The organism is Winogradskya humida, assembly GCF_016862215.1.
GTDB lineage: Bacteria > Actinomycetota > Actinomycetes > Mycobacteriales > Micromonosporaceae > Actinoplanes > Actinoplanes humidus.
This window is the reverse complement of the sequence record NZ_BOMN01000086.1, coordinates 169,246-216,162: the sequence shown is the minus strand read 5'-3', so window position 1 is coordinate 216,162 and position 46,917 is coordinate 169,246. Positions and strand designations below refer to the sequence as shown.

The following is a 46,917-nucleotide window of genomic DNA, read 5'->3' as shown; positions in this document are numbered from 1 at the left end:
GCGGTCCCCAGCGCGGTTCCCGCCGCCCGCCGGCCCACCCAAACTTCTCTAGCACGATTCCCGCCGTCCCCCGACCCACCCACGCGATTCTCGGCGCTCGCCGACCCGCCCACGGTTCTCCAGCGCGGTTCCCGCCGTCCCCCGACCCACCCGCGGTTCTCCAGCACGTTTCTCGGCGCTCGCCGACCCACCCGCGGTTCTCCAGCACGTTTCTCGGCTCTCGCCGACCCACGCGCGGTTCTCCAGTGCGGTTCCGCGTTCGCCGGCTCGCACCCGACGGCACCGTCATGGAATTTCCGCTGCCCGACGGCATGCGGATGGAGAGGCATTCGGGTAGCCCTCCCGGAGGGCAGGACCAGCCCCACCCGAGCCCACCACCTAGCCGGAGCAACACCTGTTGCCATTCAGGCGCGCGCAACAAGTGTTGACATCGTTGATCTAGCAACATACGTTGCTTGCGTGGGCGTTGACTCGAATGTGGATCTGGCCGGGCTTGTTGATGCGGTTGCGGCGCCGGGTGGGCTGGTGGGGCTGGAGCGGTTGACGGAGTCGCTGGTGGCGATGGAGGGGCGGCGGACGTCGATCATCGATGGGTTGCGGCAGGGGCGGGCTGCCAGCTGGGATGAGATCGGCAGGGCGTGCGGGATGACTCGGCAGGGGGCGACTCGACGGTGGTCCAAGCAGGTGCATGCGGGTTCGTTCGGGGCGGCGGCGGAGGCTTATCGGCGGGGGCGGCCGGGTTATCCGCAGTCGGCGGTGGAGTTCGCGGTCCCGAGGCGGGCCAAGCGGGTGCTGGATCTGGGTGCCGGGACGGGGAAGTTCACCGAGCTGCTGGTGGCGGCCGGGCTGGATGTCGTGGCCGTGGAGCCGTCCGAGCAGATGCGGGCACAGCTGGCCGCCGCGGTGCCGGGGGCCGCCGTCCGGAGCGGGTCCGCGGAGAGCATCCCGCTGCCCGATGCCAGCGTCGACGCCGTCGTGGTGGCCCAGGCGTGGCACTGGGTCGACACCGCGCTCGCCGTTCCCGAGGTTGCCCGGGTGTTGCGGCCCGGTGGTGCGCTCAGTCTCGTGTGGAACATCCGCGATCACGCGGAGCCCTGGGTCGCACTGCTGGACAACGTTCTGCATCAGCACACGCGGCAGGAGATCGACACCGAGCCTGCCCTGCCGAGCCCGTTCGAGCAGGTCGAGCGGACCGAGATCCGGTGGCGGCATCCCCTCACCCGCGGTGAGCTGCTGGACATGGTGGCGTCGCGGAGCTACGTGATCGTGCTGCCCGAGCAGGAGCGGGCGCAGCTCCTCGGTGAGGTCGAGGAGCTGCTGGACTCGCACCCCGATCTGAAGGGGCGCGACGAGCTGAGCATGCCCTACATCACCCGCTGCACCCGGGCGCTGCGGGCTTAGGACTGTCCGGCCGATCATGAACGGCCCGCGATCGGCCGGACAAGGCTCAGGCGAGGTTGGACGAGCGGGGGTAGGCGTCCTCGGGGTCGGTGATGACGTTGACCAGGTAGGGGACGCCCGCGTTGAAGGCGCGGGTCAGGGCCGGCTCGAGGTCGTTCGCCTTGGTGACCGTTTCGCCGGCTCCGCCCAGCGCCTCGACCACGTGGTCGTAGTGCAGGCCCGGTTGCAGGTCGGCGGCGACGTCGTAGCCGTACATGGCGCGCATGGGGTGTTTTTCCAGGCCCCAGATGCCGTTGTTGCCGACCACGATGACCACCGGGAGGTTCTGGCGGGCCAGGGATTCGGCGTCCATGAGGGAGAAGCCCGCCGCGCCGTCGCCCATCAGCACGCAGATCTGGCGGTCCGGATATGTCACCCGGGCCCCCATCGCGTAGCCCATGCCGGTGCCGAGGCAGCCGTAGGGACCCGGGTCGAGCCACGTGCCGGGCTGGGACGGCTCGAGGTAGCGGCCCGCGTACGACACGAAGTCGCCGCCGTCGCCGATCGTCACCGCGTCGGGCGCGAGAACCTTGCGGAGCTCGCCGTAGACGCGGGCCGGCTTGATCGGGTCCGTTTCGGCGGCCATGGCAGCGGCGTCCCGGGAGCGGCCCGCGTCCTCGGCGGCGCGCAGGCCGGCCGTCCATTCGCTGTGGTCGGCGCGTTTGCCGGTGTGGTCGGCGAGCGCGGTGAGGGTCGCGCGCAGGTCACCGGCCGGGGACACCGCGGGCTGGACGTGGGTGGCCCGCTGGGACGGGGCGTCGACGATGTGGATGACCTGGGCGGGATCGAACTCGCCGAAGTTGAGGCGGAAGTCGAGGGGTGTGCCGATGACCGCGATCACGTCGGCTTCGTTGAGCGCCGCCCGGCGGGCCTTGGCGAAGTTGAGCGGATGGCCGGGCGGCAGCGCGCCACGACCCATGCCGTTGGTGAAGACCGGGATCTGCAAGGCTTCCGCGGCCGCCGTCAGTGCTTCGATCGCGTCGCCGGCCCAGACGTCGGAGCCTGCGATGATCACCGGGCGGGCGGCGGAGGCGAGCAGCTCGGCGGCTTTCGCGATGTCGGCCGGGTCCGCGGTGGTGACCGGGATCGGGTCGGCAACGGGGGCGGGCACGTCCTCACTGGAGAACAGCACCTCGAGTGGCAGGTCCAGGAAGGCCGGGCCGCGGTGCGCGGTGAGCGCGGCGGTCAGTGCGGCCTGCACGGAGCCCGGGATGGATGCCGTGTCGGGCACCGTCGCTGCGTACTTGGTGATGGAGGAGACCAGCGGGATGTGGTCGATCTCCTGGAGGCTGCCGGATCCCCAGCGGAAGGCCGGGGCCCGCCCGCCGAGCACCAGGACCGGGGAGGCATTGAAGAACGCGCTGGTCAGGCCCGAGATGCCGTTGGTGACGCCGGGGCCGGCCGTGAGCACCGCGAGACCCGGACGGCGCTGCAGCTTGGCGACGGCCTCGGCGGCGAACACCGCCGACTGCTCGTGGCGCACGTCATAGATCGGGAAACCGGCTTTGTGCGCGGCGTCGTAGAGCGGGAAGACATGGCCTCCGGAGAGGGTGAAGAGCTCCCGGATCCCGTACGCCCGGAGCGCCGCCAGCGCCAACTCCCCGCCGTGCCCCTCGATCTGCCCCTCGCTCATGTCGCCCATACCCGAGTGCTCCCCTCGATCGGCCCGTGCCCAGCACGCTACCGCCGAACGGGCACGGGTTCAGCTCAGCAGGCGACTGAGATCGTCGATGAGGTACGAGACGCTGGAGCCGAACGAGACGCCCGACGTGAGGCTGTACGCCACGAGCAACGTCAGCACCGGCACGGCAACGAGCACCAGAATGCTGAGCAGCACCTGGAGGACCCGCATGCCCCCGCGCTTGCGAGCCGGCACCGGCGGAGCCTGCCACCCCACAGTCGGCGGCCGCTGCGAAGAAGGCCGCGCAGCAGAAGCGGCCCGCGCAGCAGAGGCCGGCCGCCCCGACGAAGCGGGCCGCGCAGAAGAGGCAGACCGGGCAGAAGAGGCAGACCGGGCAGAAGAAGCAGGCCGGGCCGGAGAAGCGGAAGGACGAGCGGGCGAGGAAGGCCGCGCCGCCTTCTGGGTCGGGGCGGCCGGCGGCGAGACCGGCGCGGTGACCGCGATGTCCTGAGAGATCGGGGACGTGGCCTCAGGATCGGGCACCCAGTGATGCTCGGCGTCCGGCCAGGGGTCGACCGCGGGCGGCATCCCGCCGGTGAAGTCGCTCCGGCCAAGGTTGAGGTCGCGGCGGGACTGCGGCACGGTCTCCATGTCGTCGACCGTGACCCGCTTGCTGCGGGTGGCCGGAGGCTCGCGGGAGAGCAGCCGCATCTCCGAGGTCGGGCCGGGGGCGGCGGGTTCGCTGGCCAGCAGGGCCGCGTCGGCGAGGATGCTGCCCTCGGCGACGACGAGCTCCGGCTGCTCGATGACGACCGGGGCCTCGCCCAGGGCCCGGTGCAGCAGGGTGCCGACGAGCGGGATCCGGCTGGCGCCGCCGACCAGGAAGACGCCGGCGAGGCGGCCGTCGGGCAGGTCGGCCCAGCGCAGCAGCTCCTGGGTGACCTGCACGGTCTGGTCGAGGATCGGGCGCGCGAGCTCTTCCAGCTCGTCCCGCGTCACGTGCATCTCGACGTTGAGCAGGGGGATCATGACGTCCGCGGACTGGCTACGGGACAGCCGTTCCTTCGCGATGCGTACGTCGTCCCAGAGCTGGCGCTGGGCGCGGCGTTCCTCGAGCGTCGTCGGCTCGCTGAGCCGCTGCCAGGCCTGCGGATCGCGCTCGGCGCAGAGTTTGCCGAGGTGCTCCACGATCGCGGCGTCGATGTCCAGGCCGCCGAGGTCGTCACGGCCGTCGACCGCGAGGACCTCGAACCCCTCGGCCGTACGCGCGACGACGCTCGCATCGAACGTCCCCGCCCCGAAGTCGTGCACCACGACGACAGAGCCGATGGGCACGTCCCGGCCGAGCACCTCGGCGAAGTAGGTGGCCGCAGCGACGGGCTCAGCAACGAGCCGCACCCGCTCCAGCCCCGCGCGCCCGGCCGCTTCGGCGAGCAGGCCGCGCCGAGTGGCACCCCAGGTCGCGGGGCAGGTGAGGGTGGTCTCGGGCCGGACCGGGCCGACGGCGCGGTGCCATTCCTCGACGACGCGGACCAGCACGGCGGCGATCAGGTCGACGACCGGCAGCTCGCGCTCGCCGAGCAGCACAAGACCGTCGTCGATGCGCCGTTTGGGGTTGGGCTCGAAGCGGGCGGGGTCGCGGCGGGCGCTGTGCACGGCGTCCCGGCCGACCAGCAGCGTGCCGTCGGGCTCGGAGTAGACGGCCGAGGGCAGCAGCGGCGAGCCGTCGAGAATGATCGGGCGGGCGCGGCCGTCGGGCCAGCGCGCCACGGCGACCGTGTTCGAGGTGCCGAAGTCGACGCCGAGCGCGTGCCGACCCTGGTCGATGGACATGCGCGCCAGTGTAAGGGGTGGCGCACACGAGTTGATCAGGGCAAGGGCGCGTTACCGCACCGGTCGCCAGCGAAGGCGGCCGTCGTGGCCGCGGGTGCACCGGACTGCCTGCCCGTCCTTGGTCCGGCCGGTGCTGCCCTCGATCTCACAGATTTCCCGGACCACCGGCGCGTCGTCCTTCTCCGGCGGCAGCAGCGCCAAGTCGGGAGGCGTGGTGGTAGAGGGAGGAGAGGTAGCAACAAAGGGGGTGAGTGCAGGAGGGGAAGAAGGAGGTGTCGAGACCGGCGGAGGCGTAGTGGGGCGCTGGGAACGCGTGAGGCGGCGCGAGGCCATGCCGGAGGAGGGCGGCGCCGAGGTGGCGCGACTCGACGGGTGCGGGTCCACCGGCTTCGGATCCACCACGACCGGAGCGTCCGCGGTGCGCGGCGCCGCCGAGAGGTGTTCCTGCTTGCCGCCGAAAGTGACAAACCCGATCACACCGCAGAGCAGCGCCTGACCGACGACCAGCATCACGGCGACGGTCACCGTCCGCCTCACCGATGTCGCGCCCACCCCAGGCATCGTCACAGAGGGGAACTTTATGGCAACAGATCGATATCCGCGAGATCCCCTCTCGGTAATACCATGATCACTTTCCGGTAAATGTCGGCTTCCGCTTCTCGACGAAGGCCGTGGTGCCCTCGACCCGGTCGTCGGTCGCGAACAGACCCGCGAAAAGGTGGCTCTCCAGCGCGAGCCCCGAGGCGAGATCCATGTTCAGGCCGCTGTCGATGGCCTGCTTCGCCGCGCGCAGAGCCAGTGCCGGACCGGTGAGGTACGGCCGGACGAGCTCAACCGCGGCGGCGTACACCTCGGCTGCCGGAACGACCCGGTCAGCGAGACCGATCCGCAGCGCCTCCTCGGCGTCGACCATGCGGCCCGAGAAGATCAGGTCCTTGGCCCGGGCCGGTCCGACGAGCCGAGCCAGCCGCTGCGTGCCGCCCGCACCGGGGATGATGCCCAGCTTGATCTCGGGCTGCCCGAGCTTGGCGTCCTCCGCGACGACCCGCCAGTCGCAGGCCAGCGCCAGCTCGCAACCGCCTCCGAGGGCATAACCGGTGATCGCGGCGACTACCGGCTTGGGGATCCGGGCGACCGCGTCGAAGGCACCGGACAGCGCCTCCGCGCGTACGGTCATCTCCTGAAAGGTCGTGGTGGTGAACTCGGTGATGTCGGCACCGGCGGCGAAGACCTTCTCCCCGCCGTACACGATGACGGCACGGACCTCGGGTGTCGCGGCCGCGACCCGTGCGGCCTCCCTGAGCTCCTCCTGGATCTGGGTGTTGAGCGCGTTCATCGGGGGCCTGCCCAACCGGATCGTCCCGATCGCCTCGTTGATCTCCAGCTCCACGAACTCGCCCACCAGATGCCTCCCGATCGATCGTTAACGTCCTCGACAGGGTAAGGCGCGGGCCCGCGGGTAACTACCATTCGGGACGAGGGAGGCGCCATGATCACTTATTACCGGGACGGGGACGTGCTGGTGACGTCGACCGGGATCCGGATGGACGGCCGCGATTACCGGCTGAGCGACCTCGCGCGTGTCTGGCACTCCCGCGGGCGGCGACAGTGGTCGGCGGTGGCCGGGCGGGGCGTGCTCGGGCTCGCCGTCCTCATTCCCGTGCTGATCGGTGCGATCGGCATCTCGATCGCCGTGCTGGTCGAGGCCTCGACCGCCGTGACCATCGCCCTGGTCGGTGGTGGCATCCTGATCGGGCTGGTCGCACTCCCCCTCGCCGACGTGCTGCTGGAGTTCGTGGACCGCTCCCACGACCGGGGCAGCCACCCGCTCGAGATCTGGGCGGAGGTGCGCGGCACCCGGGTGCTGCTGCTGCGATCGAACAACCGGCAGCGCTTCGGACAGATCTACCGGGCGCTGCAACGCGCACTGGACCAGGACACCGTTTCCCAAGGAGACCAGGCGTGACCCTTTCCCAAGGAGGCCAGGCGTGACAAGGAAAGACACGATTCAGGCGCTGGCGCTCGCGGGGGTGCTCGCCACCAGCGGAGTGCTGCACTTCGCGAAGCCGCGCCCCTTCGACCGGATCGTGCCGCGCTCCCTGCCCGGCAGCCGGCGCACCTACACGTACGTCAGCGGCGCCGCCGAACTGGCCATCGCCGCCGCGATCGCCGTGCCGCGGACACGCGCCCTGGGTGGCCTGGCCGCGGCCGGGCTCTTCGCGGCGGTCTTCCCCGCCAACGTCAAGATGGCCGTTGACTGGCGGCACGCCTCGCCGGCCAAGCGAGCGATCGCCTACGGCCGTCTTCCATTGCAGGTGCCGTTGGTCCTGTGGGGGTTGCAAGTCGCCGGAAAAGTGAAAAAGATATAAAAATATCCGGCACGATCGGGACATCATGAAGGCCACCACGGTCGCCCCGACCGGCATCCCGGGCTGAGCAACCTCGCCGAGGTGCTCTGCGGCGAGGTCTACCGCTTCGTCAGCATGGCCCGCCAGTCCTAGGCGGCGGTACCCTTCGCATACAGCGCGTCGATGTCAGCACGCGACGGTAGGGCATTAGAGGCACCGACTTTGCGTACGCAAGCCGCGCCCGCCGCGTTGGCCCAGCGGACCGCCTCGACCAGGTCCCTGCCCTCGCCCCAGGCAACGGCCAGCGCCCCGGTGAACGCGTCACCCGCGGCGGTCGTGTCGACGACGTCCACCTGGAACGGCGGGATGCGTTCGTCGGCGCCGTCGCGGTCGGCGTACCAGGAGCCCTTGCCGCTGAGGGTGAGGACCACCCTCGGGACCAGCTCGAGAAGCGCGCCCATGTCGGCCTCGTCGGTCCGGGTGATCGCCGTGGCCTCGCCCTCGTTGACCACGAGCAGGTCGATCACCGACAGCAGCTCCGGCGGCAGGTGCCGGGCCGGTGCGGCGTTCAGGATCGTCCGGGTGCCGCCCTCGCGCGCCGCCTTCGCCGCCGCGGTCACCGTCTCGACCGGGATCTCCTGCTGGCAGATCAACACGTCGCCCTCGGCGATCACCGCCTCCTCCGCGGCGCTGAGACCGGCGAAGGTGCTGTTGGCGCCCGGGCTGACCATGATGGTGTTCTCGCCGGCGCGGTCGACCATGATGACCGCCACACCGGACGAGCCGTAGCTGGTGCGGACGTGCGTGGTGTCCACGCCGGACGCGTTCAGCCGGGCCTTGATGGTCACCCCGAACGCGTCCGAGCCGATCGCGCCGAGGAACGCGCAGCTGCCACCGGCCCGGGCGGCGGCGATCGCCTGGTTGGCGCCCTTACCACCCGGCGTCATCATGAAGTCGTCGCCGAGGACCGTCTCGCCGGGCAGCGGCAGGCGCTCGGCCAGCCCCACCAGATCCATGTTGGCGCTGCCCGCGACGACGATCCGCGGCAAGGAGTCGGCCATGTGTGATCCCTAGGCCGCGCGGGCCGTGTAGCGGTCGCCGTGACGCTGGATGGCCAGCGGCAGGCCGAACGTCTTGGACAGGTTGTCCGCGGTCAGCACCTCGCCGAGCAGCCCGGACGCCACGACCGTACCCTCGCGCAGCAGCAGCGCGTGGGTGAAGCCGGGCGGAATCTCCTCGACGTGATGGGTGACCAGCACCATGGCCGGGGCGTCCGGGTCCTCGGCCAGCTCGGTCAGCCGGGCCAGCAGGTCCTCGCGGCCACCCAGGTCGAGCCCGGCGGTCGGCTCGTCGAGCAGCATCAGCTCGGGGTCGGTCATCAGCGCACGGGCGATCTGGGTGCGCTTCTTCTCACCCTCGCTCAGGGTGCCGAACTCGCGGTCGGTGAGCCCGCCCATGCCCATCTGCTCCAGCAGCTGCCGGGCGCGGGCCTCGTCCTGCGGGTCGTAGCTCTCCCGCCAGCGGCCGACCACCGACCACGCGGCGGTGACCACGACGTCGAGGACCCGCTCGGCCGGCGGCACCCGCTCGGCGAGCTGACCGGTCGTGATGCCGACCCGGGTCCGCAGCTCGTTGACGTCGGTCCGGCCGAGCCGCTCCCCCAGCACCCACGCCACACCCTGGGACGGGTGCAGCCGCGCGGAGGAGAGATTGAGCAAAGTGGTCTTCCCGGCGCCGTTCGGGCCCAGGATCACCCACCGCTCGTCGAGCTCGACCTGCCAGGTGAGACTCCGCAGCAGATAGTTGCCGCCGCGGATGACACTCACCCGGTCGAAGGAGATGACGGTGTCGTCGTCGGGGGGTGTGGGGGTCGCTGCGTCGAGCACGCGTCCATCCAACCACGCACGCCGCCCGGGATAAGACGGCGTGCCGAGGCTCACCCCGTGGTTGATCCGAAGACTTCGTCGCGGACGGCGTCCAGGGCCGCCAGGAGCGCGCCGTTGAGGATCGGTTCGACGGCGACCTCGCTCACCACGACCTTCGGCGCGACCAGGGTGATCGAGGCGACCTCCGCCTGCACCCGCTCGGCGAGCGCGGTGCCACCGGCCTGGCTGACCTCGCCCGCGAGCACCACGAGCGGCGGGTCGAGCACGACGCAGGTCGCGGCGACACCGAGCGAGAGCCGGCGGGCGAGCTCGTCGAGCACCGGCGCGCCCTTCTCCCCGGCTGCCAGCGCGGCGCGGATCACGTCGGCCGCCTCGGCGCCCTTGAAGCCGTACTGCTTACCGATCGCCTTGGCCGCGTCGGCGGCGACGAGCGTCTGGAAGCCGCCCTTCACGCCGCGCTGGGAGGCGTTGTGCGGCGGCTCGGTGCCCGCGACCGGCAGGTAGCCGATCTCGCCCGCCGCGCCCGTGCTGCCCTGGTGCAGCCGCCCGTCGATGACGGTGGCCAGGCCGACGCCGCGGTCGACCCAGATGAGCACGAAGTCGTCGACGCCCTTGGCCGCGCCGGCGTGCTGCTCGGCGATGGCCACCAGGTTGACGTCGTTGCCGAAGACGACCGGGACGCTGAGGTCCTTGCGCAGGTCGGCGAGCAGGCCCCGGTGCCAGCGCGGCAGGTCGAACGCGAACGAGACCTCGCTGGTCTTCGGGTCGACCAGGCCGGGGGTGCCGAGCACGACCCGGCGTACCGACTCGAGCGTGGTGCCGGCCGCGGCCGCCGCCCCGAGGACGGCGCTGTGCACGGCGCCGACCGGGTCCTCGATGTCCTGGGTGGACTGCTCGCTGCGCCCGACGATCTCGCCGGTGATGTCCGCGCACGCCGCCACGACGCGGTCGGGCAGGACCTCGACGCCGATGACGTACGCGCTGCCGGGCGTCACCGCATAGAGCTGGGCGTTGGGTCCCCGCCCGCCGGCCTGCTCGCCGACCCGGCGGACGAGACCGCGCTCCTCCAGCCGCTCGACCAGCTGAGAGGCGGTGACCTTGCTCAGCCCGGTCATCTCACCGAGCTGGGCGCGGGTCAGCGGCCCCTTCGCGAGCAGCAGCTCGAGCGCGGCGCGGTCGTTGAGCGCGCGCAGCAGCCTGGGTGTGCCCGGCAAGCGGGTGGCGGCCATAACTACGTCCCCTAGGTATTGAGGATGATTTGCTATCACGGTATCCGGACGCGCCGCAGCGTATCGGTGGGAAGGTAACCATGCCGATCGACCCAGGGCTACAACGCCTCGCCCTGGGCACCATTCTTGCGGCTTTTGTCGGCAAAAACGTACCGGAATGGTTGCTCAGGTCATTGGCGGACGGGCTCGCCGGGGTCACCCTCTTCGGGACGAACATCGAAAGTCCGGCTCAGGTCGCCGATCTCACCACCCAACTGCGATCGGTACGCCGGGACGCGCTCATCGCCACCGACGAGGAGGGCGGCGACGTGACCCGGCTTGCCCATCGGACGGGCAGCGCGTACCCGGGGAACGCGGCGCTCGGGGTGGTCGACGATGTTCTGCTGACGCGGACGGCGTACACATCGATCGGTTCTGAGCTGGCGGCGTGCGGCATCACCCTGAATTTCGCCCCCGTGGCGGACGTCAACACCACGGACGACAATCCCGTCATCGGTACGCGTTCCTTCGGCTCCGACCCGGCCCTTGTCGCCCGGCACACGGCAGCTGCGGTCACGGGTCTGCAATCGGCCGGCGTCCTGGCCTGCACCAAGCATTTCCCCGGCCACGGCGCGACCCGCACGGATTCCCACCTCGACCTGCCCGTGGTCGACGCTCCCCTCGCGGTGCTGCGTGAGCGCGACCTTCCGCCGTTCGCCGCGGCCATCGCCGCCGGAACAGCCGCGATCATGACCGCACACCTGAGAATCCCGGCTCTGACCGGTGCGGGCCCGGCGACATTCTCCCGCGCGGTGCTGCAAGATCTTCTCCGCCATGAGTACGCGTTCAGCGGCGCAATCATCACGGACGCCCTGGAAATGCGCGGCGCCGCCGGGGCTGTCGGCGGTCCCGGCCCGGCGGCGGTGCTGGCGTTGGCCGCGGGCGCCGACCTGCTCTGCCTGGGCGCCCACGTCACCCCCGCCCTCGTCACCACCGTGGTCACCGACATCGTCACCGCGGTCGGTGACGGCCGGCTCCCCCGCACCCGCCTGGAGGACGCCGCAGCCCGCACGGCAGCACTCACCCCCGCCGCCCGCACCGCGATGCTCGCCCCCGCCGCGGACATCGGCTGGGAGGTGGCCCGGCGTGCGCTGCGCATCGAGGGTTCCGTGGCGGACTTCGGCGACGTCCTCGTGATCAAGCTGCACACCGGCTCGACCATCGTCGAGGGCCGCGTCCCCTGGGGTCTCGGCGTACCCGCGCTGTCGATCGCAGCGGCCTCGACCTCGGCCGATGAGCTCATCGCCCGGGCCGGATCACGGCCCATCGTGATCATCGGCAGACGGTTGCACCGCACCGAGGAGAACCGGTACCTGATCGAATCGCTCACCAGGCGCCATACTGGTGTTGTGGTGGAGATGGGGTGGCCGTCCGATTGGCGCCCCACCGGCGCCCGGGCGTTCCTGACGACCTACGGCGCCGGCGAGGTCAACGGCAGGGCCGCGGCAGCGGCGCTCGGCCTGCTCCACCCCCGGAACTGAGGCAGCGGCGGGCCGCCACCCGCCGCTGCCTCTTCACTCTCCGCACACACGACTGCAATAACGCAGAGTAATCAATACGCCCGATTAAGCCGCTAATGCCGGGTTCCAAGTGTTCCGCCGCACATGCCGCCCCGTCCGAACGGTCAATTCCCGCACCCTGCGCTTCCCTTGTCGGACGATCATCACGTAGCGTCATGTTTGCAGGTGGATCTGGGGATGCCGCCGGCGAGCTCCGGACTTCGGGACCAGTCCGGACGCCTCGCCGCGGTACAGATGGTGAGCCGGGCGCTCCGCTGGTTTCGGGAGCAACCGCCGGAAGACAGCGTCCGGCTCACACACCGCAGGCTTCGTCGAGGAACTTCTCGATCGCCGCGGCGACCCGGCCCGGCGCGCGCAGCTCGGCGCTGTGCCCCTGGCCGTGCATCAGCAGCCGCCGCGAGCGGGGCAACGCCTTCTCCAGCGCGTCCAATCGCGACGCCAGGTGGGCCGGGGACCTGTCGCCGCCGATCAGGAGGACCGGCAGGTCGATCTTCGCGTACGCCGGGAGGCGTACCCCGAGCGCATCGATCTGGTCGTTGTCATCGAGTTGGCGGGTCACGCGCGGGGCATAGCCGCTGCGCCCCACGACGAAGCCGGCGAGCGCGGCCGACGGCACCGGCATGCCGACCACATCGCGCAGAAAGATGCCGAGCGCCTTGCCGGTTTTGCCGGCCTCGAGGGCCTGGCGCGCGGGCACGAGTTTCGGGCCACCGAGCGGCTCGTCAATGACGATCGGGGGCTCGTAGAGGACCGCGCCGCGATACAGCGACGGATCCGCGACCAGCGCTTCCAGGGCGAGCACCGCGCCCGAGGAGTGGCCGACCAGCAGCGGCCGGTCCACCTCGGACGCGATCGCCGCGACGTGCTCCACCTCGTCGGCCATCGTGACCGGGGCGGGCAGGTCCAGCCGGTACTGGCGCCGGTGCAGGCGGATCGTCCGGAAGCGGTGCCGCAGCCGGGCGGTGACGCGCTCCCACGCCGACGGGTCGCCCATGCCGCCGTGCAGTACGAGGATCGGGGTGCCGAGGCCCTCGTCCACCGCTTCCGCCACCGAGTTGTCGATCGCCGTCGCCCGCATCGCTGTCCCCTATCCGGCCCGTGGGACCGGTGCCGGGCGCAGCACCCGCGCCGACAGTCCCATCACCACGGTAAGCGCCGCGACCAGAACGAACGAGGTGGTGAGGGACGTCAGGTGGGCGATTCCTCCGATGATACCGGGGGCGACGAGCCCGCTGCCGTACGCGATCCCAGCCACTCCCGCCAGGCTGCGCCCCGGGTGCTCGCCGATCCGCCCCGCCGTGGCGAAGACCAGCGGCACCACGACCGCGATCCCCACGCCGAGCAGCCCGAAGCCGATCAGCACCGGGGCGACGTGGTCGCTCAGGACCACCGTGACCGCGCCGGCGCTCGCGCCGATCCCGGCGACCCGGACCGTGGTCACCGGCCCGAGCCGCTGGATGACCCGGTCGCCGGCGAAGCGGGCCAGCGCCATGCTGATCGAGAAGACCGACACCGTCAGCGCCGCGGTTCCGGCGGTGTCGCCCACGACGTCACGGACGTAGACCGCCGACCAGTCGAGCCCGGCGCCCTCGGCGAAGACCGCGCAGAGCGCGACCAGCCCGATCGGCAGCACGGCCCGGCTCGGCAGGGCGAACGCGGGCGGCTCCGCGGTGTCGGGTGCCGAGCGGTGCGACAGCAGACCTGCACAGGCCACGACGCTGACCAGGGCCAGCACCGCCGCGGTGATCAGGAAGTGGATCCGGGCGTCGAGGCCGGCGCGCGCCGCGGCGGCCGCCACCGCCGAGCCGGCCAGCCCGCCGACACTCCAGTAGCCGTGGAAGCTCGACATCACCGAGCGGCCGTAGCGCTCCTCGACCAGCACCGCCTGCGCGTTCATGGCCACGTCCGCGACGCCGGCCGCCGCGCCGTAGGCCACGAGCAGCGGGCACAGCACGAAGATCGACGTGGGCAGCGCGGGCAGGATCAGCGCCGCGCACCAGAGAAGGATCAGCACCCGGGTGAGTTTGCGCAGGTCGTAGCGGTGCGCGAGCCGCCCGGACAGCGGCATGGCCAGCAGTGCCCCGACACCCGGCATCAGCAGCGCGATGCCGAGACCGCCCGCACCGACCCCGACATGATCAGCGATCCACGGTACGCGCGCCGCGAACGTACCGGTGACCGCGCCGTGCACGGCGAAGACGACAGAGGTCGCGGCTCGGGCGCGGGGCAGCGTCTGCATGACGGGTCACAATACGGGCCGGGTACCCCCGAGGGGTATAGAGTGGTGGGCGTGACCCGGCAGATCGAGCTCGAGATCGGCGGCATGACCTGCGCCGCCTGCGCCAATCGCATCGAGAAGAAGCTCAACCGGCTCGACGGCGTGACGGCCACCGTCAACTACGCCACCGAGAAGGCGCGCGCCACCGTGCCCGCGGAGCTGACCGTCGCCGACCTCATCGCCGTGGTCGAGAAAACCGGCTACACCGCGGCTGAGCCCGCCGCCGTTCCCGCTCCCGAGCCCGCCGGCGACCCGTTGCGGACCCGGCTCCTGATCTCCGTCGCCCTGAGCGTGCCGGTGATAGTCCTGGCGATGGTCCCGGCCTGGCAGTTCGACTACTGGCAGTGGCTGTCTCTCACCCTCGCTGCCCCGGTCGTGGTCTACGGCGGGTGGCCGTTCCACCGGTCCGCCCTGGTCAACCTGCGGCACGGCGCAGCCACGATGGACACGCTCGTCTCCGTCGGGACGCTCGCCGCCTTCCTCTGGTCACTGTGGGCACTCTTCCTCGGTGACGCTGGGATGCCCGGCATGACCCACCCGTTCACGCTGCGTGCAGGCTCCGACGGTGACGCGATCTATCTGGAGGCGGCCGCCGGGGTCACGAGCTTCCTGCTGGCCGGCCGTTACGCCGAGGCTCGGGCCAAGCGCCGTGCCGGTGACGCACTGCGATCACTGCTGGAGCTGGGCGCCAAGACAGTCACGCTCCGGGACGGCACCGAGCTGCCGATCGACAACCTCAAAACAGGAGATCTCTTCCTCGTACGACCCGGCGAGAAGGTCGCCACCGACGGCACCGTGACCGAGGGGTCGTCCGCCGTCGACCGCAGCCTCGTCACCGGCGAGTCCGTCCCCGTCGAAGTGACGGTCGGTGACCCGGTGACCGGTGGCACGGTCAACGCCGGGGGCCGCCTGATCGTGCGGGCCACCCGGGTCGGCGCCGACACGCAGCTCGCCCAGATGGCGCGCCTGGTCGAGGACGCCCAGGCAGGAAAGGCAGCAGTCCAGCGGCTCGCCGACCGCATCTCCGGCGTCTTCGTCCCGGTGGTCCTCGTCCTCGCCGTGGCGACCCTCGGTTACTGGCTCGGCGCCGGTCACGGGGTGGCGTCCGCGTTCACGGCCGCGGTCGCCGTGCTGATCATCGCCTGCCCCTGCGCCCTCGGCCTGGCCACCCCGACAGCCCTGCTGGTCGGCACGGGCCGGGGAGCCCAGCTCGGCATCCTGATCCGCGGCGTCGAAGCCCTCGAATCCGTCCGCCGCGTCGACACCATCCTCCTCGACAAGACCGGCACGGTCACCACGGGCACGATGACGGTCCAGCAGACCGACCTGACCCCCGACGTTCTCCTGCTCGCCGGCGCGGTCGAGGCCGCGTCGGAGCACCCGCTCGGCCGCGCGATCACCCGCGCCGCCCGCGAGCACGGCCCACTGCCCGCGGTCACCAACTTCCAGGCAACGGCGGGCGTCGGGGTGCGCGGCACGGTGGCGGGCCAGCTCGTCGAGATCACCCGCGGCACGGGCGACACCGCCCTGACGTGGGTCGAGGTCCGCGTCGACGGCACGCCCCGCGGACGCCTCGGCCTCGCCGATTCGGTACGCCCGTCGAGCGCCCCGGCAATCACCCGCCTCCGCCGGCTAGGCCTGACCCCGGTCCTGCTCACCGGTGACGCCCAGGCGGTGGCCGACAAAGTCGCCGCGGAGATCGGCGTGACCGAGGTGGTGGCAGAGGTCCTCCCCTCGGGCAAGCTCGACGTGGTCAAACGCCTCCAGGCCTCGGGTCGCGTGGTCGCCATGGTCGGCGACGGCGTGAACGACGCTGCCGCCCTCACGCAGGCCGACCTGGGCATCGCCATGGGCGCCGGCACCGACGTGGCGATCGAGGCGTCCGACCTCACCCTGATGCGCGACGACCTGTCGGCGGCGGTGGACGCGGTGCGGCTCTCCCGGCGTACGGTGCAGATCATTCATGGCAATTTGTTCTGGGCCTTCGCCTACAACGTCGCGGGCCTGCCCCTGGCCGCCGCGGGCCTGCTCAACCCGATGATCGCAGGCGCAGCCATGGCCTTCAGCTCCATCTTCGTCGTCGCCAACAGCCTCCGCCTACGCCGCTTCCGCTCCTCGGTGTAACCACAGAATCGCCCCGGCAAAGACGGCCGGCGCGGCGAAAATCATCGCCATCGGCCCGAACTCCAGAAACGCCAGGACCGTCGACCAGTCGGACTCCGGGCTGACGAACACCACGCAAGCGTTGATCGCCCCGTTCAGGTCGGGGAACGATGCCTGATCCCTGGTGGCGGCCAACTCGCCCACGGCAAATACGGTGGACGGCAGCATCCAACCCGCGCCTGCGACCAGCAGTGCACCGGCGACCGGCCGGTCATCGATCCTGCCCGCCGACACCCAGACCAGCGCCGCCACGGTAATGACGCCGAGCACTGCGGGCGAGGACGCCGGGTCTTCCGCGAGCGGGCTGAGCCCCGCAAGAACCACCAGCACCAGAACAAGCAGGGTGACCGAACGCTCGAGCGGTGACCGTCGGCGGAGGGATCGCGGCACAGTTCGCACACAATAAAGACCTACTACGAAGGCGGCGAAACGCAGGATCTCCGCGGCTTGCTGGTAACGCAGCTGCCTGCCCCAATAGTTCGCTGCCTGCTCGCCGGGACAGACTCTCGATTCCAGCGGGCCGATACTCGGATAGGACACCTGGTGAGCCGCGAATCTGACCGCCGCCCCGGCCGCCAGCAGCAGGCAGAAAGCGACCAGCGCCCCGCGCACCCGCCCCGGCACCTGCGCGCCGGCCAGGACCGCACAGCCTGCCATCGCCAGCAATGACAGAGCCTCGGCGGCGTAACGCACACCGGGTTCCTCGAACACGAATGCGCTGGTGGTCGCCACGAGCGCGGCAGCACAGCTGGACATGACCACGGTCAAGGGGCGCACTCGCAGAGATCTTTCCAGCTCAGCGCCGCTGCCGCCCGCGTTCAGCCAGTTATCACGCCGTCCTCCAGGAGCAGGTTCTCATCGGCCTCGCTGAACTGCTTCGGGCCGGTAATCGGGGACTTCCGGCCCAGAAACGAGTAGATGATGTGGAACTTCAGGCTCCGGCCGTCGGCGGGATGCACTGCCATATCGAGCCGACCCGCCGATCTCGTCCGTGACCAGCGGGCCCGCCGACGACGGGAACACCGATGGGGAGGAATTCGCCTGGCACGGCCTTGAAGAAGCCCCGGTACTGATGGTCGGTCTTATCCGTCACCCGCTCGACCGCCGCGGTGAACCGATCTATGCCGGTCGGGTCGTCCTGGTTGATCGTGTAGAGCACGGTACCCCGCGGCGGCTGATCAAGATCGACGTGGAACGCCGGCCCTGGTTGCCCCTCGGGCGGCATGTCGCTCAGGTAGAAATCGTTGCCGGTCACGGTCTGCGCTGAGGCTTTCCGGATCCTCTTCCTGTCCTCGGCGGTGCCGTCAATCGCCACGCTCCGGTAGAAATACCTTGGTTCCGGGGTCGAAAGCCGTGACCGGAGAGTGTGGCGCCACCCAGGTCTTTTCCCGCGAGCTCCCCCGGCACGTTGCCGGTTGACTCCCACACGAAGTACGAGCTCCGCGTCTTGTCGAGCGCCGCACGCACCTCGGCCAGGTAGGCGGTGGACGGATCCGGGGTGGAGGCCTGGGCGGCGTCGCTGTCGCAAGCGGCGACGGCAGCGGCGAGAAGGACGCCTATGAGGGTGAGCGCAGACATCCTGCGGAGCCTGGGCACGGGCCGGAAGCATAGATGCCTGGCCCATCCAGCGAAGGCCCGGGCGCGGCCGCCTGAGACCGAAGGCTCGGGCGTCCCGGTTGGTAACCAACAACCCCGACGGCCGAGCTGGCAACCAACAACCCCGACGGCCGAGCTGATAGCCAACGGCCCCGACGGCCGGGCTGATAGCCAACAACCCCGGACGGCCGGGCTGATAGCCAACAACCCCCGGCGGCCGGGCTGGTAGCCAACGACCCCGGCGGCCCGGTTGCAGCGAACGGCTCAGGGCAGGCCGGTTGGCAGCCAACGACCGTCGGCGGCCGGCCCGGCGGCGAACGGTCGGGGCGGCCGGTTGAGAGCGAACGGCCCGGGCAGTCGTTGCCCGGGCCGGGGCTCCGGTCAGGCTGCGGACGAGGTTTTGACCAGGGTGCGGATCTGGCGGAGGAGGACGGAGAGGGCTGCCAGGTCGCCCGGGGATTCGTCGATGTCGCCCATGGCGTTGCCGGCTCGGGCTATTGAGGCGGCGTTGGTCTGCTCCCATTCGGAGACCCGGTCCTCGGCGGGGGCCTCTGACGGGGTTGATTGGAGGACTTCGGCGGTCAGGCCGGCGAGGGCTGAGTAGAGGTCGTAGCGCAACGCCATGCGGGCGAGGGTCTGCCAGCGGTCGCCGCGGGGGAGGCGCGAGATGTGGGAGAGCAGGACGTCGATCTTGAAGCGCTCGGAGAGGACGAAGTAGACGTTCGCGACCTCGGTGGCGCCGCGGCCGGTGGTTTTGGCGGTTTCGAGGATGTCGAGGGTGCCGAAGCCGTAAACCACTCGGGCGACGCCGCGGGCGAGCTCCTCGGGGACGCCGTTGCCGGTGAGCATGTCGACGTGGGCTTCGAGGGAGCGGCGTTCGGCGCCGATGACGACCTCGGAGAGCTGCAGGAGCATGGCACCGACGCCCTGGCTCAGGTGGTTGATCTCGGCGGCGACGTCGAGCGGGGAGCGGCGGTTGCTGACCAGCCAGCGGACCGCGCGGTCGAGCAGGCGGCGGGTCTCCAGGTAGACGAGCGTCTGGGCGAACGTCGGGACCTTGTTGTCGAGGCCCTCGGCGGCCGCCCAGATCTCGCGCAGGCCGTACACGTCGCGGACCACCACGTAGGCGCGGATGACGTCGGCCGCGGAGGCGCCGCTCTCCTCCATCGCGCGGAAGACGAACGAGGTGCCGCCCCGGTTGACCACCTCGTTGACCAGGGCGGTCGAGATGATCTCGCGGCGCAGGCGGTGGCCGGCCATCCGGGCGGCGAACCGCTCACGCAGCGGGGTGGGGAAATACCGGGACAGGACCCCGTGGGTCCATTCCTCATCGACGATCGGGTCGGCCAGGACCTGCCGCTCCAGCGAGATCTTCACGTACGCGAGGAGCACCGCGAACTCCGGCGGAGTCAGCCCGTCCCCCGCTTCGTACCGTGCGGCCAGCTCCTTGTCGGTGGGCAGGGCCTCCAGCTCGCGGTTGAGCTGGCCGGACTGCTCCAGTGCGATGAGCATCCGGCGGTGCACGGGCAGCAGCGAGTGGGCCTGCTGACGCGCGTTGCCGAGCGCCGTCGCCTGCTCGTAGTTGTCCCGCAGCACCAGAGCGCCGACCTCGTCGGTCATGGCGGCCAGCAGCTCGTCGCGCTCGGGCAGCGTCAGCTCTCCGTCGGTGACCGCGCCGCCGAGCAGGATCTTGATGTTGACCTCGTGGTCGGAGCAGTCCACCCCGGCCGAGTTGTCGATGAAGTCGGTGAAGACCCTGCCGTCGGCCAGGGCGTACTCGATGCGGCCGCGCTGGGTCAGGCCCAGGTTGCCGCCCTCACCGACCACCTTGGCCCGCAGCTCGGCGCCGTTGACCCGGATCGCGTCGTTGGCCTTGTCACCGACCTCGGCGTGGGTCTCGGAGGCCGCCTTCACATAGGTGCCGATGCCGCCGTTCCACAGCAGGTCGACCGGGGCGGCCAGGATCGCGCGCATCAGGTCGGCCGGGCTGACCGCGGTCGCGCTGCCCAGGTCGAGGGCCGCGCGGATCTGCGGGCTGACCGGGATCGACTTGGCCGACCGCGGATAGATCCCGCCGCCCTCGCTGATCAGCGACGCGTCGTAGTCGGCCCACGACGAGCGCGGCAGGTCGAAAAGCCGGCGCCGTTCAGCGTACGAAATGGCGGGGTCGGGGTCGGGGTCCAGGAAGATGTGCCGGTGGTCGAAGGCCGCCAGCAGCCGGATGTGCTCGCTGAGCAGCATGCCGTTGCCGAAGACGTCGCCGGACATGTCCCCGACGCCCACCACCGAGAAGTCCTGGGTCTGCGTGTCGGTTCCCAGGTCGCGGAAGTGTTTCTTGACCGATTCCCAGGCGCCGCGCGCGGTGATGCCCATCTTCTTGTGGTCGTAGCCCGCGGACCCGCCGGAGGCGAACGCGTCGCCCATCCAGAAGTCCTTGCTCACCGAGATCTCGTTGGCGATGTCGGAGAACGTCGCGGTGCCCTTGTCGGCCGCGACCACCAGGTAGGGGTCGTCGCCGTCGTGCCGGACCACGTCCACCGGAGGGACGATCTTGCCGCTATGGATGTTGTCGGTGACGTCGAGCAGGGCGCCGATGAACCGCTTGTAACACTCGACGGCCTCGTCGCGGTCGCCCGGCTTCTGCTTCAGCACGAAGCCACCCTTGGCGCCCACCGGCACGATCACGGAATTCTTCACCATCTGCGCCTTGACCAGACCGAGCACCTCCGTGCGGAAGTCCTCCCGCCGGTCCGACCAGCGCAGACCGCCACGCGCGACCGTACCGAAACGAAGGTGCACACCCTCGAAGCGCGGCGAATAGACGAAGATCTCAAACTTCGGTCGGGGCTGCGGCAGGTCCGGGATGGCGGTCGGGTCCAGCTTGAACGCGATGTAGGACTTGGGTCGCCCATCGGCGGTCTTCTGGAAGAAGCTGGTGCGCAGGGTCGCCATCATGAGCGTGAGGTACGACCGGAGGATCCGGTCCTGGTCGAGGCTCTCCACCGTGTCCAGCAGCGCGGTGATCTGTTCCACCAGATCGTCACCGAGCCGGGTGCGCTCTTCCTCGGTGATCTCCAGCCCCGGCGTGAAGCGAGTCTCAAAAAGCTCGATCAAGAGCCTGGCAATCGTGGGGTACGCGATAAAAGTCGATTCCACGTACCGCTGCGAGAACACCGCCCCGGTCTGCCGCTGATACTTCGCATACGCCCGGAGCACGACCACCTGACGCCACGTGAGCCCGGCGCGCAGGACCAGCTCGTTGAACCCGTCAACCTCGGCCTCGTTGGACCACGCCGCCGCGAACGCGTTCTCGACCTGGGGGCGGACCTCGGAGAGCTCGTGGTGCGACGCCGGTGGCAGCAGACCGAAGTCGTACAGGTAAACGGTGCCGTCCTGACGACGCACCTCATAGGGCCGTTCGTCGACCACCTTGACGCCGAGCGAGTGCAGCACCGGAAGCACCGCGGAGAGCATCATGGGTTCGCCGTAGCGGAAGACCTTGAAGCGCACGTCGGCGTCGTCGGGCTCGGCGCACCCGTCGCGGTTGAGCCGGCGCTTGCGGTAGAGGTGCATCTCGAGCTGCCCGGACTCTTCCAGCAGCTCCAGCTTGGCGATGTCCTGCACCGCTTCGTAAGGCGTGTGCCCGTCCTTGTAGCTGTCGGGGAACGCCACCGCGTACCGCGCGAAGAGATCCTTGGCCGGCTCCTCGCCCAGCTTGCGATCGAGCACCAGGGAGAAGTCGTCGTCCCACATGCGGGTGGCGTCGGCCAGCATCTCGGCGAGCGAATTCGGGTCGACGCCGCCCGGCGGGTCGGACGGGTCGGTGCGCACGATGAAGTGCACCCGCGCGAGCATCCGCTCGGTCACCCGGGTCGTGTAGTCGACACCGATGCCGTTCAGCTCGCGCAGCAGGATCTCCTGCATGGCCTGCCGGTTGCCGGTGGTGAACCGGTCGCGCGGCAGGTAGATCAGGCACGAGATGAAGCGGCCGTAACCGTCGCGCCGCAGGAAGAGCCGCAACTGACGGCGGCCGGCCATCCGCAGCACGCCGACCACTGCTTCGTACAAATCGTCTGTCTTGATCTGGAAGAGCTCGTCACGCGGATAGGTCTCCAGAATCTGCAGCAGATCCTTGCCGGAGTGCCCGCGCGGCGACAGGCCGGAGCGGTCGAGCACCTCCATGACCTTGCGCCGCACGACCGGCAGCTCACGCACGCTGGTGCGATAGGCCGAGCTGGAGAACAGACCCAGGAAGCGCCGCTCACCGCAGACCTCGCCCCGGTCGTTGAAGACCTTGACGCTGATGTAGTCCAGATAGGCCGAGCGGTGCACCGTGGCCCGGGAATTGGCCTTGGTGATCACCAGCAGCCGCTTCTCCAGGGCCCGCTTGTGCGCCTCGGGAGCCATCGACGAGAGCTTGCGCGGGGTGCTCTGGTCGCCGCGCAGGATGCCGAGCCCGCTGCCCGGAACCGCGGAGAGCAGGTCGCCGTCCTCGCTGAGCTGGTATTCGCGGTAGCCGAGGAACGTGAAGTGGTCGTGCGCGAGCCATTTGAGCAGCTCGATGGAGTCGGTGACGTCCTTGTCGGGCACCGGCAGCTTGCGGTCGGAGCCCCGCGCGGCGGCCAGCTCGTCGGCGATCACCACGGCCCGCTGACGCATCCGCGGCCAGTCGTCCACCGCGTCGCGCACATCGGTCAGCACCCGGCGCAGCTCGTTGTGCAGCTGCTCGCGGGCCTCCTCGCTGCGCACCGGGTCGATCTCGACCCGGATCCAGCTCTCGACCAGGTCGCCCTCGATCGCGTCGTCGGGCTCCACGTTGGCCTCGACCTGCGCGAGCCTGCCGAGCGGCTCGCGGCGCACCACGATCAGCGGGTGCACCAGCAGATGCACCTGGAGCTGGTGGGCGGTCAGCAGCGCGGTCACCGAGTCGACCAGGAACGGCATGTCGTCGGTGACGATCGAGATCACCGTGTGTGGCTGGCCGGTGCAGGGCGCGCTGATGTCGAGCTTGAGCTCGCCGGCCAGCCGCTCGGCGGCCAGCTCGCGATGCCCGCGGGCGGCCTCGAACATCTCGTCGGCCGTGTAGCCGACCAGCTCCTCATCGGGCGCGAACCGCCAGAAGCGATCGACCAGTGTGGCCGTCGGGTGATCCTGGCCGGCCAGCCCCACGGCCTGCGCCACGAGGCGCTCGGCGTTGGGCAGCGGCTCATCGAGCTCGTCATCGGAGGTTCCGAGCCGCCCCGTCAGGGCGAGCCCGGGACCTGGCCCGAAGTCCAGCTCAGGATCGGATTCGTTCGCTGCCTCGTCGGCTGCAGGCATGACAGACCGCTCCCCTCACCCACCGCACTGTGGGTTCGACGTGTCGGGCCTAAGCCTAGAACGTGGGTCTGACACTCTGTGCGGACCCGGGGTCCGAGACGAAGATCCGGCAACGAATTCGCTACATCTCACCCAGCACGGGTCAACGGGACGTGCCTCGAGAGGTTACCGTTCCGAACGGTTTCTGATTCGTACCCTCGGAAGGGTGCTTCATGCCTACGATCCCCCACGCCCGCCGTGCACTAGCGGTCCTGACCTGCCTCGTGGTCGCCGGCACCGGCACTGCCGCCTGCTCGGGATCGGATGGGCCCGGTGACACCGTCGACGCCTTCCTGCAGGGCTGGCGCAAGTCCGACCTGAGCAAGGTCGGCTTCGTCACAGCCGCCGGGGCCAAGATCGCCGCGACCGATGTCACCACCCAGCTCAAAGCCCTCACCGGGGACCTGGCCCCGAACCTGACCAAGCTGGAGCCCGCCGGCAAGGCGACGGAGTCGGGCAAGAACGCCACCGAGCCGATCAATCTCGCGTGGACGCTGCCCGGCGGCGCCACCTGGGCCTACCAGAGCACCGTGCGCCTCACGAAGCAGAGCTCGGACGGCTGGCAGGTCGTCTGGGAGCCCGCGATCGTGCACACCAAACTGACCGAGGGCGACAGCCTGAAGGTGCGCGCCAAGGCGGCGGACCGCGGCGACATCCTCGACGCCGCGGGCAAACCACTGGTCACACCCACCCCGGTGGTCACGATCGGCATCAGCCCCGAGAAGATGACCGACCAGGCGAAGCTCCTGAAGGACCTCAACGCGGCGTTCAAGACGATCGGGGTCACCCTCGACGAAAAAGACCTGACCACAAGGCTCAAGAACTCCGACCCGACGGCCTTCGTGGACGTGGTCACCCTGCGACGTCCGGACTACGACAAGGTCCGCACCAAGGTACGCACCCTGCCCGGCACGGTGTTCCGCGAGGAGAACCGTGAACTCGCACCCACCCGAGCCTTCGCCCGCGCCCTGCTCGGCACTGTCGACGCCGCCACCCGCGAGGATCTCGACGCCAACCCCGGCACCCTGACCCAGGGCGACATGGTCGGCCACGGCGGCCTGCAGGAACGTTACGACACCCAACTGCGCGGCACCGCCGCCCAGACCGTGGTCATCGCCCTCAAGACCCCGGCTGACGACGTCGACGAAACCCAGATCTTCAGCACCGACCCGGTAGCCGGAAAATCGATCAAGACCACCCTCGACGTCAACACCCAGAAAGCCGCCGACGCCGCGGTCGCCCCCGAGAAGAACGCCAGCGCCCTCGTCGCCATCAAGATCAGCGACTCCACGATCCTGGCCGTCTCCAACGGCCCCGACGGCGGCGCGGTCAACACCGCCCTCACCGGTCAGGTCCCTCCCGGTTCAACGTTCAAAATGGTCTCGACCCTGGGCCTGCTGGACAAAAAAGCGGTCACCCTGGACGGCAAGGTCGACTGCCCCGCCACGGTCAAGGTCAGCGGCCGGGAATTCAAGAACTCCCATGAGATGAAGCTCGGCCAGGTCCCCTTCCGCACGGACTTCGCCAAATCCTGCAACACAGCCTTCGTCAACGTCTCCGGCAAACTCGGCGCCGACGGCCTCCAGGCAGCAGGAACAGCCCTGGGCCTGGGCACCAAGTGGGACCTGGGCGTCGACGCCTTCAGCGGCAAACTCTCCCCCGCCGACACCCCCACCGAACTGGCCGCCGCCACCTTCGGCCAAGGCGCCACCGCCGTCAGCCCCCTCGCCATGGCCGGCGCCACCGCAGCAGTAGCCCGAGGCCAGTTCAAACAGCCCAAACTCGTCCTGGACCCCGCCCCCGCCGCCGCCCTCCCGGACGGCGCCAAACTGGCCGACACCTCGATCCAGCCCCTCAAAACCATGATGCGAGAGGTCGTCACCAAGGGCACCGGCGACGCGCTCCAAAAGGTCCCCGGCGGCCCCGTCTCCGGCAAAACCGGCACGGCCGAATTCGCCGACGGCTCCGAAGAGACCCACTCCTGGTTCATCGGCTGGCAGGGCGACATCGCCTTCGCCGTCATGGTCCAGAAGGGCGGCCTCGGCTCCGAAGCCGCCGTCCCGATCGTCAACCGCTTCCTGACCACCCTCAACAAGTAACACCCCGCCCGCGCGACCACCCCGAGCTCCGGTGGTCGCGCGGCCATAAACCCAAGCCGGCCGGCCGTTGGCTGAAGGTCTTCCCGTGCCATCACCAGCGGTGGCCGGGCGAGCCTGCCGGGCGAGCCTGCCGGGCCGGGCGGGTCAGGTGACGTCGGCGCGTTCGCCGGGGCCGACCTCGAAGGCGGGACGCTGGACCGGAAGGGTGAAATCCTCCACGGTCCTCGGTCGCAGCATGCCCGGCATCGTCGCGGGCAGCGGCGCAGAATCCAGGAGCGGAGCCGACCCGAGCGGCCTCAGTGGCGCGTCAGCAGCATGTTCGGGGCGCACGTCGGCTTCCGCTTCGAATTCCGCCGCCAGCTCATGGCCGGCATCGTTCGCGGAGCCGGCGCTGCCCTCGGCGCCGGGCTCCGACTCGACGTGGATGTCGGTCTCTTGTTCGGCCCCGGGCCCGTGGTCAAGCTCGGTCTTGTCCTCGTGGACAGACTCGGACTCCCACTCGATGTCAGAGCCGGGCTCCAGGTCGGGATCGCTCCGAGATTCCCCGCCGGCCGCCGGCTCGGGATCGGTCTGAGATTCCGCCCCGGCCGCCGGCTCGAACTCGACAACCGACTCGGCATCAGCCGCCGGCTCGAACTCGGACACCAACCCGGAGTCAGCCCTACCCTCGGACTCGAGCGTCGGCTCGGCCTCTGCAACCGGCTCAAGCTCGAAGCCTGACTCGGGCTCGAAGCCTGGCCCAAGCTCGGACGTCGGCCCAAGCTCGGACGTCGGCCCAAGCTCGGACGTCGGCCCAAGCTCGGACGTCGGCTGGGATTCCGCGACGGGCTCTAGCTCGGAGCCTGACTCGGGCTCGAACACCGACTCGGACGTTGCTGCCGGCTCGGACCCGCGGACCGGCTCAAGCTCGAACGCCGAGCCGGCTTCGAACGCCGAGCCGGCTTCGAACGCCGATTCGACCTCGAACACGGGCTCGGGCTCGGACACTGGCTCGGACATTGGCTCGGGCTCGGACCTTGGCTCGGTGGCCGACTCAAGCTCGAGGACAGGATCGGTCTCGGCTGATGGTTCGGTGTCGGCGTCGGTCAGCGACACATCGCCGGGTAGGTCACCCTCCGTGTCGTCCTTTGGATTCGGCTCGGTGTGGTCTGGATCAATGTCGTTGTGCTCGGCGCCGTCCACGCCCATATGACCAGCATCGACGTGATCGAACTCGGTGCCGTCCGACTCCACGCCGTCGAGGGCGGTGTGATCGAGCTCGGTTCCTTCGGGCTCCACCTGTTCGAGGTCGGCGGGATCGGGGTCCACGGGATCGGGGTCATGAGGGGCCGATTCGATCCGATGGAGGTTGGCGGGATCGGCCTGGTCGTGGTTGGGCTCAGGCCAATAGGCCCCGGCCGGGTCAGCCCCATAGGACTCAGGCTCATCCGGGTCAGCGGCATCTGATTCTGTCCTGGAGGCGGCGGCGCCATAGGGCTCGATCTCGCCAGGGTTGAGGCCGTCCGGGTCGGCGGGGTCCGGATTGGCGGCGTCCGGGTCAGCGGCGAGGTATTCGCTCGAGGCGGGAGTGTCGGGGAAGTCTGCTGGAGCGGCGTCGATAGGGCGGGGCGCGGCGGGGTCTGGGTTGTCTTCGATGGCCAGGAGCGTTGTGGCTGGCAGGGCTGAATCCTGCCTCGTGCCGAACGGACCGCCGGCGGTCAGGGCTGCCGCGGCCAAAACGACGTCATCGTCTGCTGCGTCTGCCCGGCGTTCCTGGATCGGGTCCGGTTCGTCGTCGCGGAAGTCCTCAGACGACCCTGGCCCTTCCGAGAGCAATCCTGGCCCTTCCGAGAGCAATCCTCGCCCTTCCGAGAGCAATCCTCGCCCTTCCGAGAGCGACTCAGGCCCTTCAAAGAGCGACCCCACGCCTTCAGGAAGCGACCCTGGTCTTTCAGAGAGCGACCCCACGCCCCCAGGGACCGACCCCACGCCCCCAGGGACCGACCCCGCGTCCTCAGCGAGCAACCCCGGGCCTTCAGAAACCGACCCTGAGCCCCCAGCGAGGCCCCCAGAGAGCGACCCCGGGCGTGTCGCGGGCCCCAAACGGCCGGGGGTCTCCGGGGTGAGGAGGTCGCGGCGGGCGGCGATCAGGTCGGGGCGGGCGTCGACCGTGTGGGCTGATTGGAGGCCGGAGACGAGGGCGGAGGTGATTTCTTCGGCGTAGGTGCCGTCGGGGTCGTAGTCGGGGTCGAAGACCGTGATTTCTACGCCGAGGCAGTGGGGGGATTCGACGAGGGCGGCGAGGAGGATTTCCAGCTCGGGGAAGGCGATGCCGCCGGGTTCCGGGGCGTCGACGGCGGGCATGACGGCCGGGTCGAGGACGTCGACGTCGAGGTGGACCCAGTAGCCGGCGCAGTCGGCGAGTTGGTCCTGGGCCCATTGGGCGCTTCGGGCGGCGCCTTCGGCTCTCAGGGTGGGGACCGGGCGGGTGACGATTCCTGCGGCCTGGAGGTCGAGGCGGTATTCGTCCTGGGCTCGGATGCCCATGACGACCACGTCGATGTCGCGGTAGTAGGGGCGGCGGCCTTCCATGGCGGCCAGGTCGACCTGGCCTCGGCCGGTGACGAGGGCCAGGTCCTCGCCGGCGGCTGCTCCGACGTAGGAGGCGTTGCCGGGGTGGCGGAAGTCGGAGTGGCCGTCGATGAAGATCAGGCCGATGTGGCCGCCGACCGCTTCGCCCAGGCGGTGCATCGCGAGGGCTGAGCCCAGGACGATGGAGCAGTCGCCGCCGAGGATGACGGGGAATTCGCCCTGGTCGAGGATGGCGCCGATGCGGTCGGCGAGGCGGCGGGAGTAGCCGGCGATCTCGCGGGCGTGTGCCACGCCGTCGCCCGGTCGCCAGTCGCCGGGGTCGTAGCGGGGTGGGGTGAGGCAGCCGGCGTCGCGGGCGTTGAGGCGGCGGAGGAGGCCCTGGTCGCGCAGGGCTCCAGGCGCTTTTGCGCAGCCGGGCACCGAGGTCGCGGTTGGTGGGCGCAGACCGAGGTTGGACGGTGCGTCGAGCACGGCTATGCGGCGCATGGAGCCCCCGTACGAAGGTGCGAAAAGGGGTTTAGAAGAGCGCGCGGGCGAGCGCGCGGCGGGCTGTTGCCACGGCCGGGTCGTCCGGGCCGGCGACGGCGAAGAGACCGAGCAGGCGTTTGCGGACGGCGTCGCGTTCCTCGCCGGTGGTTCGTTTGACGAGGGCGACGAGGCGGTCGTACGCCTCCGGGGCCTGTCCGCTGAGGACCTCGATGTCGGCGGCGAGCTGGTGGCTCTCGATGTCGTCGGGGTCGTCGGCGGCCTTGGCCATGACGGTTTCCGCGTCGACGCCGGTGACGCGGCGGTAGAGCTCGACCTGGGCGAGGCCGGACTCCGCGGCGTGGTCCTGCGGGGACTCGGCGAGGATCTTGCGGTATGCCGCTTCGGCCTCGTCGAGGTCGCCGGTCATCAGCGCGTCGTCGGCGGCGTCCATCCGCGGGTCCTCGGGGGCGGCGACCTCGATGCCGCCGGCTTTGAGGACGGCGTCGACGTAGCGGCGGATCTCGGGCTCGGGGATGACGCCGGGGAAGCCCTCGACGAGCTGGCCGCCCACGACCGCGATCACCGTCGGGATGCTCTGGACGCGCAGTGCCTGGGCGAGTCGCGGGTTGGCGTCCACGTCGACCTTGCCGAGCACCCAGCTGCCGCCGTATTCGACGGCGAGCTTCTCGAGCACCGGCGAGAGCTGCTTGCAGGCCTCGCTCCACTCGGCCCAGAAGTCGAGGATGACCGGGGTCGACATCGACAGCTCGAGCACCGTCGTCTGGAAATTCTCTTCGGTCACGTCGATGACCGCGGGGCCGTGCCCAGCGCCGGGAATGGCGCCGGGGATGGCGGGCTGACCGGCCGGGGCCGCACCGGTGGGCACGCGGGCGGGATCGGCGGGCCCGGCGGGCCTGGTTGCCGGGCGCAGGGCACCGAGGTCGACCGCGCCGCGGGTGAAGATCGACGGAGTGGTCCGTGGGTCGCTCATGGTTACCAAGTCTCGCACGCAGATGGGCCCATTCGCCGCGCCGCCGGGCAGGCGATATCAAGCGTCACACCCGACCACCAAGATCCTCTGACCGGAGGTAGCGCACACCCGTCGCGTCCTCGGAGATCTGCCACAGCCGAGCGGCCAGCAACGGGTCGTCCGCAGGGGCGGCAAGCGGGTCGAAGTGCACACGGATGTCCTTTTTCCGCGCGGCGGGCCCGAGGAAGACCCCGGTTTGAGCGGCGGGGCTGGTGGCCGCGAACGCGAGGGCGAGCGCGCCCTGTTCGGCCGGGCGGGAGAAGAGCGCACCGCCGAGCTTCAGAAAGGCGGTCTGCACGAAGCCCGAGGCGGTGGCGTTCATCGGCGTGGCGGCCATGCCCGGGTGCGCGAGGAAGCTCCGGACGGGACTCCCCACCAGACGCAGCCGACGGTCCAGCTCGGCTCCGAACAGGAGATTCGCAACCTTTGACTTGACGTACGCCGCCCCGGGCGCGAACCCGTCCGCCGCGCTGAGGTCCTCGAAGCCGGTCCTGACCTTGATTCGCCGGTAGAGGTTGGAGCCGACCGCGACGATCCGCGGGTCGTGATCGGGCCGGAACAGGTCGAGCAGAAGCCCGGTGACGGCGAACGCGCCGAGGTGGTTCGTGGCGAAGACCCGCTCGTAGCCCTGCGGGGTCAGTTGCCGGGTCTGCGCCCCGATGCCCGCGTTGTTGATCAGCACGTCGAGGTGCCGGCCATCACGATGCATCCGGTCGCTGAAACGCCGGATCGAGTCCAGGTCGGCGACATCGACCTCGCGGATCTCGACATCCCCGGAGGGCCGGACCGAGGCGGCCTTGGCCGTGTCGCGCACCGCCATGATCACCGTCGCACCGCGCCGGGCGAATTCCGACGTCAGGACGAGGCCGAGCCCGCTGCTCGCTCCGGTGATCATCACCGTACGCCCGGCCTGATCCGGCATCTCGTCATAGTTCCAGCTCATAGCCATGATCAACCTCCGACAGAAGCATGAGCGGATAAATAATCCGCCACCCGGAGACCCACCGTAGCAGGTAAACGGATAAAAAATCCGCAGCCAGCGGATGAGATATCCTCGGAGGGTGTCGCTGCGAGCAGATTCCGCCCGGGTACGCACCCGCATGCTCACCGCCGCCCGGGACCGCATCGCGGCGGGCGACCTGGAGCTGCCGATGAACGCCATCGCCAAGGAGGCGGGCGTCGGGGTGGGCACCATGTACAGGCACTTCGCCACGCGCGAGGCGCTGCTGGAGTCACTGGCCGAGGAGAGCTACCGCGCCCTGGTCGACGAGGCGAAGAAGGCGGCGGAGAACCCGGACGTCGCCGAGGGACTGACCAACCTGCTCCGCGCCGGCCTGCGCAGCCAGCTCACCGACGCCGCCCTCGCGAAGGTGCTCGCCGCGCCGACGTTCGAGTGCACCGAGACCCTGGTGCTCAGCAAGGAGCTCGGCAGGGTGTCGCTGCAGGTGATCGAGCGCGCCCGGCAGGCCGGGGTCCTGCGCCCGGACGTGACGCCGGACGACGTGCGCCGCCTCACGTGCGGGGTCCAGTACGCGGTCCGCAGCGGCGGCGACCAGGATGAGGCCGCCGACCGCTATCTCGACATCATGCTGAAGGGCCTGAAGGCCTAGAAGCGGGCGGGCTCGCGGTAGATGCCCCACTCGTCCTTGAGCACGCCGCAGATCTCGCCCAGCGTGGCCTCGGCCCGGGCGGCGTCCAGCATCGCGGGGATCATGTTCTCGCCGCTGCGCGCGGCTTCGATAAGACGATCAAGAGCGTGCTTCACGCGTACGGAATCACGGCCGTCCTTGCGACCACTGAGCTCGCGCCGCTGCTGCAGCTCGACCTCATGCGAGACGCGAAGGATCTCCAGGTCCTTGGCAACCGTGCCGGTGTGCACGTTGACGCCGACGATCCGCTTCTCGCCCTTCTCGACCGACTGCTGATAGGAGAAGGCGGCCTCGGCGATGTTGGCGGTGAACCAGCCGTCCTCGATGCCCCGCAGGATGCCGGCGGTGATCGTGCCGTCCTCGCCCAGCTCGCGGATCCGGGCGAAGATCTCCTCCGCCTCGGCCTCGATCCGGTCGGTGAGCGCCTCGAGGTACCACGAGCCGCCGAGCGGGTCGGCCACGTTGGTCACCCCGGTCTCCTCCATCAGCACCTGCTGGGTGCGCAGCGCGATCTCGGCGGACTCGTCGGTGGGCAGGGCGAGGGTCTCGTCCAGCGCGTTGGTGTGCAGCGAGTTGGTGCCACCGAGCACAGCGGCGAGCGCTTCGACCGCTGTGCGTACAACATTGTTGACCGGCTGTTGCGCAGTGAGCGAGACCCCCGCGGTCTGGGTGTGGAACTTGAGCCAGAGGGCCTTTTCGCTGGTCGCGCCGTAGTCGTCGCGCAGGTGCCGGGCCCAGAGCCGGCGGGCGGCCCGGAACTTGGCGATCTCCTCGAAGAAGTCGACGTGCGCGTCGAAGAAGAAGCTCAGCCCGGGCGCGAACTGGTTGACGTCCAGGCCGCGGGACAGGCCCAGCTCGACGTAGCCGAAACCGTCCGCCAGGGTGTACGCGAGCTCCTGAGCGGCGGTCGACCCGGCCTCACGGATGTGGTAACCGGAGACCGACAGCGGCTTGTAGTGCGGGATCTCGGCCGCGCACCACTGCATCAGGTCGCCGATCAGGCGCAGGTGCGGCTCCGGGGTGAAGAGCCACTCCTTCTGCGCGATGTATTCCTTGAAGATGTCGGTTTGCAGCGTGCCGTCGAGTTTGCTGAGGTCGGCGCCCTGGCGTTCGGCGGCGACGAGGTACATGCAGAAGACCGGGACCGCCGGGCCGGAGATGGTCATGCTGGTCGTGACGTCCTGCAGGGGGATGCCGTCGAAGAGCACGTCCATGTCGGCGGCCGAGTCGATCGCGACGCCGCAGTGGCCGACCTCGCCGAGCGATTCGGGCTCGTCGGAGTCGCGGCCCATCAGGGTCGGCATGTCGAACGCGACGCTGAGCCCGCCGCCACCCGCGGCCAGGATCATCTTGTAGCGCTCGTTGGTCTGCCGCGCGTTGCCGAACCCCGCGAACTGCCGGATGGTCCAGGTCCGCCCGCGGTAGCCGGTGGGATAGAGGCCCCGGGTGTACGGGAACTCGCCCGGCCATCCGATCCGCTCGAAGTCGTCCACCGTGTCACCGGGCGCCGGCCCGTAGACCGGGTCGACGGGCAATCCGGAGAGCGTGGTGAAGTCGGCGTCGCGCTTGCGTGCGGCGTCGTACCGCTTCTGCCACCGCTCGCGTCCGGCGGTTATGTCGGCTGCGTCCATGCGCCCATCGTAGGGCAACACTGAACGATCATTAAGTCTTGGAAGAGGCCGTCATCCGGGCCCTGGGGCGGTGCGGGCCGATCTGGACGAGGTCGGCGGTCACCGGCGGTGAGAACAGATATCCCTGACCGCGGGCGCAGCCCATGGCCAGCAGCTGGCCCAGCTGCCGCGGCTCCTCGATGCCCTCGGCGACGCAGGTCAGACCGAGCGCGTGGACCAGGTCCAGCACCGCCTTGAACAGCACCTTCGCCTTGTTGTCCCAGGCCAGCTCGCGGACGAAGGAGCGATCGATCTTCACCACGTCGACCGGGAGCTTGCGCAGGTAGGTCAGCGACGAGTAGCCCACACCGAAGTCGTCCAGCGAGATGCGTACGCCCAGCGCCTTCACCTCACGCAGCGTGGTGGCCGCCGCGTCCAGATCCGCGATCAGCGACGACTCGGTCACCTCGACGGTCAGCGAGTTGCCCGGCAGTCCGTGCTCGCGCAGCGCCGTGCGGACGTCCTCGACCACCCGCCCGGAGACCAGGTACGCCACCGACAGGTTCACCGCGATCGTGTACGCCGGATCGATCTGACGCCACTCCGCGAGCTGAGCCGCCGCCGCGTCGAGCACCCAGCGGTCGATCTCCACGAGCAGTCCGGCGTCCTCGGCGGCGGGCAGGAAGTCGTCGGGCTGGATCGGGCCGCGGGTCGGGTGCCGCCAGCGCACGAGTGCCTCGGCGGCGTGCGAGGCACCGCTGGCCAGGTCGACCACCGGCTGGTACGCGACGAACAGTTGCCCCTCGGCGAGCGCCACGGCGAGCTCGGCCTGCAACCGGCGGCGCTGCTCGGCGAGGGCGGCGAGCTCCCGGTCGTACACCTTGTAGGTGCCCTTGCCGTTGTTCTTGGCCTCGTACATGGCCATGTCGGCCTCGTGCAGCAGGTGGTCGCGATCCTCAGCCGCGGCGGCGGTCGCGATGCCGATGCTGGCACCGACCGCGGCGGGCAGACCGGGCTCGCCCAGCCGGTCCAGGATCGCGCGGGCCATGCCCCGGGCGTCGTCGACGTCACCGTGCCGGACCAGCACCGCGAACTCGTCACCGCCGAGCCGGGCCGGCAGCGCGTCGTCGCCCACCGCGTCCCGCAGCCGCTGCGCCACGGTGATCAGCAGTTTGTCGCCGGTGGCGTGCCCGAACGTGTCGTTGACCGCCTTGAAGCCGTCGAGGTCGACCAGGAGCAGCGCGGCCACCGGGTCCTTGGCGAGCTCGGCGGTGAGCCTGGCGCGGTTGGCGAGCCCGGTCAGCGTGTCGTGCGCGGCGTCGTGGGCGAACCGCTCGCGCTCCCGGACCAGACTGCGGCTGAGCGCGGCGTTGAGCCGGAGCTCGACGAACTGGCGGCCGAAGACGGCGACCACCAGGACGACCACGGCGAGCACGGTCCCGGTGTCGAACGTGCGCCCCTGGATCACGAACGTCACGCCGACCCCGATGAAGATCACCACGGGGGCGTACGGAACCAGATTGCCGAACCGCGTCGACGGCGCCCACACCCGCTCCTCGCCCTCGGGCAGGCTCGAGAACGGCGCCGCGGCGAGGATCCCGGCAGCCGCGATGAAGCCGCCGTGCACCGCCGGGTGCAGCCAGCCGATGCCGAAGACGTTCGCGACGACCTCCACCAGCAGCGTCACGGTCAGCACGACCACACCACCGGTGACCACCGTCATCGCGCTACGCCGCCGCAACGACTGCCCGCTGAGCAGCACCAGCGCGATGGCGAGCACACCCGCGGCGAGCACCGGGTAACTGAGGTCGACGATCGCGTCGGAAGGACTCTCGATCCGGCTGAGCGGCCCGAACAGCAGCACCCAGACCGCGCCCATGAGCGCACAGGCGGCGACTATGCCGTCGAAGACCATCCGCAGCTTGCCGCCGGCACCGCGGGGCGCGGTCGGTATGGAGAGCATCCCGGCGACCGCGAAACCGAACGCGGCGAGGTTGAGCACGGTGGCAGCGGTCCCGCGACCACCGGCGTGACCGGTAACGGCCGCCCCGATGCCGACGGAGATCTCGGCGAAGGCCCAGCACGCCAGGCCGATCGAGGTGATCGTCCAGACCCGGCGCGCGTGACCGCGGCGACTGAGCGCGAAGAGCCCGTGCAGCACGGCGCCGGTCGCGGTCGCGACCATCATGCAGAGGCTGTAGATCAGGACGGCATGCGCCGGGAAAACGTACAGACCGGCCTGGACCAGCGCGAACGCCACCCACGCAACAGGGCGGAGGCGGCGACGCATGCATTTACTCCCGGGTACGGCAACCAACTGGCACCGCACATGTCGGCCAAAAGGGCGCCGACCTTCGGAGAAATGCCGTGTGAGGCAGCGCCTACTTGATGCCGTTGGGAGCGCAGAACGCGGCGAAGCGGCCCGCGCAGACGGCCTTCTTCTCGACGAAGTGGTCGCTGATCACGGAGCCGACGTCCTTCTTGAAGATCGCCTGCGGTTGCAACAGCACCGAGGGGACGTACGCGCCGGATTCGGTGTCCTTGACCCGGCCGGCCGCGGTGGCCTGTTCGCCCTTGTACAGCTTGATCGCCAGGTCGGCGGCCGCGTCGGCTTCCTTCTTGATCGGCTTGTAGACCGTCATGCACTGGTCGCCTGCGAGCACGTTCTGCAGGCCGGGGACCGTGGCGTCCTGGCCGGTGACCGGGACCTCGCCGTTCTTCCCGCTCTGGCGCAGGATCTGGATCACCGAGTTGGCGAGCCCGTCGTTGGCCGCCAGCACCCCGTTGATGCCCTTGCCGGTCTGGTTCCACATCTCCCGGAAGACCACGGTCGCCTCGTCGTTGTCCCAGTCGGCGACGGCCTGGTCCGGGCCCTTGAGATAGACGGCGTCGTCGTAGAGCGGCTGCAGGATCGAGTCGTAGCCGGCCTTGAACAGGGTGGCGTTGTTGTCGTCCGGCGAGCCGTTGAGCTCGGCGATCTTGGGGACCTTGACGCCCTTCGCGGTCAGGCACTGCACGAGGCCCTTGCCCTGCAGCTCGCCCACGGCCTTGTTGTCGAAGCTGACGTAGTAGTCGGCGCCGCCGTTGAGCGTGAGCCGGTCGTAGTCAATCGTCTTGACCCCGGCGGCCCTGGCCTCGTCGAGCACGGCCTTGCCGCTCGCGGAGTCGAGGTTGACGATCATCAGCACCTTGGCGCCGCCGGAGATCATCTCGTCGGCGATGCGCTTGAACTTCTCCTTGTCGCCGTCGGCGTTCTGGATGTCGACCGGCACGTCGGCCGCGGCGAACGCGGCCTTGAGCAGCTTCGGGTCGTCCGTGCCCCAGCGCTGGGAGGTCTCGGTGTCGGGCAGGATGACGCCGACCTTGCCGGGCCCGCTGACCTTGCTGCCGCTCGAGGTGGTGGTGTCGCTCCCGCCGCTCGTGCAGGCGGTGAGCCCGCCGAGGGCGATCAGACCCGCGGCGGCCAGTACAGAGATCCTCGAGCGCATCGCATGATCCTCCAGGCCGGTGGGCGGCCACGTTACCAGGCAAAATCGCTGAGCAACCATGGGAGAAACAGCGGTAAAGATCAATATATGAGCTCGCGGCGGGATTCCTTCGCCGCGTACATCGCCATATCGGCCTCATGTAACAGGCTGTCCGGGTCGGAGGTGCCGTACTTACCGGTGGCCATGCCGACGCTTGCGCTCAGTGACACCTCGGCGGCGCCGATGCGGACCGTGCCGTGCAGCGCCAGGGCCAGCCCGTTCGCCACCCCGGCCCGGCGGTCCTCGGGGAGCCCCTCCACGAGCACGGCGAACTCGTCACCGCCGAGCCGTGCGACGAGGTCACCGGCGCGTACGCACGCCCGCAACCGATTCGCCACCTCGATCAGCAACTGGTCGCCGCTCGCGTGCCCGTAGGCGTCGTTGACGGGCTTGAAGTCGTCCAGGTCGATCAGGAAGACGGTCACCGACCCCGCGGCGATCGCCTCGTGCAGCCGGCTCATGAACTGCCCCCGGTTCGCGAGCCTGGTCAGCCCGTCGTGATAGGCGAGGTCGGTCAGCCGGGAGGTCAGCGCGTCCCGCTCGCGCAGCAGCTCGGAGATGTGCCGGAAGGCGGCCACCTGACGCGCGGTCACCAGCACGGTTGTCACCGCCGCCCCGGCCAGCACCACCCAGGACCGCCAGGCCAGGCCGTGGAACGCGAGCATCCCGAAGGCCAGGAGCCAGACCGAGGCCATCGCGGCGTACGGCAGCGGGCTGTACGGCCGCTCCGCCTCCGCCCGGCCGTGGCGCCCCGACCCGGCCCGCACCTGGCGCTCCTGCACCCGCGCGCCGATCGCGATCAGCCCGCTCCCGGCCACGTTCGCCGCGAACAGCCACGGCCGGAATCCCTGATCGAGGTAGAGCGTCACCGGCACGGCCTGCAACCCGGCCTGCAGGACCGCGGCCGCGCCGTAGAGAACCCCGGCCGCGGGGGTGAACGGCGAGCGGCCGCCCAGCACGATCTTGACCACGGCGAAGATCGCCACCAGGAACAGCCCCGGCTGGACCAGCACGGCGATGCCCGTCTGCAGCGCCCAGGCCAGATCGTGCTCCCCGGCCGGGGGCTGGAAGACCCACAGCCCGAACGTCGTGGCGGCGGCCATCACGGTGCCGACGTCGATGCGCAGCCGCAGCCGCTGGGCCCGGCCCATGCCACCGAGCGGGTACCTGAGCAGGCCGCCGACCATCAGCGCGATCCCGACCGCGATCGAGACGAGCTGCAGGCCCGTGCCGGCCACCGCGTCGTAGGAAGTGGCGTCGCGGGCGGTGACGCCGAGCTGCACCACGTTGCCCAGCACGAGCACCGCACCCGCCGCACCGAAGTACCGCCACATGCGCCGCCCGGCGAGGGCACGCGCGGAGGTGCCGGGCATCGAAGCTGCGACCCGCCAGGAGCAGACCGCGAAACATCCCTGCACCGCGAGCATGAGCAGCCAGAACACCGCCACCTGCGGGCCGGCGGGCGCCCGGCGCAGCGCGAACCCGGAGAACGAGACCAGGATCAGGACGACGAGCGCGACCAGCAACGGGTCACGACGCCACAGCCGATCCCTGAACACCCGATCCCCTCCCGCCGATTTCCGCCTCGTCCATTCGGCCGCCGGGTACTCGGATTGAAGATTTACACCCTGTGATCCAGGATCCAGGCCTGCGGATTGCCCCTGCGGTAGAGCATCCGCATGATCAGCGGGGTGAGGGCGTCCCGGACCTTCGCGCCGATCGGACCCGCGGTCTTGGTACTACCGCTGCGCTTGCCGTAGGCGACCACTCTCTCGACCCTTGGCCTGCGGATTCTTTCGTACGCCGAGAGCGCGGCCGGGATCTGTTCAGCGCCCAGGCACCGGCCGAGAACCACCGCGTCCTCGATCGCCATCGACGCGCCCTGCCCGGACGACGGGGACACCGCGTGGGCCGCGTCGCCGACGAGCACGATCCGGTCGTCGTGCCACACCGGCAGCCGTGGCACGTCCCAGGTGTTCCACGGGCCGAGCGCGGTGCTGGTGGCGCCGATCAGCTCGCGGGCGGGGAACGGGTCGTCGGCGAACACGTCCAGCAGATAGGCGCGCCAGCTCGTCGCGGTGAACTCCCCACGCTCGACCGGCTCGCGGCGGGCCGGGTTGGCGAACCACCACACCGAGCCGTCCGGGGCGGTCGCCCAGCCGAAGAACGCCTGCCGACCGAACGCCATCTGCATCACGCCGGCTTCGGGCAGTTGCATGGGTTTTCCGCCGCGGGAGAACTCAGGCGCGTCCTTGACCGGGCCGTCCGTGAATCCGCCGGCATTGAGGAGCCCCAGGTAGCGCGGGGCGGGTGCGGCCGGGTCCAGGGCTTTTCTGGTACGCGAGTTCAGCCCGTCGGCACCGATGAGCAGCTCCCCGCGTACCTCCAAGCCGTCTTCGAATCCGACCCGCACCCCGGCGCCGTCCGGAACGGCGCTGACCAGGCGTTTGCCGTAGGTGATCGGGATGTCGGCAGCGCGTACCAGATCACGAAGGCCTTGATAGAGATCGGCCCGGCGGATGGTCGTCGTCGTGTCCCCCAGCGGAAGTTCCGCCAGGAACTGGCCCTTCCCGCCCCGCAGCTGCATCCGGGGCGTGGCGAAACCCGCGGCCAGCAGCTGCGCCGGGTCGAGGTCGAGGTCGCGCAGCGCGTTGAGCCCGTTGGCGGCGACGGTCACGAACGCGCCGGTCTCGTCGCCGTCGCCGGCCTCGTAGATGTGCGGGGTGAACCCGGCGCGGTGCAGGGCAAGGGCGGCGACGGTCCCGGCGATCCCGCCGCCCGCCACGATCGCGGTCTTAGTCATGTAATGACTATGCATCTTATGACTAAGAGCCGGCAAGCCCCTTAGGCTGTCGACCATGACCTCCGCCCCATCGCGTCGCGCCCCGCTGGCGATGGTGCTGCTGGCGCTGCTGTCCGAGGCGCCGATGCACCCCTACCGGATGCAGCAGATGATCAAGGAGCGCGGGCAGGACCAATTGGTCAACGTGGCCCAGCGCAACAGCGTCTACCAGGCATTGGACCGGCTGGTGCGCGACGGTCTGGCCCGGCCCGGCGGCACGGCACGCGAGGCCGGACGGCCCGAACGGACCGTCTACGAGATCACTTCAGCGGGCAGCGAGGCGCTGCGTCTCTGGCTGACCGCGGCGCTCCCCACGCCGGCCCGGGAGTTCCCCGAGTTCCCGGCGGCGCTCGCCTTCGCCGTCAGTCTCGACCCCGATCAAATGCGGGATTTGTTGGTACGCCGGACAGCGGCGCAACAGGCACGACTGGCAGAGATCGAGGCGCAGGCGCCGCCGGGAATGCCCCGCATCTTCCTGATCGAGGACGAATACCGGGTGGCGATGCTGCGGGCCGAGATCACCTGGCTGACGTCGGTGGTCGACGACCTGGGCGCCGGGCGGCTGACGTGGAGCCTCGAGATGATCTCAGAGACGCTCGCCGAGTTCGGCTAGCAGCACGTCGGCCGCCGCGTAGGGATCGGTCGCGCCCTCGGCGACCTGCGAAGCGAGCTTGCCCAGCGCGGTGCCGTCGCCCAGGTCGCCCATCCGTGCCCGGAGCGCGGCCAGCGCGATCGCCTCGACCTCGACAGCGGCCCGCTTCTCGTGCGCGGCCTGCAGCCGGCCGGAGCCCTCGAGCCACTCGCGGTGCTTGGCGATCGCCGCCACCACCTCGTCGATACCCTCGCCCTTGACCGCCGTCGCCCGCACGACCTGCGGGCGCCAGTCTCCTGGCTCCCGCTCGCCGAGGCTCAGCATGCCCTGGATGTCGCGGTAGGTGGCGTCCGCGCCGGGCCGGTCCGCCTTGTTGATCACGAAGACGTCGGCGATCTCCAGGATGCCGGCCTTGACCGCCTGGATGGCGTCACCCATCCCCGGCGCGAGCAGCACCAGGGTCGTGTCGGCGAGCGAGGCGATCTCCACCTCGGCCTGCCCCACGCCGACCGTCTCGACCAGCACCACGTCGCAGCCGGCACCCTCCAGCACCCGGACCGCCTGCGGGGTCGCCACGCTGAGCCCGCCGAGCCGGCCCCGGGTCGACATCGAGCGGATGTAGACGCCCGGGTCGGTCGTGTGCTCCTGCATGCGGATCCGGTCGCCGAGGATGGCGCCGCCGGTGAACGGGCTCGACGGGTCGACGGCCAGCACCCCGACCCGGCGCCCGGCCCGGCGCAACGCGCGGACCAGCTCGTTCGTGGTGGTGGACTTGCCCACCCCGGGCGAACCGGTCAGCCCGACGACCTGGGCCCGGCCCGCGAACGGCGCCAGGGCCGCGGCGACCTCCCGCAGCCGGGGGTCGCCGTTCTCCACCATGCTGATCAGCCGTGCGACCGAACGCGGGTCACCCTCTCGCGCGCGGGCGACCAGCGTCAGGACGTCGCCGACCATCTTCACTCGTCGCTGCCCTGCGCCTCGGTGACCCGAACCTCGGTGGCCGGCACCTTGATGATCACTGGCCCTCGCCCGGCACCTTGATGATCAGGGCATCGCCCTGGCCGCCGCCGCCGCACAGGGCAGCCGCGCCCGTGCCGCCGCCGCGGCGCTTGAGCTCCATCGCCAGCGTGAGCACCAGGCGGGCGCCGGACATCCCGATCGGGTGGCCCAGCGCGATCGCCCCGCCGTTGACGTTGACGATGTCCTCGTTCACCTTGAGCTCGCGCATCGAGTGGATGACCACCTGCGCGAACGCCTCGTTCATCTCGATCAGGTCGAGGTCGTCGACGCCGAGGCCGGCCTTGCCGAGCGCGTGCCGGATCGCGTTGGCGGGCTGCGCCTGCAGCGAGTTGTCCGGGCCCGCGACATTGCCGTGCGCGCCGATCTCCGCGAGCCAGGTCAGCCCCAGCTCCTCGGCCTTCGCGCGGCTCATCACCACGACAGCGGCCGCGCCGTCGGAGATCGGTGACGCGCTGCCCGCGGTGATGGTGCCGTCCTTGGCGAACGCCGGGCGCAGGTCACCGAGCGACTCGGTGGTCGCGTCGGGGCGTACGCCCTCGTCGGTGTCGATCACCTTGTCACTGTTACGCAGCCCGGCCGGGACCGCCACGATCTCGTCCGCGAACCGCCCCTCGCGCTGCGCGGCGGCCGCCCGCTGGTGACTGAGCGCCGCGAACGCGTCCTGCTCGGTGCGGGTGATGCCGAGGTCCCTGCCGCTGGTCTCGGTCGACTCGCCCATGGAGATGCCCGCCCACGGATCCATCAGGCCGTCGAACGCGGTGTGGTCCCGGACGAGGATGTCGCCGTACTTCTTGCCCTGGCGCTGACCGAGCATCAGGTGCGGCGCGTTGGTCATCGACTCCATGCCACCGGCCACCACGATGTCGAACTCGCCGGCCCGGATCAGCTGGTCGGCCAGCGCGATCGCGTCGAGCCCGGAGAGGCACACCTTGTTGACGGTGACCGCGGGCGTGCTCATCGGGATCCCGGCGGCGACCGCGGCCTGCCGGGCGGTGATCTGGCCGGTGCCCGCCTGCAGCACCTGCCCCATGATCACGTACTGCACCTGCTCCGGTGCGACCCCGCCGCGCTGCAGAGCCGCGGCGATGGCGTGGCCGCCCAGCGCCGTGGCCGAGACGTTCTTGAGGTTGCCGAGAAGACGACCCATGGGGGTACGGGCGCCGCTGACAATCACCGAGCTGGTCACGAGGGGCTCCAGTCTTCTTCTCTTCTTCCGACGGGTCACTTCCGTCGGGTCACGCCCATCGGGCTGAACGAAGGTTAAGGTCAGCGTAGCTGGATGTCTGATAAGTCACGCAGCGGACGGCACAGTCACAATGTCACACTCTCCGACATGGACTCCTTGCCCGAGCTTTCCCGCGGCGGAAAACCGATGCAACTGCCCGAGGTCGGACTACTACGCGTCGATCACGTCGGGATCGCCGTGGCCGACCTGGACGAAGCGCTGGCCTTCTACTCCGAGACGTTCGGCATGCACTGCGTGCACGAGGAACGCAACGAGGAGCAGGGCGTCCGCGAAGCCATGATCGCCACCGACCCGGACGGCACCGGGGCGCGGATCCAGTTACTCGCGCCACTACGACCCGACTCGGCGATCGCGAAGTTCCTCGATCGCAACGGGCCGGGGCTCCAGCAATTGGCGTACACAGTGAAGGATGTTGAAGCCGCGAGCGACGCGCTGCGGGCCCGGGGTTTGCGCCTTCTGTATGAAAGCCCTCGGCGGGGCACAGCGGGGTCACGCATCAACTTCGTGCACCCCAAGGACGCAGGCGGCGTACTCGTCGAACTGGTCGAACCGGCCTGATTCATCCCCCTTAAGGGTGAAACATCCTGACGTCGCCGCTCCGGACTGGCAGGATCGGGACCATCGAGGAGCGGCCCGGGGCAACCCTGTGAGACGATCTCCGGCGCCTGGCCTGCACAGCAGGTAGCGGTGCAGGCACAGCGTGCGGACGCCCTTCGTGAGCGCTGGCCGAACGGCCGACATCGGCCCTCGGCGACCAGGACGAAGGTGATCTTAGGCCGGAATACCCGGCCCGTACGCTCTTGCGTTGCCCCCTGGGGGGTCTGCCAGTATGTCGCAATGCCCCAGCAGCAGGATGCCAATCTCGCCTTCTTCGAAACCGCGAATTCGCAGCACGACTTCACCGTTGTCCTGCGTGGATATGACCGCGGTCAGGTCGACGCGCACCTAGGCCGGCTGGTAGCCGCGCTGAACCAGTCCGAGCAGGCCCGCGGCGAGGCCGAGCAGCGGATGAACGACGCGCAGCGCCGCCTGCGACAGGCCGAGCAGCGCCTGAACGCCCTCGAGCAGAAGCTGGCCGACAGCAACAAGCTCCTCGAGGAGAACAATCGGCCGACGCTGTCCGGGCTGGGCACCCGGGTGGAGCAGATCCTGCGCTTGGCCGAGGAACAGGCGAACGACCACCGTAGCGAGGCCAAGCGGGAGTCCGAGGGCATCCTCTCCGCAGCTCGGCTCGAAGCGCGTGAGATCACGGACAAGGCCCGTGCCGAGGCCGCCGCGATGAAGGCGACCGCCGAGCGCGACGCGGGGCAGCTGCGCACGCACGCCGAGCGCGAGGCCGCCGAGAACAGGGTGCAGGCACGTCGTGAGGCCGACACGCTGCGCTCCGACGCCGACCGCGAGACCAAGCAGCTGCGCACGGTCACCGCGCACGAGGTCGCCGAGCTGAAGTCGACCGTCGAACGCGAGGTGGCGTCGCTGCGGGCAACCGCCGAGCGGGAGATCACCCAGCTGCGCGCCAAGGCCGCCCGTGAGGCCGAGGAGAAGCGCGCCGAGGCGACCAAGCTGCTCACCGACTCCCGCGACAAGCGCGACAAGGACCTTCAGGCCCTGGCCATGGAGATCGCCGAGCGTCGCGAGAAGGCCGAGCGCGAGGAATCCGAGCGGCACGCCTCCCAGGTCAACGCGACCCAGAAGATGGTGTCCGAGGCCGAGGAGCGCGCCCGCGCCGCCGAGGACCGCGCCAAGGAGATCGAGCAGCGCGCCGAGAACCGCCGCCTCGAGTCCGAGCGGCACTCCGTCGAGACGGTCGAGAAGGCCCGCGCCCTCGCCGAGAAGACCGTCACCGAGGCCCGCAGCGAGTCGCAGCGACTGCTCGGCGACGCGCGTCAGGAGGCCGAGATCACGACCCAGGCCGCCAAGCGTCAGGTCGAGGACCTCACCCGTCAGAAGGACCAGGTCACCAACCAGCTCGGCCAGATGCTCTCCGGTCTTTCCGGCCTGGTGCCCACCGTCGGCGCCGCCGCGGCAGCCCAGGCAGTCGCCGCAGCCGCACCCGCCGCCGCCCAGCCCGCCGCAGCTCAGCCCACCCCTGCGGCCCCGGCCGCCGAGGCACCGGCGCAGCGCACCGGTGAGGACGACGCGGACGTCGAGGCACCCGAGGTCGCGGCCAAGGGCAGCTGAGTCATTCGCCACTCAGTCTCCGGTTGCGCCACCCCGGCGGGTGGGTAACGGTTAGAGGACCGGGCGGCTGTGCAAAACGTTGTGTGCGGGCCGTTCCGGAGAACATCCGGCACGGCCCGCATTGCGTTTCGCACGTAGCCTGAGCACACGACGATAAGCAACTAGACGCACAGTCCCCGCCAGGCCGGTGTGTATCGACACGTCGCGGGACGATGCGTATGTGAGGATGGAAAGCATGTCGCACGGCGGGGAAATCTTCGGTCTCGGTGGAGAGACGCCACCGGAGCCCAGCTTCGAGACCGCCCTGCGGGGTTACGAGAAGAAACAGGTCGAGCGGTACGTTGCCCGGGCCGAGACCGAGATCGCCACACTGATCGGCGAGCGGGACAACGCCCAGCTGCAGAACCAGGCCATGATGGGCCAGATCGACCGGCTGCAGCAGGAGCTCTCCCAGGCCCGCCGGCAGCCGAGCCTCGGCGCCGACGTCTCCTTCCGGCACCTCGGCCCCAAGGTCGAGGAACTGCTCGCCAAGGCCGAAGAGGTCGCGGCGCAGATCAAGAGCGACGCAAGCGGCGACATCAAGGCCCGTCTGGCCGAAGCCGAGCGCATCCGTGCCGAGTCCGAGGCCCACGCCCACGACGCCGGCCGCGACTTCGAAATCACCCTCGCCGCCCGCCGCGCCGACGAGGAAAAAGCCGATGTCGCCCGCCGCGCCGCCGCCGACAAGGCCCTCGCCGCGACCCGCCAGTCCGCCGAGCAGATGCGCGCCGAAGCCGAGGCCACCCTGACCCGCACCCGCACCGAGGCCCAGCAGCTCACGGAGCGCACGGCCCAGGAGGTTCAGAAGACCCGCGCCGAAGCGGACGGCTACGCCAAGTCCACCCGGCTCCAGGCGGACCAGGAGATCAAGGGCCTGCGCGACAAGACCCAGCAGGAAATCGCCAAGCTGCGCGCCGACGCCGACCGCGAGAAGACCGACGCCAAGGCCGCAGTCGAACGCGAAGTAGGCCAGCGCCGCCAAGAGGTCGTCCAAGAGCTCGGCCAGATGCGAACCGGCGTCGAAAAACAGTGCGCCGACCTCCGCAGCGAAGCCGACAAATACGCCGAAGAAGTCCTCCGCCGCTCCGACGAGCAGGCCACCGCCATCCGCAAGGACATCGCCGCCCAACAGGACAAGATCGCCGGCCTCGCCCGAGACCTCGAAGCCGCCCAGGCCAAGGTCACCGAAGCCGAGAAGAAGGCCTCCGCGGCCACCGAACGCTCCGCTCAAGCCGAACAGGAAGCCGAGCGCTCCGTAAAGCGCCTGGCCGAGGTCAAACTCGAACTCGAAGCCGCCCTCAAACACGTCGAAACCGCCAAGGCCGCCGGCGAAGCCGCCGAACGCCGAGCCACCGAAGTCCGCCGCCAGGTCCAAAAAGAAGCCAAACGAGTCGCCGAGCTCGCCGCCGCCGCCGTCCTCGCCGCAGCCGCCTCCCCGGACGACGACGATGACGACGAGGACGAAGCACCCCCGGCCGCCACCATCGCTCCCGTGGCGACCAAGGTCGCCAGCGGCGCGGACAGCACCCCCGCCACCACCGGGACCCCTGCCACCGCCACCGGGACCGCTCCGGTAGCACCGCAGTCCGCCCCGGCGCAGCCGGACAAGCCCGACGCCAACCCCGCCAAGGTCACCGCATCCGCCAAGGTGACCGCACGCCCGGGCCCCACCCGGGTGGGCGTCGACGCCGACTGATCTTCTCGCTCCACAGCATCACCGCAGCGGCCCAGGGCACCACGCCCCGGGCCGCCGCCGTTCCCGCACGGATTCCCCCCACCCGCTCCGGTTCGGCGAAGCTCCGCCCGCGCGGTGGCCCGTCCGTTCAGCGTCGGCACCGCGGGACGTCCTGCCGGGTGGCGAGGGGGTGCGTGGGCTCGATACATTGCCGCCGGGGTGTCGGTCGCCGCCATGGGTGACCTCCCCTTTTCTCCCGTGGAGGTAGACCGTGACGGCCGACGAGCCCCGCCCCGCCGAGGTGCCGGCCGACGACCCTGTGCCGTCGCCGATCCCGGCAGGTCCCACCCCGATCACACCCGAGCAGAGCGAGCCGGGGCGTGAGCGGGTGCCGAGGCAGGCGGAGAAGCGGACGAAGCGGGTGGACGCTGTGGCGCGGGCCGAGGCCAGTGGGCAGTTCGGGGCGCCCGGGCCGCCGCTCAACCGGCGGAACCCGTTCCTGATCGGCCTGACCGGCGGGTTGGGCGTGATCGTCGCGTACGGCATATTTCTCGGGCTCCGGAATGCCGCGTCGATCCTTGTCCTGATCTTTATCGCGTTGTTCCTGGCGATCGGGTTGAATCCGGCGGTCATGCGGTTACGGAAATGGGGATTGCCGCGCGGGCTGGCCGTTACCGTGATGGCTCTCGCGGTGGTGTTGTTGCTGTGCGGTGGCGTGGTGGCGCTGATTCCGCCGCTGGTCACGCAGACCGGGCAGCTGGTGGAGAACGTTCCGGACTTCATTGCGAGTCTGCAGCGCAATGAGACCGTGAGTGAGCTGGTCCAGCGGTACGACATTCTGGAGAAAGTGCAGAGCGCGGTCAACGCCGGGACCGTCACCAATGCGCTCGGCGGGGTGGTCGGCGGGGCCAAGCTGGTGTTCGGGACGATTTTCAATGTGCTGACCGTGATCGTGCTGACGATCTATTTTATGGCGGCTTTCGAGCGGATCAAGAATGCCGGGTATGCCCTGGTGCCCGCGTCGCGGCGGGATCGGGTGCGGTTGCTGACCGACGAG

General features: G+C 70.2%; 33 protein-coding genes and 1 pseudogene (1 of these 34 only partly in view). 12 read left to right on the top strand and 22 right to left on the bottom strand.

Annotated elements, in window-relative coordinates; translation table 11 throughout:
• Positions 1 to 459 precede the first annotated feature (459 nt).
• The gene (locus Ahu01nite_RS29915) at positions 460 to 1,401 is read left to right on the top strand and encodes a class I SAM-dependent methyltransferase (RefSeq protein WP_239159241.1); all 942 of its coding nucleotides are present in this window, start codon (positions 460 to 462) and stop codon (positions 1,399 to 1,401) included.
• A 46-nt stretch (positions 1,402 to 1,447) separates the two neighbouring features.
• Here Ahu01nite_RS29915 and Ahu01nite_RS29910 read toward each other — a convergent pair whose 3' ends face one another.
• The 4 genes from Ahu01nite_RS29910 to Ahu01nite_RS29895 form a co-directional block, all read right to left on the bottom strand.
• Positions 1,448 to 3,073, bottom strand: coding sequence for an acetolactate synthase (locus Ahu01nite_RS29910; protein ID WP_203840013.1), 1,626 nt, complete (start codon positions 3,071 to 3,073; stop codon positions 1,448 to 1,450).
• 69 nt (positions 3,074 to 3,142) lie between these two features.
• Positions 3,143 to 4,894 carry an Hsp70 family protein gene (locus Ahu01nite_RS29905; protein ID WP_203839993.1) on the bottom strand — a complete coding sequence of 584 codons (1,752 nt, stop codon included), beginning with the start codon at positions 4,892 to 4,894 and terminating at the stop codon, positions 3,143 to 3,145.
• Positions 4,895 to 4,945: 51 nt separating this feature from the next.
• The gene (locus tag Ahu01nite_RS29900; RefSeq protein ID WP_203839992.1) at positions 4,946 to 5,461 is read right to left on the bottom strand and encodes a hypothetical protein; all 516 of its coding nucleotides are present in this window, start codon (positions 5,459 to 5,461) and stop codon (positions 4,946 to 4,948) included.
• A 61-nt stretch (positions 5,462 to 5,522) separates the two neighbouring features.
• On the bottom strand, positions 5,523 to 6,296 hold the full coding sequence (locus tag Ahu01nite_RS29895; protein ID WP_203839991.1) for an enoyl-CoA hydratase/isomerase family protein: 774 nt from the start codon (positions 6,294 to 6,296) through the stop codon (positions 5,523 to 5,525).
• 87 nt (positions 6,297 to 6,383) lie between these two features.
• Between Ahu01nite_RS29895 and Ahu01nite_RS29890 the strand changes: the two genes are divergently transcribed.
• Together Ahu01nite_RS29890 and Ahu01nite_RS29885 are read left to right on the top strand one after the other, a co-directional pair.
• Entirely contained in the window at positions 6,384 to 6,860 is a 477-nt protein-coding gene (locus tag Ahu01nite_RS29890; protein WP_203839990.1) for a DUF6232 family protein, read from the top strand.
• A gap of 22 nt (positions 6,861 to 6,882) precedes the next feature.
• A complete protein-coding gene (locus Ahu01nite_RS29885) occupies positions 6,883 to 7,263 on the top strand; it encodes a DoxX family protein (protein ID WP_239159240.1) in 381 nt (126 codons plus the stop codon).
• A 128-nt stretch (positions 7,264 to 7,391) separates the two neighbouring features.
• Here the strand turns inward: Ahu01nite_RS29885 and Ahu01nite_RS29880 are convergent, their stop codons facing one another.
• Genes Ahu01nite_RS29880 through Ahu01nite_RS29870 form a run of 3 tightly spaced genes read right to left on the bottom strand, consistent with a single transcriptional unit; the run spans position 7,392 to position 10,357 of the window.
• On the bottom strand, positions 7,392 to 8,303 hold the full coding sequence (locus tag Ahu01nite_RS29880; protein ID WP_438874842.1) for a ribokinase: 912 nt from the start codon (positions 8,301 to 8,303) through the stop codon (positions 7,392 to 7,394).
• Between the two features lie 9 nt (positions 8,304 to 8,312).
• Positions 8,313 to 9,182 carry an ABC transporter ATP-binding protein gene (locus tag Ahu01nite_RS29875; RefSeq protein ID WP_438874841.1) on the bottom strand — a complete coding sequence of 290 codons (870 nt, stop codon included), beginning with the start codon at positions 9,180 to 9,182 and terminating at the stop codon, positions 8,313 to 8,315.
• Positions 9,179 to 10,357: an ROK family transcriptional regulator gene (locus Ahu01nite_RS29870; protein WP_203839988.1), complete on the bottom strand. Its 1,179-nt coding sequence runs from the start codon at positions 10,355 to 10,357 to the stop codon at positions 9,179 to 9,181. Before Ahu01nite_RS29870 ends, Ahu01nite_RS29875 begins: the two co-directional genes overlap by 4 nt.
• Before the next feature lie 80 nt (positions 10,358 to 10,437).
• Between Ahu01nite_RS29870 and Ahu01nite_RS29865 the strand changes: the two genes are divergently transcribed.
• Entirely contained in the window at positions 10,438 to 11,877 is a 1,440-nt protein-coding gene (locus Ahu01nite_RS29865; RefSeq protein WP_203839987.1) for a glycoside hydrolase family 3 N-terminal domain-containing protein, read from the top strand.
• 331 nt (positions 11,878 to 12,208) lie between these two features.
• Here the strand turns inward: Ahu01nite_RS29865 and Ahu01nite_RS29860 are convergent, their stop codons facing one another.
• Both Ahu01nite_RS29860 and Ahu01nite_RS29855 read right to left on the bottom strand, forming a co-directional pair.
• Positions 12,209 to 12,994, bottom strand: coding sequence for an alpha/beta fold hydrolase (locus Ahu01nite_RS29860; protein ID WP_203839986.1), 786 nt, complete (start codon positions 12,992 to 12,994; stop codon positions 12,209 to 12,211).
• Between the two features lie 9 nt (positions 12,995 to 13,003).
• Positions 13,004 to 14,155 carry an MFS transporter gene (locus Ahu01nite_RS29855; protein ID WP_203839985.1) on the bottom strand — a complete coding sequence of 384 codons (1,152 nt, stop codon included), beginning with the start codon at positions 14,153 to 14,155 and terminating at the stop codon, positions 13,004 to 13,006.
• Positions 14,156 to 14,206: 51 nt separating this feature from the next.
• Here Ahu01nite_RS29855 and Ahu01nite_RS29850 point away from each other — a divergent pair, with 51 nt between their 5' ends.
• The gene (locus tag Ahu01nite_RS29850) at positions 14,207 to 16,318 is read left to right on the top strand and encodes a heavy metal translocating P-type ATPase (protein ID WP_344572310.1); all 2,112 of its coding nucleotides are present in this window, start codon (positions 14,207 to 14,209) and stop codon (positions 16,316 to 16,318) included.
• Here the strand turns inward: Ahu01nite_RS29850 and Ahu01nite_RS29845 are convergent.
• The 3 genes from Ahu01nite_RS29845 to Ahu01nite_RS29835 form a co-directional block, all read right to left on the bottom strand.
• On the bottom strand, positions 16,292 to 17,125 hold the full coding sequence (locus Ahu01nite_RS29845) for a hypothetical protein (protein WP_203839984.1): 834 nt from the start codon (positions 17,123 to 17,125) through the stop codon (positions 16,292 to 16,294). The genes Ahu01nite_RS29850 and Ahu01nite_RS29845 overlap by 27 nt on opposite strands.
• A 163-nt stretch (positions 17,126 to 17,288) precedes the next feature.
• On the bottom strand, positions 17,289 to 17,672 hold the full coding sequence (locus Ahu01nite_RS29840; protein ID WP_203839983.1) for a hypothetical protein: 384 nt from the start codon (positions 17,670 to 17,672) through the stop codon (positions 17,289 to 17,291).
• Positions 17,673 to 18,334: 662 nt separating this feature from the next.
• A complete protein-coding gene (locus Ahu01nite_RS29835; RefSeq protein ID WP_203839982.1) occupies positions 18,335 to 23,272 on the bottom strand; it encodes an NAD-glutamate dehydrogenase in 4,938 nt (1,645 codons plus the stop codon).
• Between the two features lie 212 nt (positions 23,273 to 23,484).
• On the opposite strand from Ahu01nite_RS29835, the gene Ahu01nite_RS29830 reads away from it, so the two are divergent.
• Positions 23,485 to 25,410, top strand: a complete 1,926-nt coding sequence (locus tag Ahu01nite_RS29830) for a penicillin-binding transpeptidase domain-containing protein (RefSeq protein WP_203839981.1) — start codon at positions 23,485 to 23,487, stop codon at positions 25,408 to 25,410.
• A gap of 1,914 nt (positions 25,411 to 27,324) precedes the next feature.
• Here the strand turns inward: Ahu01nite_RS29830 and Ahu01nite_RS29825 are convergent.
• The 3 genes and pseudogenes from Ahu01nite_RS29825 to Ahu01nite_RS29815 form a co-directional block, all read right to left on the bottom strand.
• Positions 27,325 to 28,467 (bottom strand): annotated as a pseudogene (locus Ahu01nite_RS29825) (arginase family protein); the annotation flags it as partial.
• Positions 28,468 to 28,498: 31 nt separating this feature from the next.
• A complete protein-coding gene (locus Ahu01nite_RS29820; RefSeq protein WP_203839980.1) occupies positions 28,499 to 29,440 on the bottom strand; it encodes a tetratricopeptide repeat protein in 942 nt (313 codons plus the stop codon).
• Positions 29,441 to 29,504: 64 nt separating this feature from the next.
• Entirely contained in the window at positions 29,505 to 30,428 is a 924-nt protein-coding gene (locus Ahu01nite_RS29815) for an SDR family NAD(P)-dependent oxidoreductase (protein WP_203839979.1), read from the bottom strand.
• Positions 30,429 to 30,540: 112 nt separating this feature from the next.
• Between Ahu01nite_RS29815 and Ahu01nite_RS29810 the strand changes: the two genes are divergently transcribed.
• Positions 30,541 to 31,089 carry a TetR/AcrR family transcriptional regulator gene (locus tag Ahu01nite_RS29810; protein WP_203839978.1) on the top strand — a complete coding sequence of 183 codons (549 nt, stop codon included), beginning with the start codon at positions 30,541 to 30,543 and terminating at the stop codon, positions 31,087 to 31,089.
• On the opposite strand, the gene icmA is transcribed toward Ahu01nite_RS29810, so the two are convergent.
• The 5 genes from icmA to Ahu01nite_RS29785 all read right to left on the bottom strand — a co-directional run bounded on the left by icmA (position 31,086) and on the right by Ahu01nite_RS29785 (position 39,068).
• On the bottom strand, positions 31,086 to 32,759 hold the full coding sequence (gene icmA / locus Ahu01nite_RS29805) for a coenzyme B12-dependent isobutyryl-CoA mutase large subunit (protein ID WP_203839977.1): 1,674 nt from the start codon (positions 32,757 to 32,759) through the stop codon (positions 31,086 to 31,088). The genes Ahu01nite_RS29810 and icmA overlap by 4 nt on opposite strands.
• A gap of 31 nt (positions 32,760 to 32,790) precedes the next feature.
• Entirely contained in the window at positions 32,791 to 35,028 is a 2,238-nt protein-coding gene (locus Ahu01nite_RS29800) for a putative bifunctional diguanylate cyclase/phosphodiesterase (RefSeq protein ID WP_203839976.1), read from the bottom strand.
• Between the two features lie 91 nt (positions 35,029 to 35,119).
• Positions 35,120 to 36,226, bottom strand: a complete 1,107-nt coding sequence (locus Ahu01nite_RS29795) for a sugar ABC transporter substrate-binding protein (RefSeq protein WP_203839975.1) — start codon at positions 36,224 to 36,226, stop codon at positions 35,120 to 35,122.
• An 80-nt stretch (positions 36,227 to 36,306) separates the two neighbouring features.
• The gene (locus tag Ahu01nite_RS29790; RefSeq protein WP_203839974.1) at positions 36,307 to 37,824 is read right to left on the bottom strand and encodes a GGDEF domain-containing protein; all 1,518 of its coding nucleotides are present in this window, start codon (positions 37,822 to 37,824) and stop codon (positions 36,307 to 36,309) included.
• Positions 37,825 to 37,886: 62 nt separating this feature from the next.
• Positions 37,887 to 39,068 carry an FAD-dependent oxidoreductase gene (locus Ahu01nite_RS29785; protein WP_203839973.1) on the bottom strand — a complete coding sequence of 394 codons (1,182 nt, stop codon included), beginning with the start codon at positions 39,066 to 39,068 and terminating at the stop codon, positions 37,887 to 37,889.
• 55 nt (positions 39,069 to 39,123) lie between these two features.
• Between Ahu01nite_RS29785 and Ahu01nite_RS29780 the strand changes: the two genes are divergently transcribed.
• Entirely contained in the window at positions 39,124 to 39,720 is a 597-nt protein-coding gene (locus tag Ahu01nite_RS29780) for a PadR family transcriptional regulator (protein WP_203839972.1), read from the top strand.
• Here Ahu01nite_RS29780 and meaB read toward each other — a convergent pair.
• Entirely contained in the window at positions 39,694 to 40,653 is a 960-nt protein-coding gene (meaB, locus tag Ahu01nite_RS29775) for a methylmalonyl Co-A mutase-associated GTPase MeaB (RefSeq protein ID WP_203840009.1), read from the bottom strand. The two genes, Ahu01nite_RS29780 and meaB, sit on opposite strands and share 27 nt — an antisense overlap.
• Positions 40,654 to 40,714: 61 nt before the next feature.
• The gene (locus Ahu01nite_RS29770) at positions 40,715 to 41,905 is read right to left on the bottom strand and encodes an acetyl-CoA C-acetyltransferase (protein ID WP_203839971.1); all 1,191 of its coding nucleotides are present in this window, start codon (positions 41,903 to 41,905) and stop codon (positions 40,715 to 40,717) included.
• 147 nt (positions 41,906 to 42,052) lie between these two features.
• Here Ahu01nite_RS29770 and mce point away from each other — a divergent pair, with 147 nt between their 5' ends.
• The 4 genes from mce to Ahu01nite_RS29750 form a co-directional block, all read left to right on the top strand.
• Positions 42,053 to 42,523 carry a methylmalonyl-CoA epimerase gene (gene mce, locus Ahu01nite_RS29765; protein WP_239159239.1) on the top strand — a complete coding sequence of 157 codons (471 nt, stop codon included), beginning with the start codon at positions 42,053 to 42,055 and terminating at the stop codon, positions 42,521 to 42,523.
• Between the two features lie 279 nt (positions 42,524 to 42,802).
• The gene (locus tag Ahu01nite_RS29760; RefSeq protein ID WP_203839969.1) at positions 42,803 to 44,146 is read left to right on the top strand and encodes a DivIVA domain-containing protein; all 1,344 of its coding nucleotides are present in this window, start codon (positions 42,803 to 42,805) and stop codon (positions 44,144 to 44,146) included.
• Positions 44,147 to 44,372: 226 nt separating this feature from the next.
• A complete protein-coding gene (locus Ahu01nite_RS29755; RefSeq protein ID WP_239159246.1) occupies positions 44,373 to 45,881 on the top strand; it encodes a Laminin subunit beta-1 in 1,509 nt (502 codons plus the stop codon).
• A gap of 250 nt (positions 45,882 to 46,131) precedes the next feature.
• Positions 46,132 to 46,917 carry the 5' portion of an AI-2E family transporter gene (locus Ahu01nite_RS29750; RefSeq protein ID WP_438874840.1) on the top strand. 444 nt of this gene lie beyond the right edge of the window, so the window shows 786 of its 1,230 coding nt (coding positions 1–786); its start codon is at positions 46,132 to 46,134; its stop codon lies beyond the right edge, outside the window.

What these genes read in the sequence shown, in the direction of transcription:
- Ahu01nite_RS29910 (WP_203840013.1), bottom strand. Translation starts at nt 3,073, where the DNA reads ATGAGCGAGGGGCAGATCGAGGGGCACGGCGGGGAGTTGGCGCTGGCG.
- Ahu01nite_RS29905 (WP_203839993.1), bottom strand. Translation starts at nt 4,894, where the DNA reads ATGTCCATCGACCAGGGTCGGCACGCGCTCGGCGTCGACTTCGGCACC.
- Ahu01nite_RS29890 (WP_203839990.1), top strand. Translation starts at nt 6,384, where the DNA reads ATGATCACTTATTACCGGGACGGGGACGTGCTGGTGACGTCGACCGGG.
- Ahu01nite_RS29880 (WP_438874842.1), bottom strand. Translation starts at nt 8,303, where the DNA reads ATGGCCGACTCCTTGCCGCGGATCGTCGTCGCGGGCAGCGCCAACATG.
- Ahu01nite_RS29870 (WP_203839988.1), bottom strand. Translation starts at nt 10,357, where the DNA reads ATGGCCGCCACCCGCTTGCCGGGCACACCCAGGCTGCTGCGCGCGCTC.
- Ahu01nite_RS29865 (WP_203839987.1), top strand. Translation starts at nt 10,438, where the DNA reads ATGCCGATCGACCCAGGGCTACAACGCCTCGCCCTGGGCACCATTCTT.
- Ahu01nite_RS29860 (WP_203839986.1), bottom strand. Translation starts at nt 12,994, where the DNA reads ATGCGGGCGACGGCGATCGACAACTCGGTGGCGGAAGCGGTGGACGAG.
- Ahu01nite_RS29855 (WP_203839985.1), bottom strand. Translation starts at nt 14,155, where the DNA reads ATGCAGACGCTGCCCCGCGCCCGAGCCGCGACCTCTGTCGTCTTCGCC.
- Ahu01nite_RS29835 (WP_203839982.1), bottom strand. Translation starts at nt 23,272, where the DNA reads ATGCCTGCAGCCGACGAGGCAGCGAACGAATCCGATCCTGAGCTGGAC.
- Ahu01nite_RS29830 (WP_203839981.1), top strand. Translation starts at nt 23,485, where the DNA reads ATGCCTACGATCCCCCACGCCCGCCGTGCACTAGCGGTCCTGACCTGC.
- Ahu01nite_RS29820 (WP_203839980.1), bottom strand. Translation starts at nt 29,440, where the DNA reads ATGAGCGACCCACGGACCACTCCGTCGATCTTCACCCGCGGCGCGGTC.
- Ahu01nite_RS29815 (WP_203839979.1), bottom strand. Translation starts at nt 30,428, where the DNA reads ATGGCTATGAGCTGGAACTATGACGAGATGCCGGATCAGGCCGGGCGT.
- icmA (WP_203839977.1), bottom strand. Translation starts at nt 32,759, where the DNA reads ATGGACGCAGCCGACATAACCGCCGGACGCGAGCGGTGGCAGAAGCGG.
- Ahu01nite_RS29800 (WP_203839976.1), bottom strand. Translation starts at nt 35,028, where the DNA reads ATGCGTCGCCGCCTCCGCCCTGTTGCGTGGGTGGCGTTCGCGCTGGTC.
- Ahu01nite_RS29795 (WP_203839975.1), bottom strand. Translation starts at nt 36,226, where the DNA reads ATGCGCTCGAGGATCTCTGTACTGGCCGCCGCGGGTCTGATCGCCCTC.
- Ahu01nite_RS29785 (WP_203839973.1), bottom strand. Translation starts at nt 39,068, where the DNA reads ATGACTAAGACCGCGATCGTGGCGGGCGGCGGGATCGCCGGGACCGTC.
- Ahu01nite_RS29780 (WP_203839972.1), top strand. Translation starts at nt 39,124, where the DNA reads ATGACCTCCGCCCCATCGCGTCGCGCCCCGCTGGCGATGGTGCTGCTG.
- meaB (WP_203840009.1), bottom strand. Translation starts at nt 40,653, where the DNA reads ATGGTCGGCGACGTCCTGACGCTGGTCGCCCGCGCGCGAGAGGGTGAC.
- mce (WP_239159239.1), top strand. Translation starts at nt 42,053, where the DNA reads ATGGACTCCTTGCCCGAGCTTTCCCGCGGCGGAAAACCGATGCAACTG.
- Ahu01nite_RS29760 (WP_203839969.1), top strand. Translation starts at nt 42,803, where the DNA reads ATGCCCCAGCAGCAGGATGCCAATCTCGCCTTCTTCGAAACCGCGAAT.
- Ahu01nite_RS29755 (WP_239159246.1), top strand. Translation starts at nt 44,373, where the DNA reads ATGGAAAGCATGTCGCACGGCGGGGAAATCTTCGGTCTCGGTGGAGAG.